A 57,671-nucleotide genomic window follows, 5' to 3' on the forward strand; every position below is an offset into this window, starting at 1 on the left:
GAAGCGGTGGAAGTGCGTGCGCGATTTTTCCTTGAACGGCAGCGCTTCGAAGAAGGTATCGACCAGGTACGTCTTGCCCCGGCCCACGCCGCCCCAGAAATACAGGCCCTTGACCGGCACCTGGTCTTTCTTGCCAAACAACTTGCTGAGCATCCCGGGCTTGCTCTGCGAGGCCGCGACCAGGTCTTCGTACAGGCGCTGCAAATGGCGCACCGCCGTTTCCTGGGCCGCATCATGGAAGAAGTCGGGGCGCTTCAGATCAGCTTGATATCGTTCTAGGGGCGTCATAATTTCGTTAGCAAGGCAACAAAAACGGGCCGTCACTGTAACGACGGCCCCGGATAATGGCAATCAACCCTTGGTCGGGTCAGTCCTCGATGGGGGTCAATGCCACGCGCACAGCTTCGATGGCGGCATCCCGCGCAGCCGCATCGGCAAAGGCCGGGCTGTCGGCGACACAGGCGCCTTCGAGCCACACACTGAAGCCCAGGGCCTCACTGCGCACATCCAGCGCCTGGCCGGACTGCAACTGCTTGGTGGCAGCCCCCGCCGCCTTGCCGTCGGCAAAGTTGCGCGACAACAGCAGTTGCTCGCCATCAGCCGCCAGCAGGCGGAAACGGAAGCTGCCGTCGTCTTCACGGAAGCTGACAAAACGCGCGGCCTTGACTGCCTTCTTCTTGACGCTGGCAGCTTCGCTCGCCTGGTTGACGAACGAACGCAAGCCCACGGCTTCGCGCAGCTCTTGCAGGAATGGAGCGGCCACGGCGCGGGCTTTCTTGGCGCCGACCAGCAACAGGTCTTCCATGTCCGAAGGGCGCGACATCAATTGATGGTAGCGCTCGCGGGCTTCGCCCAACTGGCCGTCCAGCAGTTGGAACAGACGGTTCTTCGCCTCACCCCAACCCAGGCCATCGAGCAGTTCGCGGCGCAGTTGCTGTTCCTGTTCTGGGGTGGCGAACGCCTGGTACAAGGTGAACAGGTGGGAGTTGTCCGGATCCTTGGCCTCACCCGGCGCGCGGGAGTCGGTGACGATCCGCGAGATCGCGTCCTTCATGTCCTTGGCGGTGGTGAACAACGGGATGGTGTTGTCGTAGCTTTTCGACATCTTGCGCCCATCCAGGCCCGGCAAGGTGGCGACGCTTTCTTCGATCAACGCCTCGGGCATGGTGAAGAACTCACGGCCCTTGCCAAACAGGTGGTTGAAACGCTGGCCGATATCACGGGCCATTTCCACGTGCTGGATCTGGTCGCGGCCGACCGGCACCTTGTGCGCGTTGAACATCAGGATGTCTGCGGCCATCAGCACCGGGTAGCTGTACAGGCCCATGCTGATCCCGGCGTCCGGGTCTTCGCCGTTTTCCAGGTTCTTGTCCACCGAGGCCTTGTAGGCGTGGGCGCGGTTGAGCAGGCCCTTGGCCGCGACGCAGGTCAGCAGCCAGGTCAGCTCGGGAATTTCCGGGATATCGGACTGACGATAGAACGTCACCCGGTTCACATCCAGGCCACCCGCCAGCCAGGTCGCGGCGATTTCCATACGCGAGCGCTGGATGCGCTGCGGGTCATCGCACTTGATCAGGGCGTGGTAGTCGGCCAGGAAGTAGAACGAATCGGCATTGGCATCCTGGCTGGCGAGGATCGCCGGGCGGATGGCACCGGCGTAGTTGCCCAGGTGCGGGGTGCCGGTGGTGGTGATGCCGGTGAGGATACGGGTACGAGTCGTCATGGGTAATCGCTTATCAGACTGCTATCAATTCGAAAGGCGCGGCAGCACCAGATCCTTGAGATCGGTGAGCTTGCCATGAAAAAAGTGCCCGCATTCTGCCACTTTCAGCAGCTCATGGGGGCGTTTCAGGGCCGCGGACCAGTCGTAGACGGTCTGCGGGTCGACCACTTCGTCGGTTTCCGGCTGGATCAGGGTCAACGGGCAGTCCTGTGGCAGCACGTCCTCATCACGCAAACGCATGACCGCCGCAGCCACCATGAACAGGTGCGCGAGTTTTTCGCCCTTGGCTTCCAGGCGCCCGCCCAGACTTGCGGCAACAAAACCACCGAACGAGAAACCCAGCAAGGTGATGGGCAGGCCCGGGTGCTTTTCACGCAGCCAACCGGCCGCCGCTTCGGCGTCGTCCACTTCACCACTGCTCATGTCGTGGGTACCGGCACTGGCACCCACGCCACGGTAATTGAAACGCAAAGTAATCAAACCGGCATCGCGGGCGGTGCGTTGCAAGGTCGATACGACTTTATTGAGCATGGTGCCGCCCTGCACCGGGTTGGGGTGGCAGATCAGCGCCAGGCCACGTGGCTCGGGGTGATCCAGATACAGGGCTTCCAATTGGCCTACCGGGCCATCGATCAAAACGGGGGTTTCACGCATGAGCAAGGAATGAACTCCGTGACCTCTCAAGGGGTCGACTCGTCTAGCTAAAAGTCTGTGCATGGCATCATTGCGAGCTTAATCGCGGTATACAGCGCAGGTCCGAGCCGTTAACGTAAAGCAAAGCCGTTTATAGAGGAAGGACTCGTGGAACACTCGCTCTTAGTTTGGTTGTTGCCGACTCTTGCCCTGGTTGCCGGTGTCGCCATTGGATTCCTGGTTGCTCGCCTGCTGCCGAATGCCGCGCCTAACCGCACGCAGCGTCAGTTGGATGACATTCAGGAACGTTTTGACAGTTATCAGAACGAGGTTGTTACCCACTTCAACAGCACCGCGACCCTGGTCAAGAAGCTCACCCAGAGCTACCAGGAAGTACAGGATCACCTCGCCGATGGCGCCAACCGCCTGGCCCTTGACGACATCTCCCGTCAGCGCCTGCTGGCCGCGCTGCATTCCGATGCCACGCAAGCCCCACGGGAGCGCCTGACCCCGCCAAGGGAAAATCAGGAGCCGCCACGGGACTACGCGCCAAAAACGCCGAACGCCCCCGGCATGCTGGATGAGCATTACGGCTTGAAGAAGTAATAAGGTTTCAAGCGATAAAAAGCCCGCCACCGATCACTCGGTGGCGGGCTTTTTTATTTTCTCAAGGCTGGCACGCTGTCCGACGTTGACGATGCTCAAGCCCAGCAGTTCAGCAATCAGCGCCTGGTACAACATCGCCCATCCTCTTCGTCCATGCCCGAGGAATACTCAGCGTCCTGGTTCATTGCTCAGTTTTAGGGCTCCGTGCAGCCTAAGGAAAACTGTTCAGTCGCCGTTCAGCGCCAGACTGAGCGCCTTGCAATCTGCACTGCGAACCTGATGGAGAAAGACCTGCAAAACTTCTGATAAGGGAAATGTATTCTCCATAGCTATTCCTGGAACTCTTCCTACGTACGCGACCACACAACGGACGAAACTAAGCCCTACTCCTCCGACACGCGCTACGAGTTCCCTTTTATGCAAATCAAGACCGCCTCAGCCACTCCCTGGAATCACTCAGCCAACGATCAACCAACTGCATCGAATACGGGCTATCGCAACAAACGTTCAATTGATTCCAGCGCGCAGGCGGATCAGCAATTAGTGCAGGAAGTCAGGCCAGCCCCCGCAACACAAGGTGGAGGTTACACTGAGGTGAGCGTTGACCCCTCCCCTGGCAAAGATGTCGAGAATAGTCAAAAAGTACCACCCCCCATTGATGTGGGTCTCAACATAAATGTTGACCCCGTTGCAAAGCATATTTCCAGTGCATTTAAAACTGTCGAACAAAAAGCATCTGATTTTCTCAAAGAAAAATTTGCAGAGTTGAAAAAGAAAGACCCCGCTAACAAGGAGAAATGGGATATTGATCCCGACAATACCTACCTAGTGACCTACGACTATAACAGTGTGGGGGAAGAGCCTTACCCGGCAAAGGTTATCCAGCGTATTTCACTGACGCAAGCGTTGATCAAAAATGCGCAAGATACTCCCACTGGGAAGGGATACAAGATCCCATTCTTCGCTGGCGGTCCTAATGTAAAAACCCAGAACAGTTTACCCATGAATAACCCAGGTATCTTTGACTTCTCAACCCGGTTTTCCCCTTATCGTAAAGACGCGGATGTTACCCATACTTATCAAGGAATTTATGTAGAATCATCCGACGCTCCCTCACAGACATATAACTCTACCAACCAGAGTTCAATTACCCCGAAAGAGTTCAAAAACCTTGTTTGGCAGGCTGACTTTCAACAGCCTTATACTAATTTTCTGGATGAGTTCTGGAGCACCCACATAGAAAAATACCCGGTACTGGCCAAAGCGTCATTCGTCAAGTCAGCCATGACTCAACATCAAGAAGGCAGCTTGACTACTGATGGTCGAAAACTGATCATGCGAGCCGCCGGGTTATCAGGCAACCAGGAATCATGGCCTGACATTACTTATGATGACTTACAAAAAAATCCCCCCAAGGACCCCAACATTGAAGTCGGGTTGCTCAAGATCGGAGAATATCAATCGACCGACCTCATATACATTACTGATAATAAGGTAACGTTTGACAGCGACGGGAAGAGGATTCCTCCCCTCACCCTTCTCTATATACCCGGAAACTCCTCACCCATTCACAGTTTCAATAGCCAGGCAGAGATGAAGAAGTGGCTCGCCGAACAAATGGCTGATCCTGCCAAACGCAATGCCCTGGCCTCACACTTTAAGCTTGAAGACAAGCCCAACGGCTGGAAGCGAGCCGGGTTAGACGAAACACTGATCGGCCTCGGTACCTGGCCTGAAACACGTGAACCCCCAGGAGGAATACTTTCCTATGACCATCGGGCCTTTAGCGGTAAATGGGATCCTGAAAAATTCATCACCACAGAACCTAACAACCTACCGTTCCAAGAAGTCACCAAACGCCAGAAAGATCGCTCTTATGCAGATGCGGCTGTCAAAATAACCAGTGACAGAGACGAGACCAAGAAGAACATCATTGAAGGCCTGACAAAGACTTCAAAAATTGCTCTATTTTTAACTCCACTGGCTTTCGTGGTACCTGAAGTCGCATTGGCCCTGGACACTTTTTATCTCGCCAGTGGCGGCGTAACTGCCAGCATCGGAGTTGATGACAACCTACATAACAAGGCCAAAGGTACTGATCGAATTGTATTCGGCCTGTTCAACGCAGCGACAGTGGCGATACCCAAAGTCATAGGTAAAGCCCGGGAGCAGTCTATCGGTGAATTCAAAGCCCCAGAAGAGACTGCATCGCCCCCGGACCAAGAACCACCCCAACCTCCAGAGAACCCTGACAATGGGGTGATTGGTACGGACATAGCGAGCGAAACAGGTCCGGTTACTGTAGTTCAAATGGGCGGCCCGATGAATGAACTAAAATATGTCTCCAACGAAGTCCATACCTATGTAGACATCTACAAATCCGGAAAGCGACTTAACATTGTTGCCCATGGTTCCAAACCAAGTTGGGCTGATAAGTTCTTAGGCAATGGATCACAGGTTGTCATAGATGGAAAAGGCTACACACCTCAAAAATTAGTCGCCCTATTGAAAGAAAAAGGCATAGACCCGGAAAGATATGACTCTGTGCGTCTTATAATGTGTCACTCTGCGGAGGGGCGAGGCAATTCGTTTGCGGCAAAATTTCAAAAAGAGATCAACAAGCCGGTAAAAGCTTACGATGGCACGGTGAGCCTCAGTTTCGGTTCAACAGCCATGAAAAAAATTCGAGATCAGGTCGTGACTCAAATCATGCAGTCAGATCCAACAATCTCTCTTGAAAATGCAGAAAACCTGGCTGAAATCAAACTGCAAGATGCTTTGAATGGCTATGCAGTTCCAGAACTCAAAAAAGCCAATGGTCAGTTGGTCAAAATCAATACTGCGCCTGCAGGGGATCCGCCGAAATATGAGGTTGTTAGAATTGAATACAAGCCGGTTCACTTCCCAAAGACCGGTTCATGAGCCTTATTTCGCAATGTTCTGAACGTAGCATACAAGCATGACGCTATATGTTGACGGCTGAAAAAACCCCGGAAAGCTTTCAGCCGTCATTGAGACGCGCAGTACCCCGCGCTCTGATTCGCCGTTCAGCGCCGAACCGGGCGCTTTTGCAGTTTGCGCTGCAGTGTCCGGCGGTGCATGCCAAGAGCACGAGCGGTGGCCGAGATATTACCTTCATGCTCGGTCAACACACGCTGGATGTGCTCCCACTGCAGACGGTCCACCGACATCGGGTTTTCCGGCACCAGGGTGTCGAGGTCGGCGTGTTCGGAGAGCAGCGCTGCCAGTACATCATCGGCATCGGCCGGCTTGCACAGGTAATTGCAGGCGCCGCGCTTGATCGCCTCGACGGCGGTGGCAATGCTGGAATACCCGGTAAGGATCAGCACGCGCATTTCCGGGTCCAGTTCCAGCAGCTTGGGCAACAGCACCAGGCCGGAGTCGCCGTCCATTTTCAGGTCCAGTGCCGCGTAGTCCGGCAGGTCGGCCTGGGCGATGGTCAGGCCTTCTTCGGCGGAGCCTGCGGTGCTGACGCGAAACCCGCGGCGGCTCATGGCTCGCGCCATTACGCGGGTAAAGGTGGCGTCATCATCTACCAGCAACAGGTGCGGCAGTTCTTCGCCTTCGACTTGGATCTCGTCACTCATCGATGTCTCCTCGTGCAGCACGGGGCAGGCGCAGCTCGGTGAGCGTGCCGCCTTCCTCATGGGGGTAAAGTTTCACCGAGCCGCCAGCGCGGGTCACGCTGGCCTTGCTCAAGAACAGGCCCAGGCCGAAGCCCTTGCCCTTGGTGGTAAAGAATGGCTTGCCGATCTGTTCGGCAATCGCCAGCGGCACGCCGGCACCGTGGTCGCGAATGCTGATGGTGAGGTTTTCCGAATCCCAGTCCAACTGCACTTCCAGCCCTTCCGGGCAGGCATCGGCTGCATTGTTCAACAGGTTCAGCAACGCCTGGGTCAGATCCGGCGGTGGCGCCATGCGAGGCACTGCGCCCTGCCCCAACAGATGGAAACGGTAACTGGCTTCGGGGCGCATCAGGTGCCAGCGGTTCAAGGCTTCGTCCAACCACTGGGTGACGTCCTGCATATCCACCGCCAGGCGCCGGTTGGCTTCAGCGGCACGCACCAGTTGTTGCAAGGTTTGCTTGCACTGCTTGACCTGTTCCTGCAGCACGCCGAGGTCGTCCTGTAGCGCCGGGTCGTGATGGTCCTGGCGCATTTCCTTGATCAGCACGCTCATGGTTGCCAGCGGCGTACCCAGCTCATGGGCCGCGCCGGCGGCCTGGGTCGCCACGGCCAACAGTTGCTGGTCACGCAAGCCTTCTTCGCGGCGGATAGCACGCAGTTCTTCCTGGCGCCGCAGCTCTTCGGCCATGCGCGCAGCGAAAAACGTGATCACGGCTGCCGACAGCGCGAAGCTCAGCCACATGCCGTAGATCTGCAGGTTTTCCCGGGCGATCGGGAAGGTTTCCAGGGGATAGAACTGCGCCAGCAACAAGGTGTAGAGCGCCAGGGCAATACCCGACAGGATCACCGAGTAGCGCCACGGCAACGTCACGGCGGCAATGGTCAGCGGCACCAGATAATAGGAAACGAACGGGTTGGTGGAGCCACCGGAGAAATACAGCAACACACTGTGGATAAACAGGTCACAGGCCAGTTGCAGGGCGTACTCCAGCTCTGTCACCGGCCACGTGGTGCGCAGGCGGATGGCCGTGAACACACACAACACCGTGGAAAAAGCCAAAGTCACCCACAGTTGCAGCCAGGGCAACGGCAGCAGCTCAAACCAATAGGCAAGCCCCACGGAACCGGCTTGGGCGGCCAGGACCAGGGTGCGGATAAACGTCAGGCGCCAGAGGTTCTGGCGAGTGGCGGAAGTCAGTTGTACGGGGGCGAGCATGAGCTCTCCTGATGAGCGCTCCAGGCGGATCGCAAGGAGTATAAACGAAGCCAGGGTATCGACAGCGTGTGTGTGGCCCTTTGACGCAGGTCACACAATCAAGAACGCCGGACGCAAATTGACCGTTCGTCGGCATCGCGCCAAGGTGTAGAGAATTTGTAACCCGCCGAACCCGAATCACCCGTCTACAGTCTTACCGAACACGATCACCCTCAAGGAGCTTCCATGTCACGTTTCACTCGCAGTGCCGCCCTTATTGCCCTCAGCGTTGGCAGCGTCGCCAGCCTGCCCGTGCTGGCTGCCGATCAACTGCACTACAACCAGATTTCCCTGCGGGCCGAAGTCAGCCAGGAAGTGGCCCGTGACCAGATGATCGTCACCCTGTACACCGAGTCCCAGAACGCCGACCCGGCCAAACTGGCCGCCGAGATCACCACCACCATGAACAAGGCGCTGGCCCAGGCCCGCGAAGTCAAGGGCGTCACCCTGCGCCAGGGCAGCCGCAACAGCTACCCGATCTACGACAACAAGAACCAGCAGATCACCGGCTGGCGTGAACGCGCCGAATTGCGCATGGAAAGCTCGGACTTCGCGGCGCTGTCCAAGCTCACCGGCGAGATGCTGACCAACCTAAAAATGGACAGCATGGACTTCGCCATCGCCAACCCGACCCGCAAGGCCAGCGAAGATGCGCTGCTCAAGGAAGCGGTCACTGCATTCAAGGCCCGCGCGCAATTGGCCACTGATGCGCTGGGTGGCAAGGGTTACAAGATCGTCAACCTGAACTTCAACACTAATGGTTATCCACAGCCTTATGCCCGCGGCGGCATGATGATGAAGGCTGCGGCGATGGATTCAGCGCCGACGCCAGAGGTCGAGGCGGGCACCAGCCAAGTCAGCATGAGTGCGGACGGGGTGATTGAAGTCTTACAGTAAGCGGTTCAACCTACAAAGACGGCACAGCCTAATAGCTTGTGCCGTTTTTTTTGGCCTGCTGTTCGATAACAAGACGAACGATGTAGGGGTTTGCTTAAACGATCAACCGCGCCTAAAACCCAAGCATAAAAAATGAACCATTCCCCTGCACGCTGCCACCTAGTTAAGCCAAAGTTATCCAACAAACTAGACATTTAATAAAACATTCCCATAGACAAATACCTATGTCTAAGACAGGGACATATAGGCAACTTCATTCGGACTCTCACAGGGAGGATGGGAACGCGAATAAAACGAGACGTTCATGAATATAAATCCTGCGCCCGCTCTACCGAACTCGGCAACAACCCATTCATTATCCGCCGTCAATCCATTGCCCGCAGATACTACTGCCCCCGCCCATCGGCGGCAGACTCGTGCACCCTCTCCACAGAATACAGCGCAGAGAGAGGGCACTGGCTCGCTGCAAACTACAAACCCTGAAATAGCAGTCCAAAAAAGGGTTATCTACGGTTCAGACACCGTGTCTGCGCCCTCGGCTGACTACACCCTGCAAGAGCGCAAGCAGCGCATTGATGACTACGCTTTTCGCGTAACGACGCTGATTGAAGAAATACCCAGCATCAACCAAGGTGAAATGGCCGTCAGGTTCCAGAACGCCCGCCTGTTCATGGAGCCGGCAGGCTACTTCAGCGGTGGTTTACTGGCCGCAGGCTATGACCCCCATGAAAAAATCACGGTGACGTTCACGTCCTACACGGGGGTGGGGAAACCAGAAAACCTGAGCAGTACCTCAAAGCGTACTTACTTTGCCTGGGAAATTGCTGCAGGTGCTTTAGAGCACGACAAAGTACAACGGGGCGGCCCGATCAACTTCAACTTTATGGAGATAGATCCAAAAGATCAAACTAAGGTTGACAATCTGGAGTCGTTGGGCAAAAACCTTCAAAACCACTGGGAACATGAAATATCCAAACCCATGCGAGACCCGTCGGGCCAACTCGCAACCCTCTCGGGACAAGCGGACGCCTACGCAGTACGGGGAACCTTGCAAACCCTGCGCAGTGATACGCAGAGTTTTAAAAAATTGAGCCCTGAAGGGCAAGAAGCCGTCGCGCGGACACTGGATAAGAATGGGCAAGTCATCGTTCCAAATGTCTACGGCTACCCCTTGTCAGGCTATGCATTTATTCCGTACACGCCCTATGACGGGGATTATAAAAACAGGCCCAACCAAGGATTGATGTTAGACCTGAAGAATGGCACCGTCCGTGAAATACATGGGGATGCCGACTTTGCAAGCTGGGCCAAAGACAACCGGGACAACTTGCTGAGAAACTTCAACACCCGAGATATACAAGGCGGCAAGGATTCACACTGGCCCAGCGCGGGTTATGTACTTGACACGTTGATCTCCGGCGCCAACGCCCACTTCCCCGGCTATCACAACCTGGTTTCAGATGAGGAAATACCGGCGTCACAACTGTTCAATTACACCCGAGCCCGAGGCAGCGAGTATCAGTTGAAGTTCGGCAATCTTTACAGCGGTGTGGCCACCCAATACCAAGCGGTGAATGCCAAGAATGCACTATGGTCCGACCAAACCCAGGTGTTTGGTTCCTCACAGCAGGATTGGAAGTCGGCGAAAGACTTCTGGGGCAATACATTCGGCTACGTGCCCGTGATTGGCAACACTGGCAATATCGTCTTCGGCGTCCATGACAGTCTCTACGGCATGACGGCGCAGGATCGAGTGGGCGGCAATGCAGCGGCGGTAATATCAGGCCTGCAACTGGCCCACGAACTTGCGCCAGGTGCCGTCGAGTCCGGGCTAGGTGAACCCGCCAAAGTCCCTGGCGTCCCAAGAGCCGAAGATTACCAATGGAAGCAGAACTCACAGACAAACGACTTTGAGTTCGTGCACGCCCCCAAGCCCGCAAAGAATACCGATGAAGTCACCGTGCCAAGCCAGGCCCAGCCTGCCAACCCCTTGCGCCCAAGCCAGGCCGGGCATATCAGCCAGCATGCGCTGCCAAATGGCGAACAGTTGATTGAAAATGTGACGCCCAACGCCAAGGGGATTTATCAGGTCAAGGATGCAACCACCAACGAAGATCGCTGGTTAATCCGCTACACCGACGCCAGCGGTGTCAGCAACGTGTATGAGATCCGAGGGGATTTCAAACTGAGCAACGGCTATGTGCAGATCATTGATCAGCAAACCAGGCGACCCGTGATGACCGTCCACTCTTCGGGCAATGGCGAGTGGGTCTCAGCCAATGGAAAAGGTGGCGTCAGGGCGCCTGAGGGGCGCAGTCTCTCATCCCCCGTCAGCGATGACACGAAGCGCCCTCCATCTTTTGCCAATCATTTCCTCGATCTCGAAGACAAACCAATGAAAGGCGCCAACAAGATCGACGATTTCTTGAAAATCAAAGCGGGATCCGGCTACGAGTTCGCCAGCAGCAATTTCGAGGATAAAGGCGTCATCAAAACAAACTTCAGGGTTTCCTGGAACATCGACGAGACTGGCTTTTCCGTTGAGCCCGGAGAAAAGGCACAGCCCACAGAGCACAGCTCGAGCCAGTACTCACCCAACTTTGTCTTGGATATAAACCGTAACCCTTACACCGTCACCACCACAGAAAAAGGGCTATCCGTCAGCCACCGACTGGACGCCACAGCGAACTCGGCCGAGGCCATCCGGCAAGCGAGGCTGAAGCAGTTCGAGAGCACAATTGCGGACCCCGACCTGCGTGCGCGTATTTCCGAGGTCGCTCATCAAGGTTCGATAGCCCCCGCCACCATTGACTTGAACGGAGGATCGGTACTGCAAGATGGCTACTACTTTGGCGCTGACGACACCCAGTTCCACGTCCATCACGACGCTTCGAGCAACGTGACGACGGTCCAAATCACATCCAAAGGACACCTGTCCAACCCCGAAAAAGACATCAACCGGGTGCCTGGCGTGGAGGTGATCATCAAGAGAACGTTCACGATACGCGAAGGGAATGAGCTCGACAGCCAGTTCACCATCGACAAGGACGCGCCCACCACTATCGAGGTCGTGACGCTCTCGTAGCCAAGGCACGGCTACAACGGCCACTTACCTGATCCCCTGAACGGCGGTAACCTCGGTGACTGCCGTTTTTCGTATGGGCAGCCTTATATACCTGCCATCTCAGGGGTCTCCATGGAAAAAAACGCCTTGAAAACGCTGTTCCTCGCTGCGGGGTTGTTGGCATTGACGCCCATGGCCCATGCCGCCAGCACCCTGGTCTACTGCTCCGAAGCGAGCCCCGCCGGTTTCGACCCCAGCCAATACACCAGCGGCACCGACTTTGATGCCTCGGCCGAAACCGTGTTCAACCGCCTGACCCAGTTCAAGCGCGGCGGGACCGAAGTCGAGCCGGGACTGGCGACCCGTTGGGAGGTGTCCGAGGATGGCCTGGCCTACACCTTCCACCTGCGCGACGGGGTCAAGTTCCACAGCACCGAGTACTTCACACCGACCCGCGACTTTAATGCCGATGATGTGCTGTTCACCTTCCAGCGCCTGTTGGACGCCAACACCCCATTCCGCCAGGCCTACCCGTCCGAATCGCCGTACTTCACCGACATGGGCCTGAACACCACGATCAAAAGCGTGGAAAAGCTCGACGAGCACAGCGTGCGCTTCAACCTCAATAACGTCGACGCCGCTTTCGTGCAGAACCTGGCCATGAGCTTTGCCTCTGTGCAATCGGCCGAGTACGCCGCGCAGTTGCTTGAACAAGGCAAGGCTGCCGATATCAACCAGAAGCCGGTCGGCACCGGGCCGTTTGTGTTCAAGCGCTACCAGAAGGACTCGCAGATTCGCTACGTCGCCAATAAACAGTATTGGAAGCCTGAGGATGTGAAGCTCGACAACCTGGTATTCGCCATCACCCCCGACGCCGCGTCGCGCCTGCAAAAGCTCAAGGCCGGCGAATGCCAGGTCAGCGGCTATCCGCGCCCCTCGGATATAGAGGTGATGAAGCAGGATCCCAACCTGCGCGTGCTGCAACAGGCAGGTTTCAATCTGGGCTTCCTGGCCTATAACGTGACCCATCCACCGCTGGATCAACTCAAGGTGCGCCAGGCCCTGGACATGGCTATCGATAAGCCGGCGATTATCCAGGCGGTGTACCAAAGTGCCGGGCAATTGGCGCAAAACGCGCTACCTCCGGCCCAGTGGTCTTATGACCCCAACATCAAGGACGCGCCGCACGATCCGGCCAAAGCCCGGGCGCTACTAAAAGAAGCAGGGGTTGCACCAGGTACCACCATCAACTTGTGGGCGATGACCGTGCAGCGCGCCTCCAATCCCAATGCGCGAATGTCGGCGCAGATGATCCAGCAGGATTGGGCCAAGGTCGGGATCACCGCCAATATCGTCAGCTATGAGTGGGGCGAATACATAAAGCGCGCGAAAAACGGCGAGCACGATGTGATGATTTACGGCTGGACCGGCGACAACGGAGACCCCGATAACTGGCTTGGGGTGCTCTACAGTTGTGCGGCGGTAAAGGGCAGCAACTATGCCAAATGGTGTAACCCGCAGTACGACCAACTGGTGCAGAAGGCCAAGCTCAGCAGCAACCGTGACGAGCGCATCAAGTGGTATCAACAGGCGCAAAAAATACTTAAGGATCAAGTACCTATAACACCTATTGCGAACTCGACGGTTTTCCAGCCACTGCGCAAGGAAGTCCAGGACTTCAAAATCAGCCCATTTGGGCTGACGCCGTTCTATGGCGTAAGTCTGAATAAGTAACAATCACGCCCCAACCGAGTGCGCCAGACACCTCGGTTGGGCCGATTTAGTGCACTGCGCGCACCGAAAAAAACCTCGAAAATGCAGATTTGTGTCGAAAATTATATGAATGCGACATTCTTGTACGTTCTTACCACTCTTTGCCGCTTGTTGCCTCTCAACGTCTTGCAATGGGTATGGGGCCTGCATAAGTATCCGCAGGCCGACTCACGAGGTCGCCCTCAATTCCAAAAATGACAACAAATCATGAGGCCAACATGCTTAAACACGCAGTCATTCCGTTTTTAGTCAGCGCCGGTTTAATGGCCGCTGCACCTTTCGCCCAGGCGGCGACTAATCTGGTGTTCTGCTCCGAAGGGAGCCCGGCGGGTTTCGACCCAGGCCAGTACACCACCGGAACAGACTTCGATGCTTCGGCCGAAACCATGTTCAACCGTCTCAGCCAGTTCGAGCGTGGCGGCACCGCCGTGATTCCTGGCCTGGCCACCAAGTGGGACGTTTCCGAAGATGGCCTGACCTACACCTTCCACCTGCGCGAAGGGGTCAAGTTCCATACCACGCCGTACTTCAAGCCGACTCGTGAATTCAACGCCGACGACGTGCTTTTCACCTTCAACCGGATGATCAACAAAGACGATCCGTTCCGTAAAGCCTACCCCACCGAGTTCCCGTACTTCACGGACATGGGGATGGACACCAACATCAAGAACATCGAGAAAATCGACGACCACACCGTCAAGTTCACCCTTGGCACCGTGGACGCCGCATTTATCCAGAACCTGGCCATGAGCTTCGCCTCCCTGCAGTCGGCCGAATACGCTGCCCAACTGTTGAAGGACGGCAAGCCCCAGGACATCAACCAGAAGCCGGTGGGCACTGGCCCGTTCGTGTTCAAGAGCTACCAGAAAGACTCCAACATCCGCTTCACCGGCAACAAGGATTACTGGAAGCCTGAAGACGTGAAGATCGATAACCTGATCTTCGCTATCACCACCGACCCATCGGTACGTGTGCAAAAACTCAAGAAGAACGAATGCCAGGTCACCCTCTTCCCACGTCCGGCCGACCTCAAGGCCCTGGGCGAAGACAAGACCCTGAAACTGCCACACCAGGCCGGTTTCAACCTGGGCTACATCGCCTACAACGTGATGCCTGTGCTCAAGGGCCAGACGGCGGCCAACCCACTGGCCGACCTGCGCGTACGCCAGGCCCTGGACATGTCGGTCAACAAGCAGCAGATCATCGACTCGGTTTACCAGGGCGCAGGCCAGCTGGCGGTCAACGCCATGCCGCCGACCCAGTGGTCCTATGACGAGACTATCAAGGACGTCCCGCACGACGTGGCCAAGGCCAAGGAGTTGCTCAAGGAAGCCGGCGTCAAGGAAGGCACCGAAATCACCCTGTGGGCCATGCCGGTCCAACGTCCGTACAACCCCAACGCCAAGCTGATGGCCGAGATGCTGCAGAACGACTGGAAGCAGATCGGCTTGAAGGTCAACATCGTCAGCTACGAGTGGGGCGAGTACATCAAGCGTTCCAAAGGCGGTGAAAACCAGGCCATGATCATCGGCTGGAGCGGTGACAATGGTGACCCGGACAACTGGCTGAACGTGCTGTTCGGCTGCGACTCCCTGGCGGGCAACAACTTCTCCAAATGGTGTGACAAGAAATTCGACGGCATCGTGAAAGAAGCCAAGGCCACGTCGGATGTCGCCAAGCGCACCGAACTGTACAAACAGGCGCAACACGTCCTCAAAGATGCAGTCCCCATGACACCTATCGCACACTCGACGGTGTATCAACCCATGCGCAACAACGTGCAGGACTTCAAGATCAGCCCATTTGGCTTGAATTCCTTCTACGGGGTGAGCGTCAGCAAGTAGGACTCTTTAGCGGCGACGTTTCATAACGTCGCCGTTATTGCATCCGCCAAGACCTTAGGAATCGGACTACGTTCGCAGGCGCTGCCGACCTACAGCAGCTGACTGCAAGGGTAAAGTCCGATCCCTACAAGGTCTGTCCGGTTCTGCGCATTTACTGCCTTGCCCGCGTTCCCTAACGTCGAGGTAGGCAAACACGCAGTTCCGATACGGCATTTGCTGTGGATGGGAGCAGTGCTTTCGCCATGCCAGGTAAGGCGTTGCGACTGTTCACTGACGAAAACGATAAACATGGATTGGGGACCGTCATGCGCCATACCACCGTTCTATCTGCAATATTGGGTACCAGCCTGTTGGCCGTCGCTTCGATGGGCCAGGCTGGCGAGAAGAAAAGCCTGGTGTTCTGCTCTGAAGGCAGCCCGGCCGGGTTCGATACCGCGCAATACACCACCGCCACCGACAACGATGTGGCCGAGCCGATCTACAACCGCCTGGTTGAGTTTGAAAAGGGCGAGACCGGTGTCGTACCAGGCTTGGCGACCAAGTGGGATATTTCGCCCGATGGCCTGACCTACACCTTCCATCTGCGCGAAGGGGTGAAGTTCCACAGCAACAAGGAATTCAAGCCGACACGGGATTTCAATGCCGATGACGTGCTGTTCACCTTCAACCGCATGCTTGATCCCAACCATCCGTTCCGCAAGGCCTACCCCACGGAGTTTCCGTACTTCAACGGCATGAGCCTGAACAAAAACATCGCCAAGGTCGAAAAAACCGACCCGCACACCGTGGTGATGACCCTCAATACGGTCGACGCGGCGTTTGTCCAGAACATCGCCATGAGCTTCGCGGCGATCCTCTCGGCTGAATACGCCGAGCAACTGCTCAAGGCCGGCAAGCCCAGCGACATCAACCAGAAGCCGATCGGCACCGGGCCGTTCGTGTTCCAGCGGTACCAGAAGGATTCGCAGATCCGTTACGCCGGCAATAAACAGTATTGGGACCCGAGCAAGGTCAAGCTCGACCAACTGATTTTCGCCATCAACACCGACGCGTCGGTGCGGGTACAGAAGCTCAAGGCCAATGAATGCCAGGTCACCCTGCATCCACGCCCCGCCGATGTCGACGCGCTCAAGGCCGACCCGAACCTGCAACTGCTGACCAAGCCAGGCTTCAATCTCGGCTACATCGCCTATAACGTGCGGCACAAGCCCTTCGACCAGCTCGAAGTGCGCCAGGCGCTGGACATGGCGGTGAACAAGCAGAGCATCCTCAACGCCGTGTACCAGGGCGCCGGGCAATTGGCAGTCAATGCCATGCCGCCGACCCAATGGTCCTACGACGACAGCATCAAGGACGCCGCCTACAACCCGGAAAAAGCCAAGGAACTGCTCAAGGCTGCGGGCGTCAAGGAAGGCACCGAGATCACCCTGTGGGCCATGCCGGTACAGCGCCCGTACAACCCCAACGCCAAGCTGATGGCCGAGATGCTGCAAAACGATTGGGCCAAGATCGGCCTCAAGGTCAAGATCGTCAGCTACGAGTGGGGCGAGTACATCAAGCGCATCAAGAACGGCGAACACGATATCAGCCTGATTGGCTGGACCGGCGACAACGGTGACCCGGACAACTGGCTGGGCACTCTCTACAGCTGCGACGCCATCGGCGGGAACAACTACTCGATGTGGTGTGACCCGGCGTACGACAAGCTGATCAAGCAAGCCAAGGTCGTCACCGACCGAGAACAACGGACTGTTCTGTACAAACAGGCGCAGCAACTGCTCAAACAGCAGGTGCCGATCACGCCTGTCGCCCACTCGACGGTCAACCAGCCGTTAAGCACCAAAGTCGAAGGTTTCAAAGTGAGCCCCTTCGGCCGCAACGTGTTCTCGGGCGTCAGTATTACCCCATAAGAAAATAACCGGATGCGCAGAGCGAAGTTGGCTCTGCTGCAAACGTGCAGCTGTAATTCGCGAAATCTCCTACAGCAAACGTTTGCCCTAGCTTGAAGAGTTACACACCCAATAGCCGGCTCACTTAATAAGGCCGGCATAAAAAAAGAGAACCAAAGGAGCTCCACCCATGAAATTGAGCAGCAAAGTGCTACTGGCCATGGCCATCAGCAGCATCACCGCCACCGCTTACGCCGAACCTGCAAGCCAGGAATTCGTGCCAACCACACTGGCCGGCGCCAGCGCCCAAAGCGAAGCCAAAGGCTTTATCGAAGACTTCAGCCTGGGCGGCAGTACGCGCAACTGGTACTCCAATGAACACCTGTACCGCGGGGGCAGCTTCAAATACAAAGAGCACGGTGTAACGAAGACCGACCGCAACCGTACCAACTGGGTCCAGGGCACCATCATCAATGCCAGCTCGGGGTTCACCCAGGGCACTGTGGGCGTCAAGGCCGAAGTAGCGGTGTACAACGCTCTGGTTCTAGACCGCAGCAAACGCGATATCAAGGGCGGCTCCAACCGTACCTTGGCTGACTCTGACGGCAATGCCGTAGACCAGTGGAGCAAACTGGGCCTGGCCAACTTGCAGTTCCGCGTGTCGAACACCACACTGACCGCCGGCCGCCAGAACTTCAGCACGCCGATTGTCGACACCATCGGCAACCGTCCCCTGCCATCGAGCTTCCAAGGTGTGAGCTTCAACAGCGCAGAGTTCAGCAACCTGTCGTTCCAAGGTGGCGTGTTTGACCGCGTCTCGCCACGGTCCGAGCAGAGCCTGTCGAAGTTCCGTAGCGAGTACAGCCAACAAGGCGCCAACAGCGCTACAACCGACAAGGTCTACACCCTGGGCGCCAACTACCAGCCGTTCGCGAGCCTGAAAACCAGCGTCTTCGGTGCCAACGTCAAGGACTTCTGGAACCAGTACTACTTTGGCGCTACCCACGAGTTGGGTGACAGCCAGCAACTGGCCCTGACCACTGGCTTCAACTACTACAAAACCGTCGACGAAGGCAAAAAGCTGATGGGGGAAATCGACAACGATACCTTCTCCCTGTCCCTCGGCCTGGCGCATCAGGCTCACAGCCTGACCTTCTCCTACCAGCAAGTGAACGGTAACGAGTACTTCGACTACCTGCACGAAACCAACGGCATCTACCTGGCCAACTCCCTGACGTCGGACTTCAACGGCCCGAACGAGAAATCCTTCCAGGTCGCCTACGCCATCAACATGGCCGAATACGGCGTGCCAGGCCTGAAGTTCAATGTCTACTCCGCACGCGGCTGGGGCATCGACGGTACCCACTACACCGGTAACAGCAACGGCGCTTACGCCTACACCGGCATCGAAAAACAAGACGGCGAAAAACACCAGGAATACGGTGTTGGCGCGGCCTACGCGGTCCAGAGCGGCCCGCTCAAGGCCACCGCGATTCGTGCCACCTACGTTGAACACCGTGGCAGCGCCAACCAGTTCGACGGCAGCATCAAAGAATTCCGTCTGGTTACCACCGTCCCATTCAACATTCTTTAATTCGCACCAGGTAGACGGCGGGCTCAGGACGAGCCTGCCGTCTACATTTGTGTGGTTGAATCGATCGCAGAGGGCTCTTCGATGAAAATGCTCCCGTTACAAGCTGCCATGACCGCTGCACTGCTGAGTGTGGCCCTGGGCATTTCGGCCAAGCCGCTGGTGGTCTGCACCGAAGCCAGTCCGGAAGGCTTCGACCCGGTCGTGTACGTCACGGCCGTCACCGCCGATGCCGCCGCCGAAACCATGTTCAACCGCCTGGTGGATTTCAAGCCCGGCACTACTGAAATCAGGCCCGCACTCGCCAAGTCCTGGGACATCAGTGAGGACGGCCTGACCTATACCTTCCACCTGCGTGATGACGTCAAGTTCCACACCACCGACTACTTCAAGCCGACGCGCAACCTGAATGCCGACGACGTGCTCTGGAGCTTCCAGCGTCAACTGGACCCGAAACACCCGTGGCACGACAAGTCCACCACCGGCTTCCCCTATTTCGAAAGCATGGGTTTCAAGGAACTGCTCAAAAGCGTCGAGAAGACCGATGACCACACCGTGGTCTTCACCCTGACCCGCCCCGAAGCGCCGTTCCTGGCCGATGTCGCAATGCCGTTCACCGCCATCCATTCCGCCGAATACGCCGACAAGCTGCTGGCCGCCAACAAGACCGGCGAGCTCAACAGCAAACCGATCGGCACCGGCCCGTTCATTTTTACCCGCTACCAGAAAGACGCCCAGGTGCGCTTCAAGGCCAACCCGGAGTACTTCCGTGGCAAGCCGCCCGCTGATCCGCTGATCCTGGCCATCGCGGTGGATAACAACGTGCGCCTGCAAAAGCTCAAGGCCAATGAGTGCCAGATCGCCCTGTATCCAAAACCCGATGACCTGCCAAGTATCAAGGCCGATCCAAACCTTAAGGTCTCGGAGCTGGCGGCGATGACCACCGCGTACACCGCGATGAACACCACCCGCAAGTACATGAGCGACGCGCGGGTGCGCCACGCGATCAACATCGCGTTCGACAAACAGGGCTATAACCAATCCCTGTACGGCAAAGGCAATGCCATCGATGCCACCGGTCCTTACCCGCCGACCCTGCTAGGCTTCAACGACAAATTGCAGAACCCGGCCCGCGACCTGGACAAGGCCCGCGCCCTGCTCAAGGAAGCCGGCGTGCCGGAAGGCACCGAGTTCACCCTGTTCACCCGCAATGGCGGCGGCCCGACCAACCCTAACCCGATGCTTGGCGCCCAGCGCATGCAGGCGGATCTGGCGCAGATTGGGCTGAAGGTCAATATCAAGGTCATGGAGTGGGGCGAAATGCTCAAGCGCGCCAAGGCTGGCGAGCACGACATGGTCTCTGCCGGCTGGGCCGGGGATAACGGCGATCCAGACAACTTCCTCACGCCGAACCTGAGTTGCGATGCCGCCAAAAACGGCGAAAACTACGCCCGCTGGTGTAACGAAGAGTTTCAGGGCTTGATCGACAAGGCCCGCGCCGTGGCTGAACCCGCCGAGCGCGCCGCACTCTATGAACAAGCGTTGGACGTTTTCGACAAGGACCAACCGTGGATCCCCATGGCTTACCCGAAAATGTTCACCGCCATGCGTAAAAACGTCGAGGGATATACCCAAAGCCCCCTGACCAACAATAACTTCGCCACCACCCAGGTGAAGTAATAAGAGACGCTCGGCACCGTCGACGTTGACGGTGCCGGACCTGCCTAACCGGCTGATTGAGGTAGATACCACGATGTTTAGTTTTATTGCCCGCCGATTGGGGTTGTTGATCCCAACGTTCTTCGGCATCACGTTGCTGACTTTTGCGTTGATTCGCATGATCCCTGGCGACCCCGTAGAAGTCATGATGGGCGAAAGGCGGGTCGACCCCGAGATGCACGCCCAGGCAATGGAACGCCTTGGCTTGAACAAACCCTTGTATGCGCAATACCTGGACTACGTCGGCAAGCTCGCCCAGGGCGACCTCGGCGAATCCCTGCGTACCCGCACCAGCGTCTGGACCGAGTTCAGCGCCCTGTTCCCCGCGACCCTGGAACTGTCCATGGCCGCCCTGTTGTTCGCCGGCATCCTCGGGCTCTTGGCCGGGGTGATCGCGGCCTTGAAGCGAGGATCCCTGTTCGACCATGGGGTGATGGGCATCTCCCTGGCGGGATATTCGATGCCGATCTTCTGGTGGGGCCTGATCCTGATCATGTTCTTCTCGGTGAGCCTGGGCTGGACCCCGGTTTCCGGGCGTATCGACCTGCTCTACGACATCGAGCCGCGCACCGGCTTCATGCTGATCGACACCCTGCTGGCCGATGAGCCGGACGCGTTCTGGGATGCCCTGCACCACCTGATCCTGCCAGCCATCGTGCTCGGCACCATCCCGCTGGCGGTGATTGCGCGGATGACCCGCTCCTCGATGCTGGAAGTCCTGCGCGAAGACTACATCCGCACCGCCAAGGCCAAAGGCCTGTCGCCGGCACGCGTGGTGTTCGTACACGGCCTGCGCAATGCGCTGATTCCGGTGCTGACCGTGGTCGGCCTGCAAGTCGGCACACTGCTGGCCGGTGCCGTCCTGACCGAAACCATCTTCTCGTGGCCCGGCATCGGCAAATGGCTGATCGAAGCCATTGGCGCACGGGACTACCCGGTGGTGCAAAACGGCATCCTGCTGATCGCCTGCCTGGTGATCCTGGTGAACTTCGTGGTGGATATCCTCTACGGCTTCGCCAACCCACGCATCCGTCACCAGCGCTGAGATCATGACCATGACCACACCTACTCAAGTGTCAGCAGTCGATCAAAGCCTGCTGTACCCGTCGCCGTACAAAGAATTCTGGCAAGCCTTCTCCAAGAACAAGGGCGCGGTTGCCGGCCTGCTGTTCATGTTGCTGATCGTGTTCTGTGCGATCTTTGCCCCGTGGGTTGCCCCCCATAACCCCAGCGAGCAATACCGTGACTTCCTGCTGACCCCGCCGTCGTGGCTTGAAGGCGGGCAGATACAGTTCCTGCTGGGCACCGACGAACTGGGCCGTGACTTGCTGTCGCGCCTGATCCAGGGCTCGCGCCTGTCGTTGCTGATCGGCTTGTCATCGGTGGTGATGTCGCTGATTCCGGGGATCCTGCTGGGCCTGTTCGCCGGGTTCTTCCCGCGCCTGCTCGGCCCGACCATCATGCGATTGATGGACATCATGCTGGCCCTGCCATCGCTGCTGCTGGCCGTGGCGATTGTCGCCATCCTCGGCCCTGGCCTGATCAACACCGTGATCGCGATTGCCATTGTGTCGCTGCCATCCTATGTGCGCCTGACCCGCGCCGCCGTGATGGGCGAGCTCAACCGTGACTACGTGACGGCCGCGCGCCTGGCCGGTGCCGGCCTGCCGCGCCTGATGTTCGTCACGGTGCTGCCCAACTGCATGGCCCCCCTGATCGTGCAGGCGACCTTGAGCTTCTCCTCGGCGATTCTCGATGCCGCGGCCCTGGGCTTCCTCGGCCTTGGCGTCCAACCGCCAACCCCCGAGTGGGGCACCATGCTGGCTTCGGCCCGTGACTATATCGAACGTGCCTGGTGGGTCGTGAGCCTGCCTGGCTTGACCATTTTGCTCAGCGTGCTGGCAATCAACCTGATGGGCGACGGACTGCGCGATGCGCTGGACCCGAAACTCAAGAATGCCGCGTGAGGAGATTCCCATGTCACTGCTAGAAATCAAGAATCTCAATGTGCGCTTCGGCGACAAGACTGCCGTGCCAGTGGTCGACGGGCTTGACCTGTCCGTGGACAAAGGCGAAGTACTGGCCATCGTTGGCGAGTCGGGCTCGGGTAAATCCGTGACCATGATGGCGCTGATGGGCCTGATCGAGCATCCCGGCATCGTCAGCGCCGACTCGCTGACCTTCGACGGCAAGGACATGCTCAAGCTGAGCAATCGTCAGCGCCGGCAGATCGTCGGTAAAGACCTGGCAATGGTCTTCCAGGACCCGATGACCGCGCTGAACCCCAGCTATACCGTGGGGTTCCAGATTGAAGAAGTGCTGCGCCTGCACCTGAAAATGTCCGGCAAGCAAGCGCGCAAGCGTGCCATCGAGTTGCTGGAAAAAGTCGAAATCCCCGGCGCTGCCAGCCGCATGGACGCCTACCCGCACCAGTTGTCGGGCGGTATGAGCCAGCGTGTGGCGATTGCCATGGCCATTGCCGGCGAGCCCAAGCTGCTGATCGCAGATGAACCGACCACGGCGCTGGACGTAACCATCCAGGCACAGATCATGGAGCTGCTGCTGGCCCTGCAGAAAGAACAGAACATGGGCCTGGTACTGATCACCCACGACCTCGCGGTAGTAGCAGAAACCGCCCAGCGCGTGTGCGTGATGTATGCCGGCCAAGCGGTGGAAGTCGGCCAGGTGCCGGGGTTGTTCGACGTACCGGCGCACCCCTACAGCGAAGCATTGCTGGCGGCGATCCCGGAACACAGCATGGGCGCCGAGCGCCTGGCAACGTTGCCGGGTATCGTCCCTGGTCGCTATGACCGCCCACAAGGTTGCCTGTTGTCGCCGCGCTGCCCGTACGTGCAAGACAGCTGCCGCCAGACCCGTCCGACCCTGGACCCGCAAGCCCACAGCCTTGTGCGCTGCTTCTACCCCTTGAACCAGGAGGTGGCGTAATGGCCGTCGTTCTTACCGCCCGCGACCTGACCCGTCACTACGAAGTGTCCCGCGGCCTGTTCAAGGGCCACGCCACCGTGCGCGCCCTCAATGGCGTGTCGTTTGAGCTGGAGGCCGGCAAGACCCTGGCGGTTGTGGGTGAGTCGGGTTGCGGCAAATCCACCCTGGGCCGGGCGCTGACGCTGATTGAAGAGCCCTCGTCCGGATCCTTGAAAATCGCCGGCCAGGAAGTCGCCGGCGCCGACAAGGCCCAGCGCAAGCAACTGCGCAAAGACGTGCAGATGGTGTTCCAGAGCCCTTACGCGTCGTTGAATCCACGGCAGAAAGTCGGTGATCAACTGGGCGAGCCGCTGCTGATCAACACCAACCTGTCCGCCGCCGAGCGCCGGGAAAAAGTCCAGGCGATGATGAAGCAAGTGGGCTTGCGCCCTGAGCATTATCAGCGCTATCCGCACATGTTCTCCGGTGGCCAGCGCCAGCGGATCGCCCTGGCCCGGGCGATGATGTTGCAGCCCAAGGTGTTGGTGGCGGATGAGCCGACCTCGGCGCTGGACGTGTCGATCCAGGCCCAGGTGCTCAACCTGTTCATGGATCTGCAGCAGCAGTACAACACCGCCTATGTGTTCATCTCCCACAACCTGGCGGTGGTGCAACACGTGGCAGATGACGTGATGGTGATGTACCTCGGCCGCCCGGTGGAAGTGGGTCCCAAGGAAGACATCTACGCACGCCCCCTGCACCCTTACACCCAGGCGCTGTTGTCGGCCACCCCGACGATCCATCCGGACCCGAACAAGCCGAAGATCAAGATCGTCGGCGAACTGCCCAACCCGCTGAACCCGCCACCTGGCTGCGCCTTCCACAAGCGCTGCCCGTACGCGACCGAGCGCTGCAGCAGTGAAGAGCCGCTGCTGCGTGAACTGGACAACCGCCAGGTGGCTTGCCATCACGCGGAGCAGTTCGTGGCCTAAACCCCTGTGGGGACGGGCTTGTGTGGGAGCGGGCTTGCCCGCGAAGGCGGCGTGTCAGCCACTGAATGAGGTGCTGACCCACCGTCTTGGAGGGCTTGCCCGCTCCCACAGGGAATCGCGGTAATACCGAGTTGTACAGCCTCTCCCGCCAGATTGCGCATCAGTCTGGCAGGAGGGGCTTTTTTGTTTTTGGGGGCCGCATCGGGGCTTGGGCAAAGTGTAAAAGTTGTAAATGACATTTACTTGTATTTGATAATGAATAGCATTCCGGCGCATGGAGCGCGCCGAATCCTGCTGGAAGGCAATTCTGGTGCGTCTCGCTCAGTTGCCACCTTCCTTAAAGGATTTTGCGGACATGTCACCTCGATTCAGGCTCAGCCATTTCTCCCTGGCGTTTATCGCCGCCCTTTCTTCCCCCGCACTGCTCGCGGACACCCAGGAAAGAGAACACGGCAAAGTGCCGGTGCAAGCGAGCGACCTGCCAGTCGATGGCACCTCCCAAGCGTTGGAACTGAGCGAAACACGAATTCTGGGCACCGCCGCCGAAGAGCTCAAACAAGCTCCCGGCGTGTCGATCATCACCGCCGAAGACATCAAGAAGCGCCCACCGACCAACGATCTGTCGGACATCATCCGCCGTGAGCCAGGTGTCAACCTGACCGGCAACAGCTCCAGCGGCAGCCGCGGCAACAATCGCCAGATCGACCTGCGCGGCATGGGCCCGGAAAACACCCTGATCCTGATCGATGGCAAGCCATCGACCTCGCGCAACGCCGTGCGCTACGGCTGGAGCGGCGATCGCGACACCCGTGGCGAAACCAACTGGGTGCCGGCCGAGGAAGTCGAACGCATCGAAATCCTGCGTGGCCCGGCTGCCGCGCGTTATGGCTCCGGCGCCATGGGCGGGGTGATCAACATCATCACCAAGCGCCCGACCGACCAGCTGCACGGCTCGCTGACCACCTATGTGTCGCTGCCGGAAGACGACGCCGAAGGCATGAGCAAACGCACCAACTTCAACCTCAGCGGCCCGTTGAGCGATACCTTGGCGTTCCGGGTCTACGGCGGCCTGAACAAGACCGATGCCGACGACTCCAACATCAACCAGGCCGAGCAGGCCACCGCCGACTCGTTGGTAGCGGGCCGCGAAGGCGTGCGCAACAAGGACGTCAACGGCCTGCTCAGCTGGCAATTCACCCCTGAACAAACCTTGGACCTGGAAGCCAGCTACAGCCGCCAGGGCAATATCTTCGCCGGCGACACCATGCTCAACGGCGGCGGCACCTTCGTTAACAGCCTGGTCGGCAAGGAAACCAGCGTGATCCAGCGCAGCAGCTTCTCCGCCACCCACCGCGGCGAGTTTGACTGGGGTTCGACCATGGCCTCGCTGAGCCACGACCTGACCCGCAACGAGCGCCTCAACGAAGGCCTGGCGGGCTCCGGCGAGGGCGCGCCGTCAGCCACGGCCGGGCGTTTCGAATCGCGGTTGCGCAACACCCGCGCCACTGCCGAGGTCAACCTGCCCCTGAGCTTGGGCACTGAGCAAGTCCTGACCCTGGGCAGCGAATACCTCTATGAGTCGATGAACGACCCAGGCTCGCTGCGCCCCCAAAGCTACGACCCAGGCACCGGCGGCGTTCCCAGCATTCCGGGCGTCAGCCGCAGCAGCACCAAGACCACCGCGTCGAGTTACGCGCTGTTCGCCGAAGACAACATCGAAGTCGGCAGCAAGACCATCATTACCCCCGGCCTGCGCTACGACAACCCTGAAGAGTACGGCGGCAACTGGAGCCCGAGCCTCAACGCCTCGCACCAGTTGACCGATGAACTGAGCCTCAAGGGTGGTATCGCCCGGGCCTACAAGACGCCGAACCTGTACCAGTCCAACCCCAACTATTTGCTGTACAGCCGGGGCAACGGCTGCAATGCCGGCGAAACCAACTCCGGTGGCTGCTACCTGGTGGGTAACCCGGACCTGAAACCGGAAATCAGCGTCAACAAGGAAATCGGCCTGGCCTTCGACAAAGGCACCTGGCGCACCAGCGCGACCTATTTCCGCAATGACTACAAGAACAAAATCAACGCCAGCAACCAGGCCGCCTTCCGCCTGGACGGTGGTCGGCGCGTGCTGCAATGGGAAAACAGCGGCGCGGCATTGGTCCAGGGCATCGAGGGCAACCTGTTCATGACCCTGCGCGACGACCTGGACTGGAACACCAACCTGACCTACATGATCGACTCCAAGGACAAAGACACCGGCGAGCCGTTGAGCATCATCCCCAAGTACACGGTCAACACCACACTCGACTGGCAGGCCACCGATAAGCTGTCGTTCCAAGTCAGCGGCACCTACTACGGCAAGCAAGAGGCGCCCACCCTCAACTCCCGTAGCGCCAACAACTACGATCGCACTGCCCAGCAGGATGTCGACCCGTACGGCTTGATGGGCTTGAGCAGTGGTTATGAGTTCACCAAGAACCTGAGCGTACGCGTGGGCATCGAAAACCTGCTGGACAAGCGCCTGTATCGCAAAGGCAACGCGGATGACGCGGGCGCACAGACCTATAACGAGCCAGGGCGTGCTTACTTTGCGTCGGTGACTGCTTCGTTCTGATAATGACCGTTGCGCCCGGCACACCGGGCGCAACGTTTCCTGGTGCTTTTGAACTACCGCTCACTCAACTTTATTTGTAGTCCGCTTATCAAAAAAAACAAAAACAGTGGAAGCGCCCTACAAAAAGATCGCATTAAACCGCTTCAAAAATTCGCACTTTCCGAAACATGTAACATCCTCCGTTTTAATATTGCCCCCCCTATAAGCTGCGATTAAAGTCTACCGCCTTCCCTCTTACCAACAGGTAGACATTCATGAAGTATCGCGCCATATCCCGCTCCTTGGAAAACCTACTGACCGCTATCTACGCAGATGATGACGTTACATTTGACGAGTTCAAAAATATCCAGAAAGAATCGGATCGCCGCTGGGAAGCGGTCATGGAGGAACTAGGGCAGAACAACACCTTGATATCTTTCCAGAGTGCCATGGACGTTGCCCTGCACTTGCTCTATCTCAGCGTGGAACATATCAAGAACCAAGAGCTGACGGACTTTGGTGAAGCGATTGTGAAAGATGCCGTTATTGCGCAGGTTGAAGCCGTACGGGTGGGTGCCGAGCTTTCCTTGAAACAGCTGCGAGTGGGGCCAAATACACTCTAGTCGTCAAACAAGAAAGGGCGAAACCTTGAGGTTTCGCCCTTTCTTCAGGTTTGGTTCAATCAGTACCCACTCTACGCAGCCTGTGTCTCACTCCTTGAATACAGAGTCCTTTGTCAGAGCGTTAAACCCTTTGCAATGCCAAAAGCCTTCTATTTCGTGAGTAAAAGGCACACCAGGATATCGCGCAGTAAACTTGAACGAGACGATTGCAAGTGCATCACGCTGGCTTACCACAGCACTAATAGCTCCCGCATTGGCTGTCCATGTGCGCCCCGGATCTGAACGCGGAATAAATTCTGCCTTCCAACTTGAACCCAAGGGCATATTGAGCGCCCACAATTCCGGAGTATCATAAAACCACAACTGAATACTCCCACCGTCACTTACACTACCCGCACTCCCAACCAATACAATGTAGTTTCCACCGCTATACATATTGCCGCCACCCGCTTCAAAACGTTGGCCATTATCCGTAAGTATCAACTGACCAACGCCCAAGCTCGATTTATCCGACATGATTCCTTCCTCCCGCTCATGGTTCATTCACGAGGGCGAACCCTCACGCTGAGGAAAATAGGAGGATTGCCATAGAGCGTCTACTGTCAAACCTGACAGTAACGCTGTTGAGTTGCTGGCCTGTCAGAACTTTTTCAAATACCGGATATAACAAACCCCCGCAGATGTTTAAATCTGCGGGGGTTCAAGGGTATAAGCAGTGGATAGCGCTCCATTTGTCAGAAGCGCCAAACACTCTCTTTATCAGTGATGCTCACGCGTCGCCCGGAACTTCACATCCGGCCAACGCTCTTCCATCAGCGCCAGATTGACCCGGGTCGGCGCCAGGTAGGTCAGGTGACCACCGCCGTCGATGGCGAGGTTTTCCACCGCTTTGTTGGAAAATTCCTCCAGCTTCTTCTTGTCACTGCAATCGATCCAACGCGCGGAGTACACGGTGATCGGCTCGTAGGAGCATTCGACCTTGTATTCCTCTTTCAAGCGGCTGGCGACCACATCGAACTGCAGCACACCGACGGCGCCGAGGATGATGTCGTTGCTGCGCTCGGGGAAGAACACCTGGGTCGCGCCCTCTTCGGCCAGTTGCTGCAAGCCCTAGCGCAATTGGGGCTGATACCGATGTTGCCCAGTACAGCACCGAAAAACACCAGCGTCAGATGGCCGTCAAGTAGCACCTGCGGATTGAACTCGTGGCAGGCACCCTGCAGCAGTTCCAGCCGGTCGACAGGCAAGGGCGGCCCTTTCCTAATGCCGCGAGAATCAAAGTAAGAACAATACGATGATTACTAGAAAAACAAAAACATACATAGAGAGAGTTAGCGATATTCCAAAAAAACATCACACCGATTTATTTTATTTCCAATCAATCGACCCACCGATCTTTCCGCCAAATAAAAACATTGAGACTTGAATACCACGGGCCACCAATAGCACTTTTGGCCGAGCTAAGCATTTGTTTTTTAACAAATTCCTTAACAACACACTTAGAACCCGTATAAACACATTGTCAACTGTTAGAAATGACAGTATGACCACTTCAAAAAGAACTGTAGATTCAGTAACGCAACACAACCATTTAAGTAAACGGAGTAAATTATGAACAGTGATATTGAATACATCCCTCCGAATGCAAAGGTAACCGGTAACGATGTGGAGAAAGTAAGAAAATATGTGAATACTGGTTTATCACTTCCGACCACGCTCGACGGTGTCAATAATCAATATCAGGGTTCAGTCAGCGACAACGGCATTAGCGCCTCTGAACTTTTAACCTCGTTCCAAAAAATCAACCAACATGCTGCTCTGTGGTCACCTCTGGAGACTGATATCATAACAGTTGCCAGTTCCCTAAAAAGATTCGCCGAAGACCTTAACGATTACACAGAGCCTGCTATTAATGAAATTACAGGAATGGATGGCTATGGAGATTACAAAAGTAAAACCAGTGACTTAACCGAAGATCAGATTCGGATGTTTCGACGCCCTCTTGACGAAAACGACACCAAGACAAAAGACACTTACTCTACAATCGACGAATATGTACAGTCAATTATTGAGTCAATCAACAACAAAAAAGCTGTAGCTACAGCAATAAAAAACAAAATAGTGCTTTTTGACCAGAGCCTTAATCAAATTGAAGTAGATGTTGGTAACAAAGCAGCCAAGGCACTAAGTTCCAATACATTGCAAGAACTGAGAGAGATTACTGCGAAGCTCGTTGAGATCAATAAGTCCATTAGCGATTTGAGGACAGAATCAAAGTACAGTGTCGGTGAATGGTTCATGTTTGGCACCCTTCTAATCCCAGTAGTGGGTGTTCCTCTGTGCGGCGCATATTTTGGCAAGCGCGATAGTGGATACAGCGCCAAGATAACGAAATTGCAGAATGACGAAGATAAGTTAAGGTCCAGGCAGGCCGAGCTACAAAAAGCTGCTGCGACGCTGACGAGTATTCACTCTTCGATGCGTAGCCTCAGCATTTTCACTAGAGGTGCCATCGACGGCTTGACGCAAATTGAGACACTGTGGAGCACTACGATTAAGGAAGTTAACGCTTCAAGAAACTTGTTGATCAAAACAAAGGATTTTAGTGAGCTTACCATTTTCATTATTAAAATGTCCGCTGTACTTAGCCGATGGAAAAAGATTAAAAACTACATGAACGACATGACGACGGCCCTTGGTCAGAGCAACTAACTGCGGATGATGCCAACATGCCTATTGACTTGTTCACCCCATATAAACCAAACATTCTAAAAGCACGAATCCTGATACGCGAATATGCGGACGTCAAACTGAGCAATGCGTACCTTGTAGCGCTTAGCCAAGAGCTACAGAGCCTTAAAAAAACACTTGGCTATTCTGATAGGACCTTTAACGAATCACTAAGTGACCTGTCAAGCACTCTGGATGACACAGAATTCAGGGAATATTTAAAAATTCTAAATAACAGCACTAATGACGCGACTATCAACTCTTCAAAAAAGGAACTTAAAAAGGCATTGGAAACGCTCAAGTCAGAACTTGAAGCAACTACACGCACTATGACGTCTGCTCTAAGTGGATTTGAGACAACCACCATCTCCGATCACTTCGGGGAGGTTTCCACACTTGATTCTGAGCGCAACAAATTCCTCAGCAACCTTCCCAGCGACCAAAAAAAACTTACTGAGCTTCGCCAACAACATGACGTGCTTGAAAAGGCAATTCTTGAGTATCAATCGAGAACCTTCATTGATAGAGGCGAGCCCATCATTGAAGAATTAAAAACAACTGTCACAGGTGCCATTGACAAACCTTCTGAAAAAGCAAAAAACGCAGTCAAAGCAGGCATGAATATCGCGCATAAACTACTCAACATCTTGAACGAACATCTTAAATACACCCACTTAGTTGAAGCACGTGACAAGTTGGCGGGAGAAATTGGTATCCGACAAGCGCAAATGAATTTTGAGCAGCATCAGGTCAATATTATAGACGACAAAAAATCACAGTTGATGGCCCTTCTCGACGTTATCGAGCCTCGAATGCTGTACGTCATAGAGGGTAAAAAGACGATAGACATGATCGTGAAACTCATCAACGTCGTTTTCAGCACCAACTCCGATCTCAACTCCAAAGAAGGTTTGATCAGCATGACAAATAAGCTCCTGGAAAACTTCCCCAAGTTCCCCGCACACATTGATTCAATTGCCTTTTATTGGCTACGTGATTAACCACGAACAGGCCGCCGACATCTGTGGCGGTGATATAAATCACGCATAACGAAATAAATCATTACACCACAGATCAGGTCCAAAACAATAAGCAGTCAATAATATATCAGAAGCCCGATTATTTACCGCAAGGAATAAACCACATGGACAGATTAACGATAGATCTCTTTTTTGAAGATGGCACTTCCAGCTGCCTGAGTCCGCGATGGCGCCACTGGAATCAAATTATGCAAAAAAGAAGTTTTCACAGCATTCTTTTCAGTGATATCGCGAACTATGAGCGTTACAACCCAAACACCCCACATTACTGGTCAAACGACAGAGATAGACTTGAACAGTTCGCTAGGAATGTAGAATTCTATATAGTCACACGAAAAGAACTTAGTCAAGAAACCTTGAGCACTCGGAAAAACCTCTTATTCATAGCGAACAATATTCAATTATTTGGCGACTCTGTCATCAAAGTAATCGACAGTACCGAAGCTGGCATGAACATGCAAAGTTTCACTCAAGCACAGATTGCCGAGCTTAACTCCTCAATATTGAGCATCCAAGACGCCAGCCAAGTTCAAAACCTATCGAACTATATACAAGCACTTCAAGACACAACATCAAGCGCTTTAGAAGACGTCTCTAAATTTCAAAAAAAAGTTTCAGACTTAAAAGTACTCCTAGCAAACGACGTACGCCCAGTAATCAATGCGGCGTTAGCTACTAGCCTTCATGGCTTAGCCCCCAACCTGACTAATCTTATGGACGCGATCGTTAAAAACCCGAAAGACACAGAATTAAAAAGCCATTATTCAAACCTCCGCTTCATCATAGGGAAGTTCGGAGTATCAGCTCATTCGTCGCCAATAGCCGGCCACATACTCGAGATGTTCTTAGATCTTTCCGAATCGCTATCTGTTGTGCAGCCGGCACTATCCAAATTTGAAGTACTTTGGATCGATACGTGCAGTTTAATTAGAAACTCAAAAGAGAATGCCGACACCATTAACAACGTAAAGATGCTGAAGGTCTTCAGAACAAGAATGCAAAAAATAATGAATGATTGGAACGGTGTTAAATCAAACCTGGGAGATCAGCCCGTGGCTCTTGAGTAAGTCATAAAATCATTTATGTTCATCGACTACCAGCAAGCAAAAAATCAAATTTCCGTCGAAAAAAAGCCCCCGAGGCTATCGCTTCGGGGGCTTTGGGGTTCGCCATTCAGCGCTTAGTGGTGCTCACGGGTAGCGCGGAACTTCACATCCGGCCAACGCTCTTCCATCAGCGCCAGATTGACCCGGGTCGGCGCCAGGTAGGTCAGGTGACCGCCGCCGTCGATGGCGAGGTTTTCCACCGCTTTGTTGGAAAATTCCTCCAGCTTCTTCTTGTCACTGCAATCGATCCAACGCGCGGAGTACACGGTGATCGGCTCGTAGGAGCATTCGACCTTGTATTCCTCTTTCAAGCGGCTGGCGACCACATCGAACTGCAGCACACCGACGGCGCCGAGGATGATGTCGTTGCTGCGCTCGGGGAAGAACACCTGGGTCGCGCCCTCTTCGGCCAATTGCTGCAAGCCCTGGCGCAGTTGCTTGGACTTGAGCGGGTCGCGCAGGCGTACGCGGCGGAACAGTTCCGGGGCGAAGTGCGGGATACCGGTGAAGCCGAGTGCTTCGCCTTCAGTGAAGGTGTCGCCGATCTGGATGGTGCCGTGGTTGTGCAGGCCGATGATGTCGCCGGCAAACGCTTCTTCCAGTTGCTCACGCTCGGAAGAGAAGAACGTCAGGGCGTCGCCGATGCGCACGTCCTTGCCGGTGCGCACGTGGCGCATCTTCATGCCTTTTTCGTATTTGCCGGAGCAGATACGCATAAAGGCGATACGGTCACGGTGCTTGGGATCCATGTTCGCCTGGATCTTGAATACGAAACCGCTGAATTTTTCTTCGACCGGCTCAACGGTGCGCTCATTGGCAACTCGCGCCAGGGGTTTCGGCGCCCAGTTCACGACAGCATCAAGCACGTGATCGACACCAAAGTTGCCCAGTGCGGTACCAAAGAATACCGGGGTCAACTGGCCGTCGAGGAATTCCTGCTGGTTGAATTCGTGGCAGGCGCCCTGCACCAGTTCCAGCTGGTCGACAAAGCGGTCGTACTCGTCACCCAGGTGGGCGCGGGCTTCGTCGGAGTCGAGCTTCTCGATGATTTTCACATCGGTGCGTTCGTGACCATGGCCGGCGGTGTAGACAATGATGTAGTCATCGGCCAGGTGGTACACGCCCTTGAAGTCGCGGTAGCAACCAATCGGCCAGGTGATCGGCGCGGCCTTGATTTTCAGGACCGCTTCGATTTCATCGAGCAGTTCGATAGGGTCGCGGATATCCCGGTCGAGTTTGTTGATAAAGCTGACGATCGGCGTATCACGCAGGCGGCACACGTCCATCAGGGCGATGGTGCGTGGCTCGACGCCTTTACCGCCGTCGAGGACCATCAAGGCCGAGTCCACCGCGGTCAGGGTGCGGTAGGTGTCTTCGGAGAAGTCTTCGTGGCCCGGGGTGTCGAGCAGGTTGATCATGTGTTCGCGATAGGGGAACTGCATGACCGACGTGGTAATGGAAATACCCCGCTGCTTCTCCATCTCCATCCAGTCGGAGGTGGCATGGCGATCGGACTTGCGGGATTTCACCGTGCCGGCCACCGCGATTGCCTTGCCCATCAGCAGGAGCTTTTCGGTGATGGTGGTTTTACCGGCATCGGGGTGGGAAATAATGGCGAAAGTGCGGCGTTTCGCGACTTCGGCGGCCTGGTGGGTCATGGGAAATCGCCTGGCAGGTGAGTCAAAAAAGGGCGGCGAGTATAGCGCAAACCCAGGGAGCCAGACCACCGTTCAGCCCATTGGGGGTGGCTAAATGCTGCCAAGTATGGAACCTTTTAAAAGGTAGAGACGTCCACTCCCCTGCTACCGCACTCGTAACAGGGGCTGAAAAATCAGCAAGTTAGCCTGACGAGGCTGCGCTCATGGCTCGATTTGATACCGCGTTGCCGGTATTGGCGAGCTGCTTTTCGCGACCCTATTCGCCGACAGCCAGGAATGGCATTGCCGCTCGGAAATGTGTTCGCCGACAAAAGAAAAAAGGAGTCCGCCTGTGGCTATTCGCTATGGCAAAGGGCTGATAGGAGGAGTGGTTGTCGTCGCTCTCCTGGCCCTGCTGGTCCACTGGATCGGCATCAACACGATCGAACTGTACCGCGACGATTTGTTGTTTTACCTGCAAGCTCATTTGATCCTGGTTCTAGTCTCCATGCTGGCCGCCCTCGTTGTGGGCATCCCCGCCGGTATCCTGCTTAGCCGACCGAACATGGTCGGGCGCGCAGAACGCTTCATGCAGATCTTCAACATCGGCAACACCGTCCCTCCCCTGGCCGTACTGGCCATCGCCCTCGGCGTCCTCGGCATCGGCAGCGGCCCGGCGATCTTCGCCCTGTTCCTCGCCTCCTTGCTGCCCATTGTGCGCAACACCTACGAAGGCCTGAAAAACGTGCAGGGTTCCTTGAAGGAAGCCGCCGTCGGCATCGGCATGACCCCGCGCCAGGTGTTGTTTCGCGTCGAACTGCCCAACGCCGTGCCGATCATCATCGGTGGCGTGCGCGTGGCCCTGGCAATCAACGTCGGCACCGCACCGCTGGCGTTCCTGATTGGTGCCAACAGCCTGGGTAGCCTGATCTTCCCCGGCATCGCCCTGAACAATCAGCCGCAATTGCTGCTCGGCGCCGCGTGTACCGCGCTGCTGGCCTTGCTGCTTGACGGTCTGGTGACCATGGCCAGCCGCCTCTGGCTGGAACGCGGGTTGCGTCCGTCTTAAGGCTGGGTAAAGGAATCGACATGAAAAAATTGAGCTTGATATTAGGCTGCGTCCTGCTGTTTGCAGGCATTGCGCAAGCCGCCGAAAAACCGGTGATCCGCATCGGTGCCCGGGTATTTACCGAGCAGACCCTGCTGGCGGAAATCACCTCCCAGTACCTGCGCACCAAGGGCTATGACACCCGCGTGACCGGCGGCCTGGGCAGCAACCTGGCGCGCAGCGCCCAGGAAAGCGGGCAACTGGACCTGATCTGGGAATACACCGGCGTGTCCCTGGTGGCCTACAACCATGTGGACGAAAAGCTCGACAGCGAACAGTCCTACGCAAGGGTTAAAGAACTCGACGCGAAAAAAGGCCTGGTCTGGCTGTCGCCGTCGAAGTTCAGCAACACCTACGCGCTGGCACTGCCAGAAAACGTGGCCAAGGAATTCCCGCAGGTCAATAGCATCAGCGACCTGACCAAGGCCCTGGCCGAGGACACCAAGGAAAACCGCCTGGTGGCCCTGGACACAGAGTTTGCCAACCGTTCCGACGGCATGGCCGGCATGGTCAAGCTGTACGACATGAACCTCACCCGCAAGAACACCCGGCAGATGGACGCAGGCCTGGTCTACACCGCGCTGCGTAATGGCCAAGTGTTTGCCGGGCTGGTGTACACCACTGACGGACGCCTCAACGCCTTCAAGTTGAAGCTGCTGGAAGACGATCTGCATTACTTCCCGGACTACACCGCAGCGCCTGTGGTGCGTCAGGTGTATCTGGATGCTCACCCGCAACTGGCCGCCGACCTCAAGCCACTGGCCGCGCTGTTCGACGACGAAACCATGCGCCAGCTGAACGCGCGGGTCGACGTCGACCATGAAAGCCCATCCGCCGTTGCCGCTGATTTCCTGCGCCAGCACCCACTCAACTAAAAGAGGAGAAGACATGGAATTCCTGAACGCCTTTTCCCATCTTGATTGGGCCCAAGTCCTGCACCTTACCTGGCAGCACATCACCCTGGTCGGTATCGCCGTGATCCTCGCGATTGTCGTAGGCGTGCCCCTGGGCGTGCTGATGACCCGCTTCCCGACCTTGGCCGGCCCGTTGCAGGCCAGCGCCACGGTGTTGCTGACCGTGCCGTCGATTGCGCTGTTCGGCCTGCTGCTGCCGTTCTACTCCAAGTTCGGCCAGGGCCTGGGGCCGATGCCGGCGATCACCGCGGTGTTCCTCTACTCCCTGCTGCCGATCATGCGTAACACCTACCTGGCCCTGACCGGCGTCGAACCGGGCATTCGCGAAGCCGCCAAAGGCATCGGCATGACCTTCGGCCAGCGCCTGCGCATGGTCGAACTGCCCATCGCCGTGCCGGTGATCCTCGCCGGCGTGCGCACCGCCGTCGTGATGAACATCGGTGTGATGACCATTGCCGCCACCATCGGTGCCGGTGGTCTGGGTGTACTTATTCTGGCTTCCATCAGCCGCAGCGACATGTCGATGCTGATCGTTGGCGCCGTGCTGGTCAGTCTCCTGGCCATCTTCGCCGACCTGCTTCTGCAATGGCTGCAACGCTCGCTGACTCCAAAAGGATTGCTCAAATGATCGAACTTCAAAACCTGTCCAAGACCTTCCAAAGCAACGGCAAGACTGTCACCGCCGTCAACGATGTAAGCCTGACCGTCAATGAAGGCGAGATTTGCGTATTCCTCGGCCCCTCGGGCTGTGGCAAGAGCACCACGTTGAAAATGATCAACCGCCTGATCAAGCCCACCTCGGGCAAGATCCTGATCAACGGCGAAGACACCACCGACCTCGACGAAGTGACCCTGCGCCGCAACATCGGCTACGTGATCCAGCAGATCGGCCTGTTCCCCAACATGACCATCGAGGAAAACATCGTGGTCGTGCCCAAGCTGCTGGGCTGGGACAAGCAGAAATGCCACGACCGCGCCCGCGAGTTGATGAGCATGATCAAGCTCGAGCCCAAGCAGTACCTGCACCGCTACCCGCGCGAACTGTCGGGCGGCCAGCAACAGCGGATCGGCGTGATCCGTGCCCTGGCGGCCGACGCACCGCTGCTGCTGATGGATGAGCCGTTCGGCGCGGTCGACCCGATCAACCGCGAGATGATCCAGAACGAGTTCTTCGAGATGCAACGCGCGCTGAACAAGACGGTGATCATGGTCAGCCACGACATCGACGAAGCAATCAAGCTGGGCGACAAGATCGCCATCTTCCGCGCCGGCAAGCTGTTGCAGATCGACCATCCGGACACTCTGCTGGCCCATCCTGCCGACGAGTTTGTCAGCAACTTTGTCGGCCAGGACAGCACCCTCAAGCGCCTGCTGCTGGTCAAGGCCGAAGACGCGGCAGACAACGCCCCGTCGGTCAGCCCGGAAACCCCGGTAGCCGATGCCCTGGAATTGATGGACGAGCATGACCGCCGCTATGTGGTGGTCACTTGCGCCGAGAACAAGGCGCTGGGTTATGTACGACGTCGCGACCTGCATCGTCAGACTGGTACCTGCGCCCAATACCTGCGCGAATTCAACGCCACCGCAGCGTTTGACGAGCACTTGCGCATCCTGTTGTCACGCATGTACGAGTTCAACCGCTCGTGGCTGCCGGTGATGGATGCCGAGCGGGTGTTTTTGGGTGAAGTGACCCAGGAGTCGATTGCCGAGTACCTGAGCTCCGGCAAGTCCCGTGGGGGCAAGACCAGTATCGTTTCACCTGCCGAGACTGCCTTGGCCTGACACCACTCGGTCAAAATTGTGGGAGCGGGCTTGCTCGCGAAAGCGGCGTGTCAGTCACTCAATGGGCTGCTGATCCACCGCCTTCGCGAGCAAGCCCGCTCCCACATTTAGTTCTGCTGGGTGTCAGGAAATAGCCTGATTCCTCCTCTCTGGGGAACATCAATCCGTCACACCGGTCGGTTACATAAGTAGCTGCACTGCGCCTCGCGACGAACGCGTGCAAAAACGCGACATTTTTAGTTGATCTCAAGCCCCTCACGCCCTAAAGTTCGCGCCGAACGTCCATGCTGGAAACGATCCATCCGGCTCAAGTACTGACGACGAGACAGCAAGGCCAAGGGAAGCTTATCCCATGGCCTTTTTGCTTTCGGCGACATGCCTTGGGAAGTAGGCGAACCAAAGTGGGGATACGGAGGACGTTCATTTGCACCCATTGTTAATTTCAGTTTGCCCTTAGGAGTTCCCAGCATGTCGATCAATGTCGAAGACTATTTCGCGCGCGCCACGTTTGACAAAATGAAGGCGTTCGCCGACAAGCAAGAAACCCCGTTCGTGGTGATCGACACCGCGATGATCAGCCAGGCCTACGACGACCTGCGCGCCGGTTTCGAATTCGCCAAGGTGTACTACGCCGTCAAGGCCAACCCTGCCGTCGAGATCATCGACCTGTTGAAAGACAAGGGATCGAGCTTCGACATCGCCTCGATCTACGAGCTGGACAAGGTCATGGACCGTGGCGTCAGCGCCGACCGTATCAGCTACGGCAACACCATCAAGAAATCCAAGGACATCCGCTACTTCTACGAGAAAGGCGTGCGCCTCTTCTCCACCGACTCCGAAGCCGACCTGCGCAACATCGCCAAGGCCGCGCCGGGTTCGAAAGTGTATGTGCGTATCCTCACCGAAGGCTCGACCACGGCCGACTGGCCTTTGTCGCGTAAATTCGGCTGCCAGACCGACATGGCCATGGACCTGCTGATCCTCGCCCGCGACCTGGGCCTGGTGCCCTACGGCATCTCGTTCCACGTCGGTTCGCAACAGCGTGATATCAGCGTGTGGGACGCAGCCATCGCCAAGGTCAAGGTGATCTTCGAGCGCTTGAAAGAAGAAGACGGCATCCACCTCAAGCTGATCAACATGGGTGGCGGCTTCCCGGCCAACTACATCACCCGTACCAACAGCCTGGAAACCTACGCCGAGGAAATCATCCGCTTCCTCAAGGAAGACTTCGGTGACGAACTGCCGGAAATCATCCTGGAGCCAGGCCGTTCGTTGATCGCCAACGCCGGGATCCTCGTCAGTGAAGTGGTGTTGGTTGCACGTAAATCGCGCACCGCCGTCGAGCGTTGGGTGTACACGGATGTGGGCAAGTTCTCCGGTCTGATCGAAACCATGGACGAAGCCATCAAGTTCCCGATCTGGACCGAGAAAAAAGGCGAAATGGAAGAAGTAGTCATCGCCGGTCCTACCTGCGACAGCGCCGATATCATGTACGAAAACTACAAGTACGGCCTGCCGCTGAACCTGGCCATTGGTGATCGCCTGTACTGGTTGTCCACCGGTGCGTACACCACTAGCTACAGCGCAGTTGAATTCAACGGTTTCCCACCGCTGAAATCCTTCTACGTCTAACACCGGCCCACTGTAGGAGCGAGCTCGCTCGCGAAGAACCCGAGGACGACGCGTTCACTCTGATTGAGCGCGTTATCGTTAGCGATCTTCGCGAGCAAGCTCGCTCCTACAGGGTTTCAAGCTGCGCCTCACGTTGTTGGTAGGCGACGGCCATGGCGCGAATCTGCGGATCATGCGCCGCAGCCAGCGCTTGCTGCGCCACCCGCAAGAACTTCAGGTTCCCACCCTCCAGCGCCTTGTGCAGCCACTCCAGCGCCGCTTCGACCAGGCCTTGGTCTGCCAACACAGCCGCATAACTGAACTGCCCGCGAAAATCCCCACCTTCAGCCGAGCGACGATACCAATCACGCGCTGCGGGCACGTCTCGGGCGCAGAATTGCCCTTCTTCCAAGTAACGCCCCAACAGGTTCATCGACTTGGCATGCCCCAGTTCGGCAGCCTGGCGGTAACAGGCCAATGCCTGTTGTTGGTCCTGCGTCACGCCACGCCCGGTGGCCAGCAGGTTGGCGTAGTTGTACAACCCCCAATCCAACCCGGCGTGTGCGGCCAGACGATACTCCCCGGCAGCCGCCCGCTCATCGGCGACGCAACCCCAGCCATGTTCAAGGCAACGCCCCAGCATATTGCGCGCCATCAGGTGGCCGCCCCGTGCGGCTATCTGGAACCAGCGCAGGGCCAGTGCCTCGTCGCGTTCGATACCGCGCCCGTCCAAGAGGATTTGCCCCAGTAGCGCCTGGGCATCGAGCACCCCCTCCTTCGCCGCCATCAGGATCGCCTGGGCCGCACGGGCCGGTGATTCGTCGAGCATGGCGCGCAGTTGTTCGCCGTCCAGACGCTCTTCGCGGCGCAAGTGAAAAGCCATGCTCAGACCTCGACCCAGCGACGCAACAGGTTGTGATAGGTGCCGGTGAGCTGGATCAGCGCCGGGTGGTCCGGCACATCGCGGGTCAGCTGTTGGATCGCGCCGTCCATTTCGAACAGCAACGTGCGCTGGCTGTCTTCACGCACCAGGCTTTGGGTCCAGAAAAACGAGGCATAGCGCGCGCCACGGGTCACGGCGTTGACTTTGTGCAGGCTGGAGCCGGGGTACAAGACCATATCACCGGCGGGCAGCTTGACCCGCTGCAGGCCGAAGGTGTCCTGGATCTCCAGTTCGCCGCCGTCGTATTCATCCGGGTCGCTGAAAAACAGCGTGGAGGACAGGTCGGTACGCACCCGCTCCGGGCTGCCCTTGGGCTGGCGCACGGCGTTATCGATATGGAAGTCGAAGCTGCCACCGGCGGTATAGCAATTGAGCAATGGCGGGAAGACTTTATGCGGCAAGGCCGCCGACATGAATTGCGGGTTTTGCCACAGGCGATCGAGCATGGCTGCGCCGATTTCCTTGGCCAGTGGATGGCCCTCCGGCAATTGCAGGTTGTGCTTGGCCTTGGCCGACTGGTGCCCGGCGGTGATTTTGCCATCAGCCCAGTCCGCCTGCTCCAGGGCTTCGCGGATGCGCAGCACCTCTTCGCGGGAGAACAGGCCGGGAATATGCAGCAGCATGAGGCGTTACCTGAGAGCAGAGGGGCGCCAATGGTATTGATTACTATTGACGCTGTAAAACCCTGATCCGACGGGCAGACGTATGAGCCGTAAAAAACCGTAATCCCAGAAGTGTAAATTTTGTAAATTGAGCGCAAATAGCAATGCATCTCAATTGCTATGCATAATTGTTTACAATATATTTCGCGCCCTAACATCCTTGGGGTAGGGAATTTCATGTCGCGCCACATTACAAAAACACCAAACAGTTCACCGCGCTTGCTGGCCTCGGCCATTGGCGTGGCCATCAGCGCCAGCTCCGTCGCCCATATGGCGCAAGCGGCCGAAGAGACCGAACAAAAAGGCGAGCGCAACAGTATTTCCCTCGGTGCCACCAGCATTACCGGCCAGGAACAGGACGCAACGTCGTACCAAACCGAAAAAGCGTCTTCGCAGAAATACACCGCGCCACTGGTGGACACTCCCCGTTCCGTCACCGTGGTGCCGGCGCAGGTACTCAAGGACACCGCCGCGACCTCGCTGCAAGATGCTTTGCGCACCGTACCGGGTATTACCTTTGGTGCCGGTGAAGGCGGCAACCCCCAGGGCGACCGCCCGTTTATCCGCGGCTTCGATGCCCAGGGCGATACCTACCTGGACGGCGTGCGTGATACCGGCGGCCAGAGCCGGGAAATTTTCGATATCGAGTCCATCGAAGTCAGCAAAGGCCCCAACTCCTCGTTCGGCGGTCGCGGTTCGGCCGGTGGCAGCCTCAACCTGGTGAGCAAGACCCCACAAGCGCGGGACTTCCTCAATGGCGGCTTTACCTACGGTTCCGACCAGACTCGTCGCTATGCACTCGACGTCAACCGCCAGTTCCTCGACAACGCCGCGTTCCGCCTGAACCTGATGAGCCACGAACAGAACGTTGCCGGCCGCGACGCCGTCAATTACGACCGTTGGGGCGTGGCACCGTCGCTGACCTTTGGCCTGGGCACTCCGACCCGCGTCAACCTCAGCTACTACCACATGGAAAGCAACGACCTGCCGGATTCGGGCATTCCCTACGGTTACAGCAACAACGCGTCAAATGCCGCGCATGTACACGACAAACCCACCGACGGCGGCGACAGCAGCAACTTCTACGGCCTCAAGGATCGGGACTTTCGCAAGACTCGCGCCGATATCAGTACGTTCTCCATCGAGCACGATCTGAACGACAACATGACGATCAAGAACACCCTGCGCCACGGCAGCACCGGCCAGGACTACGTGCTCACTCAGCCGGACGACAGCCAGCACAACGTCAACCAGTTCGGCACCGTCTGGCGCCGGGCCAACAGCCGCGTTTCCACCACCACGACCACCACCAACCAGACCGATCTGTTTGGCAATTTCCAGGCCCTGGGTTTCAAGCACAGCTACTCCACCGGCCTGGAATTTACCGGTGAAGAAACCCGCGTCAGCGGCTATACCGTCAGTCCAAACGCCAACCCGGTCTGCACGGTGGCCGGTGGCGGCAAGGGTGGTCAGTGCACATCGTTGAGCAACCCGAACCCGGACGATGCCTGGACCGGCAGCGTCGCCCGCAACTACCTGGGCACCAACACCAAGGCCACCAGCCGCGCCGCCTACGTGTTCGACACCATTGAGCTTGATCCGCAATGGCTGCTGAACGTCGGCCTGCGCTACGACACCTTCGATACCGAAGCCAACAGCAACGCAGCCACCGGCCGTACCAAGCTCAAGGACGATAGCCAGTTCTTCAACTGGCAAGCCGGCCTGGTCTGGAAGCCGATGGAAAACGGCAGCATCTACACCTCCTATGCCACTTCGGCCTCGCCTGCTGGCGGCCTGGTGGGTGAAGGTGTCGATTCCAACGCCATCCCGACTGGCATCAACACCAGCGACATGAAGCCGGAAGAAACCGTCAACTACGAACTGGGCACCAAGTGGGACCTGTTCCACGACCGCCTGTCCCTGACCGCAGCGGTGTTCCGCACCGAGAAGAAAAACGCGCGCATCCTGGTGAACTCCAACACCTATGAGAACGCTGGCGAGTCCCGCGTCGATGGCCTGGAGTTGTCGGCCAGCGGCAAGCTCACCGAGCAGTGGCAAGTGTTCGCCGGCTACAGCTACCTGAAAAGCGAGCTGGTAGACCCGGGCAAAAACGGCAACCGCCAGGGCGTCGTCACTGCCGGCTCCAACAAAGGCAACGAAATGCCCAACACGCCGAAGAACTCGTTCAGCCTGTGGACAACGTATGACATCACCTCGAAGCTGACCGTCGGCGGCGGCGCGTTCTATGTGGACGACGTCTACGGCGACGCGGGCAATACCGTCTACGTACCGTCCTACACCCGCTACGACGCCATGGCCAGCTACAAGCTGACCAAGAACGTCGACCTGCAATTGAACGTGCAGAACCTGACCGACAAAACCTACTACGACAAGGCCTACGGCGCGCACTTCGCCAACCAGGCAGCCGGTCGTACAGCGCTGTTGACCACCAGCTTCCACTTCTAAGCGGCTGGACGTTTCACGCAAAAGCCCCGCGCATCGGATGCCTGGGGCTTTTGTATGTAAAAAAGAATCTTTCTCGACAACTCACGGCATAATGCGCGCCGTAAAATTCCTATCCAGCTCAGCGAGGCCGTCCGACGTGTTGAAGAAGACCCTATTCCAGTTGCACTGGTTTTTCGGCATTACCGCCGGGCTGGTGTTGGCATTGATGGGGATTACCGGGGCTGCGTACTCGTTCCAGGATGAGATCCTGCGGGCGCTCAACCCGACGGTACTGACCGTGGAGAAGCAACCTGCCGGTGTGCTGCCGCCCGCCGAACTGGTGCGCAAACTCGAAACCACCGAAGGCAAGACCGTGTCCATGCTGTGGGTGGAAAGCGAAAGCGGCAACGCCGCCCGCGTCTTCTTCACACCACCAGCGGGCGAACGCCGGGGGCAGATGCGCTACTTCGACCCGTACACCGGCGACTACCTGGGCGACGCCGTCGGCCAGGACTTTTTCGGTTTGATGTTGCAACTGCACCGCTTCCTGGCCATCGGTGATACCGGCCGGCAAATCACCGGTGCCTGTACGCTGATCCTGATTTTCTTCTGCCTCTCTGGCCTGTACCTGCGCTGGCCGCGCCAGGTAGCGAGCTGGCGCGCCTGGTTGACCCTGGACTGGCGCAAGAAAGGCCGCAGCTTCAACTGGGACCTGCACTCGGTGTTCGGCACGTGGTGCTTGCTGTTCTATCTGTTGGCGGCGCTCACCGGCCTGTACTGGTCCTACGAGTGGTACAGCAAAGGCCTGACCCGATTGTTGTCCGATGCCCCGCAAAACGAGCGGGTGCGCAACCGTGGCCCAGCGCCTGCGGGGCCGGCCCCCGTCGCCAACTACGACGCCATCTGGAGCAGCATCTACAGCACCGCCGGCCCGCACTTGAGCGCCTACAACATTCGTATGCCAGCTGTCGCCGGGCAACCGGCCACGGTCTACTACCTGTTGCAGAGTTCTCCCCATGACCGCGCGTTGAACCAGATCAACCTGGACCCGGCCACCGGCGTGGTCAAAAGCGTCGAGCGCTATGCCGACAAAAGCCTCAAGGCGCAGTTGCTGACCAGCATCTATGCGCTGCATGTGGGCAGTTATTTCGGCCTGGCGGGGCGGATCATCCTCACCGTCACTTCGCTGTGCATGCCGCTGTTCTTTATTACCGGCTGGCTGCTGTACCTCGACCGCCGTCGCAAAAAGCGCCAGGTGCGCGATGCCCGCAAAAGCCTGGGCAGCAACCGCAGTGATGCACCGGCCTGGCTGATCGGTTTCGCCAGCCAGAGCGGCTTTGCCGAACAGCTGGCCTGGCAGACCGCCGGCCAATTGCAGGCCGCCGGGTTGCCGGTCAAGGTGCGATCCTTGGGCAGCGTCAGCGAAGAGGACTTGCGCCAGTCGGAACATGCACTATTTGTAGTCAGCACCTTCGGCGACGGCGAAGCACCGGACAGCGCACGCGGCTTCGAACGCAGCGTGCTGGGTGGCGACCTCAGTCTCAAGGGCCTGAACTATTCAGTGCTGGCCCTGGGCGATCGTCAATACCAACACTTCTGCGGCTTTGCCCGGCGCCTGCACTTCTGGCTGACCAACCAGGGCGGCAACGCCTTGTTCGCCCCGGTCGAGGTCGACAGCGGCGACGAAGAAGCCCTGCTGCACTGGCAACAACAACTGGGCCAGATCACCGGCCACGCACCGGCAGCTGCATGGGCCAGCGCCAGCTACGAGAACTGGACCTTGAGCCAGCGCACCCTGCTCAACCCTGACAGCAGCGGCTCGGGAGTCTACCTGTTGGGGCTCAACCCGCCCGCACCACGTGACTGGCTGGCCGGCGACCTGGTGGAAGTCGTGCCGCGCAATTGTCCGTGGGCCGTCGAGCATTTCCTCGATGGCCTGGGCATTGCCGGCACGGACGAAGTGCTAATCGATGGCTTGGCGCGCCCCTTGGAACAGGTACTTGCCGGCCGTCAGCTGCCGGACAATCGCGTACACCTGGTCGGCCTGCATGCGCGCGCCCTGGTGGACGCACTGGTGCCGTTGGCCATGCGCGAATACTCCATCGCCTCGATTGCCAGCGATGGCGTGCTGGAATTGATCGTGCGCCAGGAGCGTCATAGCGACGGCAGCCTGGGCCTGGCATCCGGCTGGCTGACCGAGCACGCACCACTGGGTTCGGCGATCAGCCTGCGTGTACGGCGCAACAGCAGTTTCCACCTTCCAGTCGACCCAGTGCCGATGATTCTGCTGGGCAACGGCACCGGCCTGGCGGGCTTGCGCAGCTTGCTCAAGGCACGCATCGCCGACGGTCAGCAACGTAACTGGCTGCTGTTTGGCGAACGCAACATCGCCCATGACTACCATTGCCAGGACGAGCTGCAAGGCTGGCTGGCCAGTGGCGACCTGGCGTTACTGGACCTGGCGTTTTCGCGGGACCAGGCAGAGAAGGTCTACGTTCAGGATCGCCTGCGCGAATCCGCCGATGTGCTGCGTAAATGGCTGGCCGATGGCGCGGTGATTTATGTATGCGGGAGTTTGCAGGGCATGGCGGCGGGGGTCGATCAGGTGTTGGTGGAGGTCCTGGGAAGTGAAGCCGTGGAACGGCTGATCGAACAGGGCCGTTACCGCCGGGATGTCTACTGACAAACATGATGGTTCCAGCTGGCTTGCCAGCGATGAGCATAAGTATCTACACAACATCTAGAAACTGACGCCCCCCCCCGTGGCGAGCGGGCTTGCCACGGGGGGGCGTCAGTTTCTGAAAGTGGTGTAGATACCGATGCAGCGACGAGGCCCTTGAGCCTTGCATCAACCTCGCGGCCGCCATCGCCGGCAAGCCGGTTTCTACGGGGGTTAGTTAGGCGACTGCCAGTTCGACGGCCTCGGGGCGCTTGATCACGGCGTATACCAACCCGGTGAGCACGCTGCCGGCAACGATCGCCGCCAGATACAGCAGCGCATGGTTGATCGTGTTCGGGATCAGCATCACAAACAGCCCGCCATGGGGTGCCATCAACTTGCAGCCGAAGTACATCGACAAGGCACCGGTCAATGCGCCACCCGCGATGCTGGCCGGGATAACACGCAGCGGGTCCTTGGCAGCGAACGGGATGGCGCCTTCCGAGATAAAGCACATGCCCAGGATCAACGCGGCCTTGCCGGCTTCGCGTTCGGTCTGGGCAAACTTGCGCCGGGCCAGGAACGTAGCGATAGCCATGCCAATCGGCGGCACCATGCCCGCCGCCATGGTAGCGGCCATCGGCGCGCCGCTCTGGGAGGCCAGCAGGCCGACGGAGAACGCGTAGGCCGCCTTGTTGATCGGCCCGCCGAGGTCGGCGCACATCATCCCGCCCAACAAGATACCCAGCAGCACCGCATTGGTGGTGCCCATGGTGCTGAGGAAGTCGGTCAGGCCTGCCAGCATTTGCGCCACGGGCGGGCCGATCAGGTAGATCATCGCCAGGCCGGTGAACAGGCTCGCCAGTAACGGGATGATCAGGATCGGCTTGAGCGACTCCAGGCTCTGCGGCAACGGCACCATACGGGTGATCAGCTTGACGCTGTAGCCGGCGAGAAAACCGGCGAAGATCCCGCCGATAAAGCCCGCGCCCAGGGTACTGGCCAACAGGCCGCCGATCATCCCCGGCGCGAGCCCCGGACGGTCGGCGATCGAGTAGGCGATGTAGCCGGCGAGCAGCGGCACCATCAGGGTGAAGGCGTGGTCGCCGACCGCCCTGAGGGCCGCCGCCAAAGTGCCGGGCTGCTCGTAAGCATGGATACCGAACACGTAGGACAGGGCAATCAACAAGCCCCCCGCCACCACCATCGGCAACATGAACGACACCCCGGTCAGCAGGTGTTTGTAGACCCCGGTTTTCTCCGTCTTGGCTACCGCGCCACTGGCGGCGCTTTCCTGCTGGGCCTCGGCCAGGGCTTTATCGAGGATCGCGGCGGATTGCTTGAGCGCGATGCCGGTGCCGCAACGGTAGATTTTCTTGCCGGCAAAGCGCTCCGTGGCCACTTCGATATCGGCGGCCAGCAGCACCACATCGGCATCGCGAATGGCTTGCTCGCTCAAGGGTGTACGTGCGCCCACCGAGCCCTGGGTTTCCACCTGCAGGTCATAGCCCTTGGCCTTGGCGGCCTGCTGCAATGCCTCGGCGGCCATAAAGGTGTGGGCCACGCCGGTAGGGCAGGCCGTGATGGCGACAATGCGCGGTGCGTTTTTTACGGTCGGCACGCTGGCGCTGGCAACGTACAACTGGGCTTCTTGCGCGCCCCGTTGCAGCACCGCTTCAACGTCCTGCAACGCCTGGGCCGGGGTGCTCTGATACACGCGTTTGCCGACAAAGCGCTGCATGTCCACGGGCGTGCTGGCGACCAGCAACACCCACTCGGCCGCGTCAATTGTGGCCTGGGAAAGTGCGCGCCCGGGGTGGTTCGCATCCACCACTTCGACGCTGGTGCTCCAGCCCTGGCGTTGCGCGGCGGCGTCCAGCAAGCGGGCGCACAGCACACTGGTGACCATGCCGTTGGGGCAGGCAGTAACAATGGCTAATTTCATCACAAACCCTCTTATTGTTCTGTCAGCGGGCGTACGTGCACGCCGCTTTCCAGACGCGCCAGTTGCGCGTCGTCGCTGATGCCGAAACCGATCTGCGTGACCGCCATGGCGGCAATCGCGGTGGCGCGGCGCAGGGTCTGCTCGGGCGCCTCGCCGCTGAGCAGGCCGTGCAGCATGCCCCCCAGCAAGGAGTCGCCGGCACCCACGGTACTGGCGACGCTGACCTTGGGCGGCGTGGCGTGCAACGCTGCGTTGGTGCTGAACCAGTTCACACCGTCGGCCCCGTGGGACACCACCACATGCTCCACGCCTTGGGCGTGCAAATGCGCAGCCGCGCGGGCTTGTTGGGCGATGGTTTGCGTGGGGCAGTCGAGCGCTTCAGCGAGTTCTTCAGTGTTGGGTTTGATCAACCACGGCGCGGCTTTCAAGCCAGCACGCAGCGCTTGGCCACTGGTGTCCAGGGCGACTTTCAAACCGAGGTCTTTGAGCGTCTCCAGCAAACCCTGGAACCACTGCGGGCTGACGCCCCGCGGCAAGCTGCCGGCGACCACCACCGCATCGAACTCGGGGCCGATCACCGCGATCAGCTTGAGCAATTGCGCTTGCGCCTTTTCGCTCACCAGCGGCCCCGGTGCATTGATATCGGTGACCCGACCATCCTGCTCGGCAATCTTGATATTGCTGCGGGTTTCGCCCGGCACACGAATAAACGCATCGCCAAACCCCCGGCTGGCGATCAGGGCCTCGAAAGCCTCGGGGTTTTGCGCGCCGAGAAATCCACCGACGCTCACGTAATGGCCCAAATCAGCCAGCACCTGCGCCACGTTCACGCCCTTGCCGGCGGCATGGGTCAGCAGGGTTTCGCTGCGGTTGACCTCACCCGGTTCCAGGCACGCCAAACGCACCGTCAGGTCCAACGCCGGGTTCAGCGTCAGGGTCAGAATCTTCGCCATTTACACGGCCTCCACAAGCGTACGCACTTGGGCAGGGGAGCCCATCGCCAGTGCTTGCTGCGCCAGGCCCTGGGCCTCGCTCAGACTGAATTCACGCACCCGGGCCTTGACCTCGGGAATACTGCGCGCCGACACACTCAACTCATCCACACCCAGGCCCACCAGCACCGGCACCGCCAGCGGATCCGCTGCCAACTCGCCACACACACCCACCCATTTGCCATGGGCATGGGCCGCACGCACCGTGATGTCGATCAGTTGCAACACTGCCGGGTGCAGGCCGTCAGCCTGGGCCGACAGGGTTGGGTGACCACGGTCGATCGCCAAGGTGTACTGGGTCAGGTCATTGGTGCCGATGCTGAAAAAGTCCACTTCCTGGGCCAATACCGGCGCCAGCAACGCCGCCGAGGGTACTTCGATCATGATCCCCAATTGCAGGTCCGCCACCGGGATCTGCTCGCGCAAACGTTCGGTCATGTCCCGGGCCTGGCGCCATTCATCGACGCTGCCGACCATGGGAAACATGATGCGCAGCGGGCGACCGTCCGCCGAGCGCAACAGCGCGCGCAGTTGCGCTTCCATGATCTGTGGGCGTTGCAGGGTCAGGCGGATGCCCCGCACACCGAGGAACGGGTTTTCTTCCTTGGCAATCGGCCAGTAAGGCAGCGGCTTGTCACCGCCCACATCCAGGGTGCGCACCACCAGCGGACGGCCGGCCAGGCCGTCGAGCACACGGCGGTATTCGGCTTCCTGGGTGGCTTCGTCCGGGGCCTGGGAATGGGCCATGAAAATCAACTCGGTACGCAGCAGGCCAATACCCTCGGCACCCTGCTCGACGGCGCCAGCCACACCGGCGCTTTCGCCGATATTGGCGAACACTTCCACAGCATGCCCGTCACGGGTCAAGGCCGGTTCATGGCGCTGTGCGGCAGCGGCCTGCAGCCGTTGCTCGCGGGTATCGCGTTCCTGGATGGCGCGCTGCAAAGTGCTGGCATCGGCCTCCACATGCAGGCGCCCGCGCTGGCCGTCAAGCAATAAAGGCGTGCCCGAGGCCAGCAGCAACACCGCCGGCCCGGCGCCGACCAGCGCCGGGATCCCCAGGGCGCGGGCGACGATGGCGCTGTGGGCCGTAGCACCACCGCGTGCGGTAAGAATCCCGGCCACCCGCACCGGATCGAGGCGCGCCACATCCGATGGGCCAACTTCATCCATCACCAGAATGTAGGGCTCGTCGGGTTCCTGTGGGGTTTGGACACCACACAGTTGCGCCAGCACACGCCGGCCGATATCCCGCAGGTCGGCGGCGCGTTCGGCGAGCAACGCGTCCTGCAAGGACTCCTGCTGCTTGGCGGCGGCTTCGATCACACTCATCCACGCGGCTTCGGCGCTTTCGCCCTGTTTGAGCCGGGTGTCGACTTCGTCGGTCAGTTCCGGGTCGTCGAGCATTTCCTGGTGGGTGATGAAAATTTCGCGGATCGCCTTGGACGTGCTGCGCTCGATCAAACCCTGGATATCAGCGCGCACCTCGCGCAACCCCGCGGATAAACGCTCGCGCTCGGCACTGGCCGACTCGCCGCGCAGTGGATAGTCAAAAGGCTGCAACGCCTGGATATGGGCCGGGCCGATGGCAATCCCGGGGGCGGCGGCGATGGCCTGGATCAAGCTGCCGGAAGCGGGCGCGCGCAATGGCGGCTCGCTCTCGACCTCTTCGACCCGCGCACTGACGGCCGGCAGCGGCTCGACCTCTTCGCCCAGGCCGGCTTGTACTGCCGCCAACAACGCCGGCAGGGCGTCGTCGGCAATGCCGGGCTCGGCGACAAATTCCAGCACCTGACCGCGCCGGGCGCCGAGGCTGAGCAGTTTGCTCAAGCTCTTGACCGACACGGCACCGCCCTGCCCGTCCACGATCCGCACGCGGATCTCACCGTCGAAGCTCTTCGCCAGTTGGGCCAGGGCCTTGGCCGGCCGCGCATGCAGGCCGTGGGCGTTGGCCAGGGCGATCCGGGCGCTGGGCCAGTCGGCGGGCAATTCGCCACCCAGCACTTCGAGGACCGCGCGGCTGCTGGTGGCACGCCCCAGTTCCTGGCCGCGCCCTTCAATCAGCAAGACGCACAAGCGCTCGAGCAATGCCTGATGAGCTTCGCCGAGGCTGGCCAGGCAAAACAGGCCGCTCAAGGGTTGGCCCAGGTAGCGCATGGGCTTGTCCGGGGTGACGAAGGCCAGGCCTGGACGCTTGACCGTTTGTTCGCTGTGCAACCACCACAGGCCATCGCCCAGGGGCAGTGCATCGACTTGCTGTAGCACCGCCGCGAAGCCATTGCTCACACAGTCGGCCTGGCGCAGCAGGCGGGCGCCGCGCCACACCAGCTCTTCAAAATCGTCGGCGGATACGCCCAGGCCGATCATCTGGGCATCCAGCGCCAACTCCTGGGGCGCGCCTTGCAGCAGTTTGAGCAGCGCATCGGCCGAGGTGGCGCGGCACAACGCCTGGCCCAGGTCGGTTTCACCGAGGGCGCGGGTCAGCAGTTGCAGCAGGCGCAGGTGTTCGTCGGATTTGGCGGCAATGCCAATCGCCAGGTAGACGATCTGGCCATCGCCCCAATCCACACCTTGGGGAAACTGCAACAGGCGCACGCCGGTGGCGAACACCTGGTCGCGGGTTTCGGGGGTGCCGTGGGGGATCGCAATACCTTGGCCGAGGAAGGTCGAGCCTTGCGCTTCACGGGCTTGCAGGCCGCTCAGGTAGCCTTCGGCGACCAGGCCGTCGGCCACCAGTTTTTCGGCGAGCAGTTGCAAGGCAGCAGACTTATCCACAGCCACCTGGCCCATGGATATCTGCTCTACGGTGAGCTCAAGCATGCCTTTCTCCTAGTTAGTGCGGTGTGCGCACTAGGTATTGTTTTGAATAAATCAGCGCAAATCTGTTCATGAAAAACTGACTGAGCAGTCAATTGGCAGTGACTACTCAGCGGCGAACATCGTAAAAATACCCTTGCTGAAACGTTTAATCTAGATTTTCTGGCAGATTACTGGGTAATTCTGCATTCTTGAAGCACCACTCGGCACTTGAGTTGCGACAATGGTCGCCTGCAGTAATCGGTTACGATTGGACAAAATGTCGGGGCAAGCTCTAAAAAACAAGGAAATCCCGGTTTGAAACTCAGTGATATCGCACGTATAGCCGGTGTGTCCGTGACCACCGCCAGCTACGTCATCAATGGCAAGGCCGAACAGCAGCGGATCAGCAGCGCCACCGTCGAACGGGTGCGCGCAGTGGTCGAGGAGCATGGCTTTACCCCCAATCCCCAGGCCGCCGGGTTGCGCAGCCGACACACGCGCACCTTGGGTTTTATCCTGCCGGACCTGGAAAACCCCAGTTACGCACGGATCGCCAAGCTGTTGGAACAAGGCGCACGGGCCCGTGGCTATCAGTTGCTGATCGCCAGTTCCGACGATGATGCCAACAGCGAGCGCCAGTTGCTGCAACTGTTCCGCGCGCGGCGTTGCGATGCCCTGTTCGTCGCCAGTTGCCTGCCCGCCAGCGATGACAGTTATCGCGAGCTGCAAGCCAAGGGCCTGCCGGTGATCGCCATCGACCGGGTGATGGCGCCTGAGCAGTTCTGCTCGGTGGTCAGCGATGACCGCCAGGCCTGCCAGCAATTGACCAGCAGCCTGCTGCAACCGCTGCCCCGGCAGATCGCGTTGATCGGCGCCCACCCCGAATTGAGCATCAGCCAGGAACGTGCGGCAGGTTTCCAGCAAGCCCTGCACGACTTCAAGGGCGATATTCTGATCGAGCATGGCGACGCCTTCAGCCGCGACTGTGGCCGCCAGTTGATGGAAGAACTCCTGCAACGCCTGGGGCATTTACCCGATGCGTTGGTGACCACTTCCTACGTGCTACTGCAAGGTGTGTTTGATGCGCTGCATGACTTCCCGCTCAAGTCACGATCGCTACGCCTCGGCACTTTCGGCGACACCCAATTACTGGACTTCCTGCCGCTGCCAGTCAACGCCATGGCCCAGCAACACGCGCTGATCGCCGACACGGCCCTGCGCCTGGCACTGGCGGCGATTGAAGAGCAGCACTACCAGCCGGGTGTGCATGCCATCGGCCGGACTTTCAAGCAGCGGATTCACGAGATATAGGCATGGAGCTGGTCGACAGCCACACCCACCTCGACTTCGAGGACTTCGACGCAGATCGCGACGAGGTGCTCAAGCACAGCCGTCAGCTCGGCGTGCGGCGCATGGTGGTGTTGGGGGTGTACCAGCGTAATTGGCAACGGTTATGGGACCTGACCCAACAGGACCCGCACTTGTACGGGGCATTTGGCCTGCATCCGGTGTACCTGGATGAGCATCGCCCCACAGACCTGGTCGAACTGGGGGATTGGCTGACACGCCTCAAGGGGCATCGCCAGCTATGCGCCGTCGGCGAAATCGGCCTGGATTACTTTCTCGAGCACCTGGACCGCGAGCGCCAGCAAGTCCTGTTTGAAGCCCAATTGCAGTTGGCCGTGGACTTCCAACTGCCGGCGCTGTTGCATGTGCGGCGTAGCCACGCGGCCGTCATCGCCACCCTCAAGCGCATCCGCTTGCCCCGGGGCGGGATTATCCATGCCTTCGCCGGCAGCCGCGAAGAAGCCCGCGAATACATCAAGCTGGGGTTCAAGCTGGGCCTGGGCGGCGCGCCGACCTGGCCCCAGGCTTTGCGCATGCACAAGGTCATCGCCCAACTGCCGCTGGAATCAGTGGTGCTGGAAACCGACTCGCCGGATATGGCGCCCGCCATGTACCCCGGCCAACGCAACAGCCCGCAGCACCTGCCGGCCATCTGCACTGCCCTGGCCGAGCGGATGGGCATCAGCCCTTCAGCGTTGGCCGAAGCGAGCACCCGCAACGCCTGCGAACTGTTCAACTGGCCGCTCGATGATGGGGTTGACCGCCTGTAGCGTCAGGGTCATGCGATGCCGGTGGCGGGCATGGCGCAGGGTCAGGAAGTGAATCAGGATCGCCACCAGCGACACGTTCAGTTGCCCGATCCTGCTGATCAGGCCGACCCACTCGACCACCAGGGCCACCAATAAAGCCACGCAGGTCAACACGAGCATGCTGGGGCGCAGCAAAGCCAGGTTGTCCAGGGACTTCAACTGGCGCAGTTGCCGGGGGCAATTGAGCTGCAGGACTTTGTGGCAATACGGACAATCAAAAGGCTCGTTCAGAGCAATGGCATTGAGCTGCCAGGGCTTGAGTGCAAAGGTGATATCGCAATGGGCGCAATGCCCTTTCACGCCAAGGGTAGTCTCGGTCATGGCCCTGCCTCCCGGGAGCGCTGGATGGGGTGTGAAACAAATTCTCACCCAATCTCGTTGCGAGAGAAGCTCACGCGGGAAAACAGGACATGCACCACACATCCAACAGACAAAGCCTACGTCTGCGTCCTACACGCGAAATGCACCGATCAGCTTTTTCAGTTCAATCACCTGCAGGGACAGTTGCCGGCTGGCCTCTTCGGTCTGGTGCGCGCCCTGGGCCGCGTGCTCGCCAGCCCGATTGATCTCGACAATATTCTGGTCAATGTCGTGGGCCACGGCCGTCTGTTGCTCCACCGCCGCGGCGATTTGCTGGTTCTGATCGACGATCATGCCTACCGCGCCCAGGATGTTCTCCAGAGCCAACTGGACTTTTTCCGACTGGCCGACCGTACCGCTGGCCATTTTATGGCTACTGCCCATGGCCTTCACGGCCGCGCCGACGCCTTGGTGCAGCTTGGCGATCATTTGCTCGATTTCTTCGGTGGAGTGCTGGGTGCGCCGGGCCAGGGTGCGCACCTCATCGGCCACCACCGCAAACCCGCGCCCTTGCTCACCCGCCCGCGCCGCCTCGATGGCCGCGTTCAACGCCAGCAGGTTGGTTTGTTCGGCAATGCTCTTGATCACCTCCAGCACGCTGCTGATGGATTGGCTGTCGATGGCCAATTGATTGATCACCAGCACTGACTGGTCGATCTCCGACGCCAGTTGCGCGATGCTGCCCTGCTGGGATTGCACCAGGCCACGCCCGCTGAGGGTTTCATCGTTGACGCTGTGGGCACTGCTGACAGCCGCCGCCGCACTGCGCGCCACTTCGTGGGCGGTCGCCGACATCTGGTTCATGGCCGTGGCCACCTGTTCGATCTGACTGCGCTGGCCCGACACCGCCTGGTTGCTGCGCGCCGAAACCGACTCCACTTGCCCGGCCTGATGCTCGACTTCCTGGACGGTCTGCCCTACCCGCTCGATCAGGTCGTGGATTTTGGCCACGGTGCCATTGAACACTTCACCCAACTCACCCAGCTCGTCGCGGCTCTGGGACTTGAAGCTGACCGTCATATCCCCGGCGGCGACCTTATCCATCATCGCCCCCAGGCGGCGCAGAGTGGTGCGCGTCGAGGCATAGAAGCCGCCGTACAAATAGAAGATCAACAAAAACACCGCCGCCAGCGCCGCCACCAGCAGCACCATGTGCGTCCGGTTCTGGGCCAGGCGTTGTTGCAATTGCTGGTCGAGGAAGGACAGGGTCGCGTCGTCCAGTTGGTAGGTCTTGGCCATCAAGGCAGTCACTTGATCATAGAAAGCCTGCCACGGCGTCTCCAGGGTTTCGGCCATCACTACCTGTTCCTCGAACAGTTCGCTGCCCTGCTTGAGACTGGCCTGGCTGGCTTGGGCCAGAGCGTCCAGGGATCCATGGGCGGCCTTGCTGGAGCCCAGGGCGTCCTGCACTTTCAGGCCGTATTCGGCCTGGAGCTTCTCCAATTGCTGCAACAATTCGTCAAAGCGCGTGCTGGACGATGAGTTGAGAAAACCCTGACCCAGGGAGTACGCGCCCATGGCCCGGCCCTCGCCCAAGGTCTGGGTGACTTGCGGGGTGACGCTGGTCACCAGTTCGCTGAGTTGGCGCACATCGCCCTGCACATCACGGCTCAACCCCGACTGGCTGGCAATGATCTGGCTGAACATCTGCGCCTTGTTGAGCAACTTGCCGATCAGCGCACTTTTGCTCAACAACGAGGATTCGCTTTGCTGGACCTTGAAGGCCGCGATCATCTCGTCGCGCTTGCCCTCGAAGACCGCAACCTGCTCGGGGTCGACCGTCATCGCCTGGAAGCCTTGCAGGCGTTCAAGGACACGCTGTTCCAGTGCGCTGATCTGGCTTTCGATATCGCCCGCCTTGCCCGCCTGGCCGAGGGTGGCGTTGATTTGCACCTGATTGTTCAGGGTTTCCAGGTCGCGGCGCAGGATCAGGCTGCTGCCCAGCAGGTCCAGGCTCCGCAACTCAACCTGGGTGCCCTGGAACTCACGCCAGGAGTCCCGGACCAGGTAATAGTTGGTCACCAGCATCGGCAGGAAAAACAACACACTGATCAGGCTGAACTTCATGCCGAAGCTCAGGCGATTCATCAACGCGATGGCGGGATAGAGCAAGCTCTTCACAGATGAACTCCCTTTTCTTTTATTTTTATTGAAGGCGCAGGGCAGCGGCAGAAAGCCACTATTGGGCGCGCTGTCTGTATAGCCTAAATCGGCGGGGAGTTTTGTAACTTAAGGTTAACGCGATCGGCGGCACAGATCAGAACCAGCCCCTTGTAGGAGCTGGCTTGCCAGCGATGGTCGTCAACGGTGACGTTGGATACCTGACACCCTGCGGCGTTTTATCGGGCGTCATCGCCGGCGAGCCGGCGCCTACATAAAAGCTGGTGTGTATCGAAAAGACGATTAGGGCAAAACAGTCCAGATCGCAAACCCGGCATACCACAGCACCGCCGCGCGCAGCAGCAGCTCCCACAAGCGATCCAGGCTGTTGATGCCTTCGGCACCGACCACCGGCGCCGGAATCTCGCCGGCCACCAGGCCAACCTTTTCCACCAGTTGCGCTGCACTGATATCCCAGTTCAGCAGCTCATGCAGCATCACCCGGCTGACCGCGACAAAGTTGCCCACCAAGGCAAAACTCGCCGCCAGCAACCGCACCGGCAACCAGTCGAACGCATGGCGCAATTGCCCGGCACGCTCGGCCACCAGTGGGTTCTGACTGTGTTCACTGGCCAGCGCCAGCAAGCGGTAAGCCAGGGCCACCACCGGGCCGAGGAGGAAGTACCAGAAAATCACCGCAAAAAAGCTCTGGTAGGCTTGCCACAGCAAATGGCCCTGGACCCGTTCCAGCAGTTGCTCGCCGCTGTCGGCGCCAATGGCCAGGTCACGTTCGGCAACATGTTCAGCCGCTTGCAGGTCGCCCCGGCGCCAGGCATCGCGGAACGGTCCCAGTTGGCCGAGCAGATCACCGCGCCCCAGGCTGTAGATCACCACCAGCAAATGCACCG

Annotated in this window: 42 protein-coding genes and 2 pseudogenes (2 of these 44 cut by a window edge); 27 read left to right on the forward strand and 17 right to left on the reverse strand. The window is 58.4% G+C overall.

The window, feature by feature from the left end; all coding sequences use genetic code 11:
* The 3 genes from zapE to FIV38_RS01065 form a co-directional block, all read right to left on the reverse strand.
* Nucleotides 1-288, reverse strand: partial view of a cell division protein ZapE gene (gene zapE, locus FIV38_RS01055; protein ID WP_029291916.1) — the 5' portion only. Its footprint begins 807 nt before the window's first position; the window shows 288 of its 1,095 coding nt (coding positions 1-288); it begins with the start codon at nt 286-288; its stop codon lies off the left edge, out of view.
* A gap of 79 nt (nt 289-367) precedes the next feature.
* Complete coding sequence (locus FIV38_RS01060) at nt 368-1,723, reverse strand: tryptophan--tRNA ligase (RefSeq protein ID WP_092238295.1); 1,356 nt, start codon at nt 1,721-1,723, stop codon at nt 368-370.
* A gap of 24 nt (nt 1,724-1,747) precedes the next feature.
* Nucleotides 1,748-2,377, reverse strand: a complete 630-nt coding sequence (locus FIV38_RS01065; protein ID WP_029291919.1) for an alpha/beta hydrolase — start codon at nt 2,375-2,377, stop codon at nt 1,748-1,750.
* Between the two features lie 147 nt (nt 2,378-2,524).
* On the opposite strand from FIV38_RS01065, the gene FIV38_RS01070 reads away from it, so the two are divergent.
* Together FIV38_RS01070 and FIV38_RS01075 are read left to right on the forward strand one after the other, a co-directional pair.
* Nucleotides 2,525-2,962: a Z-ring associated ZapG family protein gene (locus FIV38_RS01070; RefSeq protein WP_092238298.1), complete on the forward strand. Its 438-nt coding sequence runs from the start codon at nt 2,525-2,527 to the stop codon at nt 2,960-2,962.
* Between the two features lie 417 nt (nt 2,963-3,379).
* Nucleotides 3,380-5,884: a dermonecrotic toxin domain-containing protein gene (locus FIV38_RS01075; RefSeq protein WP_139273589.1), complete on the forward strand. Its 2,505-nt coding sequence runs from the start codon at nt 3,380-3,382 to the stop codon at nt 5,882-5,884.
* 125 nt (nt 5,885-6,009) lie between these two features.
* Here FIV38_RS01075 and FIV38_RS01080 read toward each other — a convergent pair whose 3' ends face one another.
* Both FIV38_RS01080 and FIV38_RS01085 read right to left on the reverse strand, forming a co-directional pair.
* On the reverse strand, nt 6,010-6,570 hold the full coding sequence (locus tag FIV38_RS01080) for a response regulator transcription factor (protein ID WP_029291924.1): 561 nt from the start codon (nt 6,568-6,570) through the stop codon (nt 6,010-6,012).
* On the reverse strand, nt 6,563-7,825 hold the full coding sequence (locus FIV38_RS01085) for an ATP-binding protein (RefSeq protein WP_029291925.1): 1,263 nt from the start codon (nt 7,823-7,825) through the stop codon (nt 6,563-6,565). Before FIV38_RS01085 ends, FIV38_RS01080 begins: the two co-directional genes overlap by 8 nt.
* A gap of 225 nt (nt 7,826-8,050) precedes the next feature.
* Here FIV38_RS01085 and FIV38_RS01090 point away from each other — a divergent pair, with 225 nt between their 5' ends.
* The 13 genes from FIV38_RS01090 (at nt 8,051) to FIV38_RS01150 (ending at nt 27,774) form a co-directional block, all read left to right on the forward strand.
* A complete protein-coding gene (locus tag FIV38_RS01090; RefSeq protein WP_092238304.1) occupies nt 8,051-8,761 on the forward strand; it encodes an SIMPL domain-containing protein in 711 nt (236 codons plus the stop codon).
* Nucleotides 8,762-9,065: 304 nt separating this feature from the next.
* The gene (locus FIV38_RS01095) at nt 9,066-11,846 is read left to right on the forward strand and encodes a hypothetical protein (protein WP_235861115.1); all 2,781 of its coding nucleotides are present in this window, start codon (nt 9,066-9,068) and stop codon (nt 11,844-11,846) included.
* A 111-nt stretch (nt 11,847-11,957) separates the two neighbouring features.
* Nucleotides 11,958-13,559 carry an ABC transporter substrate-binding protein gene (locus tag FIV38_RS01100; protein ID WP_092238307.1) on the forward strand — a complete coding sequence of 534 codons (1,602 nt, stop codon included), beginning with the start codon at nt 11,958-11,960 and terminating at the stop codon, nt 13,557-13,559.
* A 257-nt stretch (nt 13,560-13,816) separates the two neighbouring features.
* Nucleotides 13,817-15,442 carry an ABC transporter substrate-binding protein gene (locus FIV38_RS01105; RefSeq protein WP_092238310.1) on the forward strand — a complete coding sequence of 542 codons (1,626 nt, stop codon included), beginning with the start codon at nt 13,817-13,819 and terminating at the stop codon, nt 15,440-15,442.
* A gap of 305 nt (nt 15,443-15,747) precedes the next feature.
* Nucleotides 15,748-17,352, forward strand: a complete 1,605-nt coding sequence (locus FIV38_RS01110; protein ID WP_070994117.1) for an ABC transporter substrate-binding protein — start codon at nt 15,748-15,750, stop codon at nt 17,350-17,352.
* 169 nt (nt 17,353-17,521) lie between these two features.
* Nucleotides 17,522-18,925, forward strand: a complete 1,404-nt coding sequence (locus FIV38_RS01115) for an OprD family outer membrane porin (protein ID WP_092238313.1) — start codon at nt 17,522-17,524, stop codon at nt 18,923-18,925.
* Between the two features lie 81 nt (nt 18,926-19,006).
* Nucleotides 19,007-20,602 carry an ABC transporter substrate-binding protein gene (locus FIV38_RS01120; protein WP_092238316.1) on the forward strand — a complete coding sequence of 532 codons (1,596 nt, stop codon included), beginning with the start codon at nt 19,007-19,009 and terminating at the stop codon, nt 20,600-20,602.
* A 73-nt stretch (nt 20,603-20,675) separates the two neighbouring features.
* Nucleotides 20,676-21,686: an ABC transporter permease subunit gene (locus FIV38_RS01125; protein ID WP_032860135.1), complete on the forward strand. Its 1,011-nt coding sequence runs from the start codon at nt 20,676-20,678 to the stop codon at nt 21,684-21,686.
* 10 nt (nt 21,687-21,696) lie between these two features.
* Nucleotides 21,697-22,608, forward strand: a complete 912-nt coding sequence (locus FIV38_RS01130; protein WP_029291943.1) for an ABC transporter permease subunit — start codon at nt 21,697-21,699, stop codon at nt 22,606-22,608.
* Nucleotides 22,609-22,618: 10 nt separating this feature from the next.
* The gene (locus FIV38_RS01135; protein WP_029291945.1) at nt 22,619-23,587 is read left to right on the forward strand and encodes an ABC transporter ATP-binding protein; all 969 of its coding nucleotides are present in this window, start codon (nt 22,619-22,621) and stop codon (nt 23,585-23,587) included.
* A complete protein-coding gene (locus FIV38_RS01140; RefSeq protein WP_092238319.1) occupies nt 23,587-24,558 on the forward strand; it encodes a peptide ABC transporter ATP-binding protein in 972 nt (323 codons plus the stop codon). Before FIV38_RS01135 ends, FIV38_RS01140 begins: the two co-directional genes overlap by 1 nt.
* Before the next feature lie 355 nt (nt 24,559-24,913).
* Nucleotides 24,914-27,172, forward strand: a complete 2,259-nt coding sequence (locus FIV38_RS01145) for a TonB-dependent siderophore receptor (RefSeq protein ID WP_092238322.1) — start codon at nt 24,914-24,916, stop codon at nt 27,170-27,172.
* A 254-nt stretch (nt 27,173-27,426) separates the two neighbouring features.
* The gene (locus FIV38_RS01150) at nt 27,427-27,774 is read left to right on the forward strand and encodes a hypothetical protein (protein ID WP_092238326.1); all 348 of its coding nucleotides are present in this window, start codon (nt 27,427-27,429) and stop codon (nt 27,772-27,774) included.
* Between the two features lie 87 nt (nt 27,775-27,861).
* On the opposite strand, the gene FIV38_RS01155 is transcribed toward FIV38_RS01150, so the two are convergent.
* The gene (locus FIV38_RS01155) at nt 27,862-28,290 is read right to left on the reverse strand and encodes a hypothetical protein (protein WP_139273590.1); all 429 of its coding nucleotides are present in this window, start codon (nt 28,288-28,290) and stop codon (nt 27,862-27,864) included.
* 243 nt (nt 28,291-28,533) lie between these two features.
* Nucleotides 28,534-28,884: pseudogene (gene prfC / locus FIV38_RS01160) on the reverse strand (peptide chain release factor 3); the annotation flags it as partial.
* Between the two features lie 501 nt (nt 28,885-29,385).
* Between prfC and FIV38_RS01165 the strand changes: the two are divergent.
* The 3 genes from FIV38_RS01165 (at nt 29,386) to FIV38_RS01175 (ending at nt 32,611) form a co-directional block, all read left to right on the forward strand.
* Nucleotides 29,386-30,486: an alpha-xenorhabdolysin family binary toxin subunit A gene (locus FIV38_RS01165; protein ID WP_092238331.1), complete on the forward strand. Its 1,101-nt coding sequence runs from the start codon at nt 29,386-29,388 to the stop codon at nt 30,484-30,486.
* 17 nt (nt 30,487-30,503) lie between these two features.
* Nucleotides 30,504-31,505 (forward strand): hypothetical protein, encoded by a 1,002-nt coding sequence (locus FIV38_RS01170; RefSeq protein WP_092238334.1) that lies wholly within the window; start codon nt 30,504-30,506, stop codon nt 31,503-31,505.
* Nucleotides 31,506-31,648: 143 nt separating this feature from the next.
* Complete coding sequence (locus tag FIV38_RS01175; RefSeq protein ID WP_092238337.1) at nt 31,649-32,611, forward strand: hypothetical protein; 963 nt, start codon at nt 31,649-31,651, stop codon at nt 32,609-32,611.
* A 113-nt stretch (nt 32,612-32,724) separates the two neighbouring features.
* Here FIV38_RS01175 and FIV38_RS01180 read toward each other — a convergent pair whose 3' ends face one another.
* A complete protein-coding gene (locus FIV38_RS01180; protein WP_029291952.1) occupies nt 32,725-34,308 on the reverse strand; it encodes a peptide chain release factor 3 in 1,584 nt (527 codons plus the stop codon).
* Nucleotides 34,309-34,603: 295 nt separating this feature from the next.
* Between FIV38_RS01180 and FIV38_RS01185 the strand changes: the two genes are divergently transcribed.
* The 5 genes from FIV38_RS01185 to FIV38_RS01205 all read left to right on the forward strand — a co-directional run bounded on the left by FIV38_RS01185 (nt 34,604) and on the right by FIV38_RS01205 (nt 39,723).
* Complete coding sequence (locus FIV38_RS01185; protein WP_262375158.1) at nt 34,604-35,356, forward strand: ABC transporter permease; 753 nt, start codon at nt 34,604-34,606, stop codon at nt 35,354-35,356.
* Between the two features lie 20 nt (nt 35,357-35,376).
* Complete coding sequence (locus tag FIV38_RS01190) at nt 35,377-36,270, forward strand: glycine betaine ABC transporter substrate-binding protein (RefSeq protein WP_029291956.1); 894 nt, start codon at nt 35,377-35,379, stop codon at nt 36,268-36,270.
* A 13-nt stretch (nt 36,271-36,283) separates the two neighbouring features.
* Nucleotides 36,284-36,937, forward strand: coding sequence for an ABC transporter permease (locus FIV38_RS01195; RefSeq protein ID WP_027604864.1), 654 nt, complete (start codon nt 36,284-36,286; stop codon nt 36,935-36,937).
* Nucleotides 36,934-38,091 (forward strand): osmoprotectant ABC transporter ATP-binding protein OsmV, encoded by a 1,158-nt coding sequence (locus FIV38_RS01200; RefSeq protein ID WP_029291958.1) that lies wholly within the window; start codon nt 36,934-36,936, stop codon nt 38,089-38,091. The genes FIV38_RS01195 and FIV38_RS01200 overlap by 4 nt, the downstream gene beginning before the upstream one ends.
* Nucleotides 38,092-38,559: 468 nt before the next feature.
* Nucleotides 38,560-39,723, forward strand: a complete 1,164-nt coding sequence (locus FIV38_RS01205; protein WP_032861941.1) for a type III PLP-dependent enzyme — start codon at nt 38,560-38,562, stop codon at nt 39,721-39,723.
* A 106-nt stretch (nt 39,724-39,829) separates the two neighbouring features.
* Here the strand turns inward: FIV38_RS01205 and FIV38_RS01210 are convergent, their stop codons facing one another.
* Both FIV38_RS01210 and FIV38_RS01215 read right to left on the reverse strand, forming a co-directional pair.
* A complete protein-coding gene (locus FIV38_RS01210; protein ID WP_092238340.1) occupies nt 39,830-40,585 on the reverse strand; it encodes a tetratricopeptide repeat protein in 756 nt (251 codons plus the stop codon).
* Between the two features lie 2 nt (nt 40,586-40,587).
* The gene (locus FIV38_RS01215; RefSeq protein ID WP_092238343.1) at nt 40,588-41,268 is read right to left on the reverse strand and encodes a Fe2+-dependent dioxygenase; all 681 of its coding nucleotides are present in this window, start codon (nt 41,266-41,268) and stop codon (nt 40,588-40,590) included.
* A 216-nt stretch (nt 41,269-41,484) separates the two neighbouring features.
* Between FIV38_RS01215 and FIV38_RS01220 the strand changes: the two genes are divergently transcribed.
* A complete protein-coding gene (locus FIV38_RS01220) occupies nt 41,485-43,773 on the forward strand; it encodes a TonB-dependent receptor (protein WP_092238347.1) in 2,289 nt (762 codons plus the stop codon).
* Nucleotides 43,774-43,909: 136 nt separating this feature from the next.
* A complete protein-coding gene (locus FIV38_RS01225) occupies nt 43,910-46,435 on the forward strand; it encodes a PepSY domain-containing protein (RefSeq protein WP_092238349.1) in 2,526 nt (841 codons plus the stop codon).
* Nucleotides 46,436-46,649: 214 nt separating this feature from the next.
* Here the strand turns inward: FIV38_RS01225 and FIV38_RS01230 are convergent, their stop codons facing one another.
* The 3 genes from FIV38_RS01230 to ptsP are packed head-to-tail and all read right to left on the reverse strand — an operon-like array spanning nt 46,650 to nt 52,168.
* Complete coding sequence (locus FIV38_RS01230) at nt 46,650-48,356, reverse strand: PTS fructose-like transporter subunit IIB (RefSeq protein ID WP_092238352.1); 1,707 nt, start codon at nt 48,354-48,356, stop codon at nt 46,650-46,652.
* A gap of 11 nt (nt 48,357-48,367) precedes the next feature.
* A complete protein-coding gene (gene pfkB / locus FIV38_RS01235) occupies nt 48,368-49,309 on the reverse strand; it encodes a 1-phosphofructokinase (protein WP_092238355.1) in 942 nt (313 codons plus the stop codon).
* On the reverse strand, nt 49,310-52,168 hold the full coding sequence (gene ptsP, locus FIV38_RS01240; RefSeq protein ID WP_092238358.1) for a phosphoenolpyruvate--protein phosphotransferase: 2,859 nt from the start codon (nt 52,166-52,168) through the stop codon (nt 49,310-49,312).
* Nucleotides 52,169-52,462: 294 nt separating this feature from the next.
* Between ptsP and cra the strand changes: the two genes are divergently transcribed.
* Together cra and FIV38_RS01250 are read left to right on the forward strand one after the other, a co-directional pair.
* On the forward strand, nt 52,463-53,458 hold the full coding sequence (gene cra / locus FIV38_RS01245) for a catabolite repressor/activator (RefSeq protein WP_070994124.1): 996 nt from the start codon (nt 52,463-52,465) through the stop codon (nt 53,456-53,458).
* Nucleotides 53,459-53,460: 2 nt separating this feature from the next.
* A complete protein-coding gene (locus FIV38_RS01250; RefSeq protein ID WP_092238361.1) occupies nt 53,461-54,264 on the forward strand; it encodes a TatD family hydrolase in 804 nt (267 codons plus the stop codon).
* On the opposite strand, the gene FIV38_RS01255 is transcribed toward FIV38_RS01250, so the two are convergent.
* The 4 genes and pseudogenes from FIV38_RS01255 to ampE form a co-directional block, all read right to left on the reverse strand.
* Complete coding sequence (locus FIV38_RS01255) at nt 54,184-54,624, reverse strand: hypothetical protein (RefSeq protein WP_092238363.1); 441 nt, start codon at nt 54,622-54,624, stop codon at nt 54,184-54,186. The genes FIV38_RS01250 and FIV38_RS01255 overlap by 81 nt on opposite strands.
* Nucleotides 54,625-54,753: 129 nt before the next feature.
* Entirely contained in the window at nt 54,754-55,683 is a 930-nt protein-coding gene (locus FIV38_RS30820; protein ID WP_371128902.1) for a methyl-accepting chemotaxis protein, read from the reverse strand.
* Nucleotides 55,660-56,751 (reverse strand): annotated as a pseudogene (locus FIV38_RS30825) (methyl-accepting chemotaxis protein); the annotation flags it as partial. The pseudogene FIV38_RS30825 and the gene FIV38_RS30820, both read right to left, overlap by 24 nt.
* Nucleotides 56,752-57,066: 315 nt before the next feature.
* Nucleotides 57,067-57,671, reverse strand: partial view of a regulatory signaling modulator protein AmpE gene (gene ampE / locus FIV38_RS01265; RefSeq protein WP_029291976.1) — the 3' portion only. 232 nt of this gene lie beyond the right edge of the window; the window shows 605 of its 837 coding nt (coding positions 233-837); the start codon falls outside the window, past its right edge; the stop codon is at nt 57,067-57,069.

This window comes from Pseudomonas proteolytica, from assembly GCF_007858275.1.
GTDB lineage: Bacteria > Pseudomonadota > Gammaproteobacteria > Pseudomonadales > Pseudomonadaceae > Aquipseudomonas > Aquipseudomonas proteolytica.

Coding starts and splice junctions, on each gene's coding strand:
- FIV38_RS01135 (WP_029291945.1), top strand. CDS start 22,619: ATGTCACTGCTAGAAATCAAGAATCTCAATGTGCGCTTCGGCGACAAG.
- FIV38_RS01080 (WP_029291924.1), bottom strand. CDS start 6,570: ATGAGTGACGAGATCCAAGTCGAAGGCGAAGAACTGCCGCACCTGTTG.
- FIV38_RS01085 (WP_029291925.1), bottom strand. CDS start 7,825: ATGCTCGCCCCCGTACAACTGACTTCCGCCACTCGCCAGAACCTCTGG.
- FIV38_RS01140 (WP_092238319.1), top strand. CDS start 23,587: ATGGCCGTCGTTCTTACCGCCCGCGACCTGACCCGTCACTACGAAGTG.
- FIV38_RS01100 (WP_092238307.1), top strand. CDS start 11,958: ATGGAAAAAAACGCCTTGAAAACGCTGTTCCTCGCTGCGGGGTTGTTG.
- FIV38_RS01220 (WP_092238347.1), top strand. CDS start 41,485: ATGTCGCGCCACATTACAAAAACACCAAACAGTTCACCGCGCTTGCTG.
- FIV38_RS01090 (WP_092238304.1), top strand. CDS start 8,051: ATGTCACGTTTCACTCGCAGTGCCGCCCTTATTGCCCTCAGCGTTGGC.
- FIV38_RS01200 (WP_029291958.1), top strand. CDS start 36,934: ATGATCGAACTTCAAAACCTGTCCAAGACCTTCCAAAGCAACGGCAAG.
- pfkB (WP_092238355.1), bottom strand. CDS start 49,309: ATGGCGAAGATTCTGACCCTGACGCTGAACCCGGCGTTGGACCTGACG.
- FIV38_RS01065 (WP_029291919.1), bottom strand. CDS start 2,377: ATGCGTGAAACCCCCGTTTTGATCGATGGCCCGGTAGGCCAATTGGAA.
- FIV38_RS01110 (WP_070994117.1), top strand. CDS start 15,748: ATGCGCCATACCACCGTTCTATCTGCAATATTGGGTACCAGCCTGTTG.
- FIV38_RS01115 (WP_092238313.1), top strand. CDS start 17,522: ATGAAATTGAGCAGCAAAGTGCTACTGGCCATGGCCATCAGCAGCATC.
- FIV38_RS01255 (WP_092238363.1), bottom strand. CDS start 54,624: ATGACCGAGACTACCCTTGGCGTGAAAGGGCATTGCGCCCATTGCGAT.
- FIV38_RS01205 (WP_032861941.1), top strand. CDS start 38,560: ATGTCGATCAATGTCGAAGACTATTTCGCGCGCGCCACGTTTGACAAA.
- FIV38_RS01060 (WP_092238295.1), bottom strand. CDS start 1,723: ATGACGACTCGTACCCGTATCCTCACCGGCATCACCACCACCGGCACC.
- FIV38_RS01145 (WP_092238322.1), top strand. CDS start 24,914: ATGTCACCTCGATTCAGGCTCAGCCATTTCTCCCTGGCGTTTATCGCC.
- FIV38_RS01215 (WP_092238343.1), bottom strand. CDS start 41,268: ATGCTGCTGCATATTCCCGGCCTGTTCTCCCGCGAAGAGGTGCTGCGC.
- FIV38_RS01250 (WP_092238361.1), top strand. CDS start 53,461: ATGGAGCTGGTCGACAGCCACACCCACCTCGACTTCGAGGACTTCGAC.
- FIV38_RS01185 (WP_262375158.1), top strand. CDS start 34,604: ATGTGTTCGCCGACAAAAGAAAAAAGGAGTCCGCCTGTGGCTATTCGC.
- FIV38_RS01150 (WP_092238326.1), top strand. CDS start 27,427: ATGAAGTATCGCGCCATATCCCGCTCCTTGGAAAACCTACTGACCGCT.
- FIV38_RS30820 (WP_371128902.1), bottom strand. CDS start 55,683: ATGACGGTCAGCTTCAAGTCCCAGAGCCGCGACGAGCTGGGTGAGTTG.
- FIV38_RS01095 (WP_235861115.1), top strand. CDS start 9,066: ATGAATATAAATCCTGCGCCCGCTCTACCGAACTCGGCAACAACCCAT.
- FIV38_RS01210 (WP_092238340.1), bottom strand. CDS start 40,585: ATGGCTTTTCACTTGCGCCGCGAAGAGCGTCTGGACGGCGAACAACTG.
- FIV38_RS01130 (WP_029291943.1), top strand. CDS start 21,697: ATGACCACACCTACTCAAGTGTCAGCAGTCGATCAAAGCCTGCTGTAC.
- FIV38_RS01230 (WP_092238352.1), bottom strand. CDS start 48,356: ATGAAATTAGCCATTGTTACTGCCTGCCCCAACGGCATGGTCACCAGT.
- FIV38_RS01170 (WP_092238334.1), top strand. CDS start 30,504: ATGCCTATTGACTTGTTCACCCCATATAAACCAAACATTCTAAAAGCA.
- ptsP (WP_092238358.1), bottom strand. CDS start 52,168: ATGCTTGAGCTCACCGTAGAGCAGATATCCATGGGCCAGGTGGCTGTG.
- FIV38_RS01105 (WP_092238310.1), top strand. CDS start 13,817: ATGCTTAAACACGCAGTCATTCCGTTTTTAGTCAGCGCCGGTTTAATG.
- FIV38_RS01190 (WP_029291956.1), top strand. CDS start 35,377: ATGAAAAAATTGAGCTTGATATTAGGCTGCGTCCTGCTGTTTGCAGGC.
- FIV38_RS01075 (WP_139273589.1), top strand. CDS start 3,380: ATGCAAATCAAGACCGCCTCAGCCACTCCCTGGAATCACTCAGCCAAC.
- FIV38_RS01175 (WP_092238337.1), top strand. CDS start 31,649: ATGGACAGATTAACGATAGATCTCTTTTTTGAAGATGGCACTTCCAGC.
- FIV38_RS01165 (WP_092238331.1), top strand. CDS start 29,386: ATGAACAGTGATATTGAATACATCCCTCCGAATGCAAAGGTAACCGGT.
- FIV38_RS01120 (WP_092238316.1), top strand. CDS start 19,007: ATGAAAATGCTCCCGTTACAAGCTGCCATGACCGCTGCACTGCTGAGT.
- FIV38_RS01180 (WP_029291952.1), bottom strand. CDS start 34,308: ATGACCCACCAGGCCGCCGAAGTCGCGAAACGCCGCACTTTCGCCATT.
- FIV38_RS01125 (WP_032860135.1), top strand. CDS start 20,676: ATGTTTAGTTTTATTGCCCGCCGATTGGGGTTGTTGATCCCAACGTTC.
- FIV38_RS01155 (WP_139273590.1), bottom strand. CDS start 28,290: ATGTCGGATAAATCGAGCTTGGGCGTTGGTCAGTTGATACTTACGGAT.
- FIV38_RS01195 (WP_027604864.1), top strand. CDS start 36,284: ATGGAATTCCTGAACGCCTTTTCCCATCTTGATTGGGCCCAAGTCCTG.